This is a genomic window from Bradyrhizobium sp. Unk1 (genome assembly GCF_059512345.1).
Map to the genome: position 1 here is coordinate 56,087 of NZ_JCAMOP010000029.1, position 54,678 is coordinate 110,764.

The following is a 54,678-nucleotide window of genomic DNA, read 5'->3' on the forward strand; positions in this document are numbered from 1 at the left end:
ATGGGGGACCTGACGGAATCCGACCTGGTCGAGCTAGGATTGCCGCTCGGCGACCGCAAGCGGCTTCAGCGCGCGATGTCGGCGCTATTCCACGCCGAGACCGCAGAGAAGCCCGATGCGGCCGCGCGCCCGCAAGCCCGGACGGAAGTCGGTGCCGAACGGCGTCAGCTCACCACCATGTTCTGCGACATGGTGGATTCCACCTCGCTGTCGGTGCAATTCGATCCGGAAGACGTGCGCGACATGATCGCGAGCTTTCGCGAGACCTGCGTCCGGGTGGTGAAACATTACGAGGGGTTTGCCGCGCGCTTCGTCGGCGACGGTATCCTTGTCTATTTCGGCTATCCGACCGCGCATGAGGACGATGCCGAGCGATCGGTGCGCGCCGGGCTCGAGATCGTGCGGGTGCTGTCGACTGCGCGCGCGATCGAGCCGCGCGGTGCGCTGAGCCACGCCCCCGCCGTCCGCATCGGGATCGCAACCGGTCTCGTCGTGGTCGGCGACCTCGTTGGCCAAGGCACCGAGGAGCGCGATTCCGCGGTCGGAGAAACCGTCAATCTCGCCGCACGCCTGCAAGGTCTGGCGCCGCCCAACGGCGTCGTGATCTCGTCCTCGACACAGTCGCTGCTGAAGGGCAAGTTCGACTACCGCAATCTCGGTGTCCATGCGCTGAAAGGCATCTCGGAGAAGACGCAGGCTTGGCACGTGGTGCGCGCCTCGCGGGCGGAGACCCGCTTCGCCGCTGCCATGGGCGGGCGGTTGACGCCGCTCGTCAACCGCGAGGAGGAGATCGCGCTGCTGATGGGGCGCTGGCAGCAGGTCAAGGACGGCGACGGCCAGGTCGTGGTCAAGTTCGGCGAGCCCGGCATCGGCAAGTCGCGCATCATCCAGGAGATATTCGACCGGATCGCGGGCGACCGCCATGGACACGTCTCGTTCCAGTGCTCGCCCTATTACACTTCCACGGCGTTCTATCCGTTCTCCGAGCAGCTCAAATTCTCGCTCGGCCTCGACCGCGAGGATCCGTCCGCGACGTCGCTGGCGGGTCTGGAGACCGCGATCGCCGCCGCCCATGGCGACATCGAGCAGGTCACGCCGCTGTTTGCCGCGCTGCTGTCGATCCCGACCGGAGACCGCTATCCGCCGCTCGACCTGTCGCCGCAGCAGCAGAAGGATGCGACCGTCGCGGCGCTGGTCAATCATTTCCTCGGCCTTGCCCGCGACATGCCGCTGGTGATCGCGCTTGAGGATCTGCACTGGATCGATCCAACCTCCCGCGAGGTGATCGACCTCCTCGTTGACCGCGTGCAAAACCAGCCGGTCCTTGTCATCATCACTGCGCGCTCCGAATTCCAGCCGAGCTGGAGCGCGCATTCGCACATCACCACGCTGGTGCTGAACCGCCTGAGCCGGCAGCTGCGCACGACGCTGGTCGAGCGCGTCGCGGGCCGCGAGCTTCCCAAGGAGGTGGTCGAGGAGATCATCGTCAAGACCGACGGCGTGCCGCTGTTCCTGGAAGAGCTGACCAAGACCGTTCTCGAATCCAACCTCCTGACCGAGCGGCACGGGCGCTACGTGCTGTCGGGCCCATGGCGGCAGCTCGCGATCCCGGCGACCCTCACCGACTCGCTGATGGCGCGGCTGGACCGGATGGGGCCGTTCAAGCGAATCGCGCAGATCGGCGCCACCATCGGTCGCGAGTTCTCCTACGAGACGCTGCACGCGGTCGCCAACACGCCGGCGGAGCAGATCGAGGCCGCGCTCAATCATCTGGAGGAGGCCGGGTTGATCATGCGCCGCGGCCATCCTCCCGGCGCGCTCTACTCCTTCAAGCACGTGATGATCCAGAACGCCGCGCACGACAGCCTGCTGCACAGCGAGCGGCGCAAGCTGCATTCGCGGATCGCGCAGGTGCTCGCCGAAATGTATCCGGAGAAGACCGAGCGCGAGCCGGAGCTGCTCGCCCATCACCTCACCGAATCCGGCCAGAGCGAGGGTGCCGCCAGCTTCTGGCTCAAGGCAGGCAAGCAGGCGGCCAAGAGCGGCGCCAATCTGGAGGCGATCGGGCATTTGCGCCGGGGCTTGAGCGTCGTGCAGGCCAATGCGCGCATGCAGGGCGCCGACGAGATGGAGCTGGAGCTGCGCATCGCGCTCGGCAACGCATTGATTGCCGCCAAGGGCTACGCCGTGCAGGAGGTCGAGGAGAACTACATCCGCGCGCTCGAGCTCGGTCAACAGCTCGACGACGACGAGAAGGCCTTCGCCGCCACGCGTGGGCTCTGGGTCTGCCATTTCATCCGTGCCGATCTCAGCCGCGCGCACGATCTCAGCGTCGAGCTGTTGAAGTTTGCCAAGCGCGAGCGGCTGAACGAGCGCACGCAGCCGGCGCAGCAGACCGGATATCTGATCGAGGCGCACCGCTCGATCGCGATGACGATGCTCTATCGCGGCCGTTTCGCCGCCTCCCAGCATCATCTGCACCGCTGCATCAACCTCTATAGTCCCGATCTGCACTCCGATCTGATGGAACGGCACGGTACCGATCCCGGCGTCGTTTCGCTGTCCTATCTCGGCTATCTCCTCTGGTTCCTCGGCCGGCCCGACGCGGCGCGCCAGCACAGCGAGCAGGCGATCGCGAATGCCGAGAAGATCCGCCATCCCTTCACGCTCGCCTTCGCGCTCGTGTTCGGCGCCTATCTGTGCCAGCATTTGCGCGACGTCGAGGGCACGCGCGACCACGCCAACCGCGCCATGATCATCGCCACCGAGCACAATTTCCTGCACTGGAAGCAGCAGGCGGCGATCCTGCGCGGCTGGGCGCTGGCCCAGCTCGGCGAGGCCGACGAAGGTCTCAGCCAGATGCGCTTCGGCCTCGACGAATACGAGGCGATGGATTCCTGGCTCGCCGGCTGCTGGTTCCGCTGCCTGCTGGCGGAAGCCTATGCCAAGGTCGGGATGCGCGACGCCGCCTTGCGCGCGCTGGACGGCGCGCTCGCGACCGCGAGACGGACCGGCGATCACTCCTATCTCGCCGAGGTCTATCGCCTGCAGGGCGAGATCACGATGTCGGATGGTGATCCGGCATCGGTGCAGGAGGCCGAGGACCTGTTCGCCCTGTCGCTGGAGACTGCGCGCAAGCAGGGCGCGCTGTCATGGGAGCTTCGGACCGCCGTCAGCCTTGCGCGGCTGTCGCACCAAGCCGGCAAGCGGGAGCAGGCAAGCCTCCTGCTTTTGCCGATCCTCGGCAAGTTCAGCGAGGGCTTTTACACCCCGGACCTGAAGCAGGCGATGCAGCTCCTCAACGAGCTCGGCGGAGACGTGCCCGTCCGTGAACGGGCCGATGCGGTGAAATGAGCGATCTTGCCGCCGCGCGTGCGCGCTACGTCGAGTTGATTGCGAAGCGAGAGCGGATCTCCTCACCACGCCTGCTCGACGCGCTCGCCGCCATCCCGCGCGAGGATTTTCTGGCGAAGGGACCCTGGCGCATCAAGAGCGAGGCGGCGCGCAGCTACCGGTTGACGCCGGATGCCGATCCCGTTCGTCTCTACGACAATGTGCTGGTCGCGATCGATGCGCGCCGCAAGCTCGACACCGGGCTGCCGAGCCTGTGGGCGCACTTCATCGATCTGCTCGACGTCGGGGAGAAGGACCGCGTGGTCCAGATCGGCTGCGGTCTCGGCTATTTTTCGGCGGTGTTGTCGAAGATCGTGGGGCCCAAAGGCCGGGTGCATGCAATCGAATGCGACGGGCGGCTTGCGGCGCGTGCCGCGAATTACCTTCGCCCCTATCGCAACGTCGAGGTCGTGCATGGCGATGGATGCGAGGAGGTCGGCGAGCCGGCCGACGTGATCATCGTGCATGCCGGCTTCCCGCACCCGCATCCGCTCTGGCTTCAGTCGCTGCGTCCGCGCGGCCGCCTCCTAGCGCCGCTGACGCAGCGCGACCGCGAGGGCGCCGCCCTCAAGATCACGCGCAAGGGCAGGGGGTTCGAGGCCGAGGCGGTGCAGCAGATCCGGATCTTCCCCGGCCGGGGTCGCGGTGTGACCGCACTCGACGACCGCGTCGCCGACTGGTGGCAGCGCGCCTCCGCGCTGGCGCCGCTGCGTTTTCGCGGTATCGAGCAGGGGCTGCCGTCGGATGGCTAATGCTTCGTTTCGTTTTACCTTGATTCCGTTTGTGAGTTTCCAGCATCTCGCGGTGCGGCTATGAGTGCGGCTTGATGGCCATTTGAGCGCGCTCCATGCATTCCGTTGCCTTGCTGACCGCCAGCTACGCCAAGGATATCGAGCGCTTTTCGTTGCTCAGCGAGAGCATCGACACCTGGCTCTCGGGATACACGCGGCATTATGTTCTCGTTAACGATGAGGACGTGCCGCTGTTCGCGCGGTTCGCCTCCGACAAGCGCGTCATCGTTCCGGCCTCGAATTATCTACCGAAATGGCTCTGGGCGCTGCCGCCGGCGCTTCAGTTCCTCAGCAAGCGCCGGGTCTGGCTGTCGCTGCTGTCATCGCCGGTGCATGGCTGGCACATCCAGCAGATCCTGAAGATCGCCGGCGTCCTCAACGCGCCGGAGCAGCGCGTCTGCATCCTGGATTCGGACAATCTGTTCTTCCGTGAATTCGACGTCGGCCAATATGCCGGCGCCGAGAAGACGCCGCTGTTCGTCACCCCGAAGGACATCGGCGCTGACCACCCGTTGCACGGGCTGTGGCTGCGCACTGTCGATCAGCTTCTCGGTATCAAGGAGCGCTCGTTCCCGGCCGACGACTATGTCGGTAACGCACTTGTCTGGGATAGGGATACCGCGCGCGCGATGACCGATGCCATCAAGTCGGCGACGGGGTTGAACTGGGTTCTGGCACTGTGCCGGAAGAAGAAGTTCTCGGAATATCTGATGTACGGACACTTCGTCGCGAACTCGGCCGCGCATCTGGCGACCCATCGGGTCACCGAAGACAGCATCGCGGTCTCGCATTGGGACGACACGCCGCTCGACCGTCCCGCCATCGAAGCGATGATGCGCGCGGCCTCGCCTGAACAGGTCGCGCTCTGCATCCAGTCCTATTCGTCGACCTCGATCGACGACATCCGCGACGTGTTCCGCCTTAGCTCGCGGGATCGACGCAGCCCGAGCCTGTCTCCTGAAGATATGGGTGATGCGGCCGAATTCGAAGTGCCGGCGAAGACGCGCTAAGGCCGCGTCTCAGGCGCTCGTGAATTTGCTGATGACGTCCATGAACGGCTTCGGCTTGAACTCGCCGTCGAGCGGCAACGGGCGGTTCGGCTGCTTGTCCGCGCGGGCGAAGGTGCCGTTGATCCAGCTATAGCGATCCGAGAGGCCCCAGGTCAGGATCGAGCGGGCCGGGCCGCTGGTCGAGATCGCGGTCAGGAGATCGTCGACGCGCTTGGCGACGATGGCGTCGCGCTCTGCCGGATTGCCCGTCAGCTTCTGGTCGTCGACATCGAGCTCGGTGACGAGCACCTCGAGGCCCCAGGAGCGCAGCTCGGTGACGAATTCGGCGAGCCCATGCGTGTCGATCTCGAGCTCGGCGTGCAGATGCGATTGCAGGCCCACGGCGTGCAGCGGCACGCCCTGGTCGAGCAGGTCCATGATCAGGTTGCGGTACGCCGCGCGCTTGGCGATGAACGAGTCCTTCGCCGACTCGATGTCATATTCGTTGATCGCGAGCTTGACGAAGGGATCGGCCGCGGCCGCGGTGCGGAAGGCCAGCGGAATCCAGCTGTTGCCGAGATGCTGCGTCCAGAACGTATCGCGCCGGTCGGTGACCTTCTTGGGATTATCAGGGATCGGCTCGTTGACGACGTCCCATGACGTCAGCTTGTCCTTGTAATAGGACACGACGGTGCCGATGTGGTCGACGTACGCGCGCTCGACGCCCTTGGTGTCCTTGATCTGCTTGGCCCAGTCCGGAATGTCGTGATACCAGGCGAGCGCGTGGCCGCGCATCGTCAGGTCGTTCTCCCGCGCGAAATCCAGGATGGCGTCCGCGCGCTCGAAATTGAAGGTGTGCGCGTTGGGCCGCAGCATCGGCCATTTCAGCTCGAGCACCGGCACCACCTGGGTGCAATAGGTGCTGATGGCTTCGCCGAGCCTGGGATCGGCTTGCAGGTCCCAGAGCGTCGCCGCAGCGCCAAAGCCCGGACGGCGCTGCGCGAGTTTCGATGCCGGCGCGGCAGAGGCCGTTGCCCCCGCCGCGAGTGCTGCGGCGCCGCCGAGGAGAAATTCGCGTCTGTCGAGCCTGGTCACGGTGGGACGTTCCTTTTGGAACCAACGCGCCATCGTACCAAGCGGCGCCCTGCGACGCCGGAGTTTCCTGTCGTTGGGTTAACCTTTGCGGATGTCCGGTGCGTCGACGCGCGTGGCGCTGCATCGCTGTTCCAGTCTGGACCAGGGTTTCGTGCCGTGATCGCAGGAAGCGCTCCAGGGAAAGGGCAAATTTAACGCTAACGCGCGAAAGCGGCCTCTCAGCCTCATTCGCCGCCCGATCTGCAGACTTATGTGACACTCTTGACAGATGCTGCGGCGCAGTTCGTTCGCCCCGCCAAGGTCATTGATTAACGGCCGTCACCATCGCAACACCGTTGCCGGTCCTGTGCTCGCATGCTGAACCGCCATTTCTCGATTTATCTGGTCGCCTACATCCTGCCCGCAGCGGTAGGTTTCTTCGCGGTCACGGCCTACACACGGCTTCTGACGCCGGCCGAGTATGGCGTCTATGTCGTTGGCATCAGCCTTGCCGGCATATTGGGGGCGATCTTCTTCGCCTGGATCAAGCTGTCGGTGTCCCGCTATCAGGCGATGTCGGCGGAGGTGGATTTTCGCGGCACGGCGTTGGTCGCCTTCGGGCTGACGGCCGCGGTGCTCTGCGCCACCACGCCGCTGGTCTTTCTGTTCCGCAGCGACCTCAGTGTCGAGCTGCTGCTCGCCAGCATGTTCGTCGCGATCATGGCCAATGCCGTCGATGTCGGCCAGGAATTCGAACGCGCCAAATTGCGCCCCTACAGGTTCGCGGCGATCTCGATCGTCCGCAGCGTGTCGAGCGTCGGCTTTGGCCTGCTGGGCATCTGGCTCGGCTGGGGCGGGTTGGGACTGCTTGCCGCGTTCGGCCTGGGCTCGCTCACCGGCATCATTCTCAATCTCGTCGGCGATCGCACCGGGATCGCGCGCTTCGAGCGAAGCCAGTTCATGCAGTTGGCGCGCTACGGCCTGCCGCTGACGCTGGCCGGATTGTCCGTTGCGGTCTATTCGGCCTGCGACCGGCTGATTGTCGCTTATTTGCTCGGCAAGGACGCCGCCGGCATTTTCGGCGTCGCCGCCGATCTGCCGCGCCAGTTCATGGTCATGATCGCCTCCAGCGTCGCCGCCGCGACCGTGCCGCTGGTGTTCCGCTCGTTGTCGGAGAAGAACAACGAGACAACGCGGGAGCGGCTGAGCGAGAGCCTCGAATTGCTGCTCGTCGTCGTCGCACCCGTCGCCGTCTGGCTCGCACTCGCGGCCGACCAGGTCGCGGGCACGCTCGTCGGTGTCGATTTCCGCGCCGGCGTGTCGGCGCTGCTGCCGACGCTGGTGCTCGCGCGCTTCTTCGGCATCGCCAATCAATTCTATGTGCAGATCAGCTTCCAGCTCGCCGAACGGCCGTTCATGCTGGCGGCGCAGTCGTTCCTCACGCTCGTTCTGAGCGTGGCACTGATGTTCGCGCTGGTCGCCGGCTACGGCCTTTACGGCGCGGCGCTCGCCACCCTCGCCACCGAAGCGCTCGGCTTCGTCGTCGCCGTCACCCTGATGCACCGCGCCCATCCCGTGCCGTTCGACGTCAACCGCGTCGCCGGCGTTGCGGCTTCGGCTGCGGCGATGGCGGGCGCTATCCTCATTGCGCGGACGCAAGCCGGCGGTACCGGTATCGTGGCGTTGATGGTCGTCAGCTCCGTGGGCGGGGTTGCTTACGCCGCTGCGGCCTGGCTGCTCAACGTCGCGAATGTGCGGACGTTGTCGCTGCGCTTCCTGCGGACGTTCAACCGCAAGGCGCTGGGCGTGTAGGCCCGCGCGCTACCCCGCCAGAAACCCGCCATCGATGGCAACCACCGTACCGGTCGCGTATTGCGAGGCCGGCATGCAGAGGAAGGCGACCGCGCCGGCAATGTCCTCCGGCTGGCCCCAGCGCTTGAAGGCGGTGCGGTCGGCGATGCGCTGATAATGCGCAAGGTCGCTGCGGCCGGCGGCGTTGATCGTGGTTTCGATGTAGCCGGGCGCGACCGCGTTGATGCGGATGCCTTCTTCGGCCCACTTCAAAGCCAGCGCCTTGGTCAGCATCACGACACCGCCCTTGCTGGCGCAATAGGCGGGAATCCGCGGCAGCGCCAGCATCGCGTTCATCGAAGCGATGTTGACGATCGATCCTGTCTGCTCCGCGAGCAGGGGATGGAAGGCCATGCAGGTCCGGAACGTGCCGGTGAGATTGACGTCGAGCACCTTCATGAAGGTCTCGATCTCGAATTCCTTGTCGCGCGCAAGAATGCCGGCGCAATTGATCAGCGCGTCGACGCGACTGTGTTTCCGGGCGAAGGACGTGACGGCCGCGTCATCGGTGACATCGAGCGTCGCGAGCGTGAGGCCCGCGCGCGGCTTGAGGAGGGTGCGGGCAAGATCGGCCTCGTTCGCACCCGTTGCTGTCACTGTCGCACCCAGATCGCAGAATTGATTGCTGATGGCGGCACCAATGTCGCCGGCGCCGCCGATTACGACGGCATGGAAGCCGGGGGCGAGGGAAAATTTCGAATTCATCGGGAGTGTCTCACTTCAGGGATTTCGGAGGCGCAGCCGTCGACTCGCGGACGACCAGCGAGAAGTCGATCTCGCGATGCATGATGGTTTGCTCGCCGGCGAGGCTGCGCACCAGATATTCTCCGGCGCGCTGCCAGGTTTCTCCGGTCGGTACGTGGATCGTGGTCAGGCTCGGCCGCAAATGCCGGCTCCAGTCGAGGTCGTCGAAGCCGACCACCGACAGGTCGCGCGGCACCGAAAAGCCGCTGCGCTCGGCTTCGAGCAGCACGCCGTAGGCGATCACGTCGTTGCCGCACACGACGGCTGTGGGACGATCCTTGAGCCCCAGGAGATAGCGCGCCGCTTCGCGGGCGTCGTCCAGCGTATAGGGCACCTCGACATGCCATTGCGAAGGCAATTCGAGTCCGTTCTCGGTGAGCGCGCGGCGAAAGCCGGCGACGCGCGCGCTGGCGCGGTCGTTGTTGCGCTGGAGTGCCGACACGATCCCGATGCGGCGGTGGCCGAGCTCGATGACATGCGCGGCAGCGCGATGGGCGGCGGCTTCGTTGTCGGTGCCGACGCAAGGATAGGGCCGGTCGGGCTGGTAGATGCCGACATTGATGAAGGGCACCGCGTTGTCCGCCAGCAGCTTGCGCAATCCGTCGTGATGGCAATCGCCGCGCAGCACGAGGCCGTCGACACCGCGGCTGATCAGATTGCGCGCCTGCTGCAATTCGACGTCGAGATCGTAGCCGCTCGTCGTAAGGAACAGCATGTATCCGACCGACGACAGGTATTGCTGCAGCGAGGCGATGCCGCGTGCGAACATCGTGTTGTCGATCGTCGGCACGATCGCGCCCAGGGTGCGGGAGCGACGCGACGACAGGATGCGTGCCGGCGCATGCGGAATGTAGCCGAGTGCGTCGATGGCCTGCTCGATGCGCGCCCGCAAGGAAGGGCTCACCGCGTCGGGGTTGTTGAGGGCGCGCGAGACCGATGCCGTCGAGACGCCGGCACGGGCCGCCACGGCGCGGATGCCCTGCTTCACAGACTTGGCGTTGGTCAGTCTCATGAATGTAACGTTACATCGGGCGCAGCGAACCGCATGGTAGCGGCAATGTCGCAAATCTGCCGCAGATTGCGCGGCTTGTCCATCGCTTGACACGGCGGATGTGAGGTCTATTTTGTAACCGTTTTCAAGTGCTGCTCAAACGTTTCAAAATGGTCCGCCAGCTTAAGGCGGCCAGCCGGGAGGAGAGTTCGATGAAGGCCAGGATGCTCGCGACCCACGTCGCGTTGCCCGTTCTCGCGATTGCTGCGGCGACTGCGCAGGCGCACGCCGCCGATTTCGACTGGATGAAGTTCAAGGGCAAGACCATCACCTTTCTCGCCAACAACAATCCGGTCTCGCAGGCGCTGCTGACCTACAAGGCCGATTTCGAGAAGCTGACCGGCATGACCCTCAAGGTCGATGGCTATCAGGAGCAGCAGATGCGCCAGCGTCTGGTGACCGTCATGAATGCGAACAGCGACGAGGTGGACGTGTTCATGACGCTGCCCTCGCGCGAGGGCGAGCAGTTCGCCGCCGCCGGCTGGTACGGCGATCTCACCGCGATGGCCAAGAACGAGGTAGCCGGGGAATACGACCCCAACGGATTGAGCCAGGCCCTGCTGAAGGCCGCGACCTTCGGCGGCAAGCTGACCAGCATGCCCATGAACATCGAAGGCCCGATCTTCTATTACCGCACCGACATCTTCAGGAAGTGCGGCCTCGAGGCGCCGAAGACGATCAAGGACGTCGAGGCCGCTGCCGAGAAGATCAAGAGCTGCGACAGCACCGTGACACCGTTCGTCTCGCGCGGCCTCAAGCCCGCGATTGCCTATACCTTCAGCAACATGCTGCACAATGTCGGCGGCAGCTATATCGCAAACGGCAAGTCAAACCTCTGTTCGGCCAAGGGCAAGGAAGCGCTCGACACCTATAGCCGGCTGCTGCGCGATTTCGGACCGCCTGGCGTCGTCAATTACAGCTTCCAGCAGATTTCGGCGCTGTACCGCGGCGGCCGCGCCGCGATGGCGTTTGAGTCGTCGAACGAGTTGCGTACGGTGATGGAAGGCGGCGCGCGCTTGAAAGACACCGGCCTGCTGCCGTTCCCGGCGGGCGATGCCGGCCAGGTGCCGACCACGATTGGCTGGGGCATGGCAGTGTCCTCGCACAGCAAGCAGCCGGATGCGGCCTGGTACTTCGTGCAGTGGGCGACCAGCCCAGAGGTGCAGAAGAAGATGGCGCTTCAGGGCATTGCCCCGCCGCGTCCGTCGGTCGCCAAGGATCCTGAATACCGCAAGTGGATCGACGAGGAGCCGGTCCGCAAGGAATGGCAGGCCGCGCTCGACGTGCTCGCGACGAAGGGCTCCTCCGAGGTCGGCTATCCCATCGTCGCCAATCCGCAATCGCGCGAGTTCATCGGGCAGGCGGTGCAGGATCTGATCCTGAAGCAGAAGACCGTCGATCAGGCTTGCGCGGATGCCGACAAGGCGCTGGATGCGCTGATCGCGCTGAACTAACCGCCTCATGCCGGCAGGCTTGCTGCCTGCCGGCATCTCCTCACGATAAGGAAACGGACTCATGTCGGCTACGGCTGCGACATCGACGCAGGACCGGCAGAAGCTGGAGATGGTGGCCCTCTCGGCGCCGGCCGTGGTCTTCACGGTCGCGATGATCGCGTTTCCGGTCGTCTATACGATCTGGCTCGGCTTCCAGACCTTCTCCTCGACCGGCAAGCAGTCTTTCGCGGGCCTCGCCAATTATTCGAAGCTGATCTCCGATTACGAATTCTGGCACGGGCTGTGGATCACCATTGCGCTATTCGTGCTGTCCTTGGTGCTGCAGCTTGTCTTCGGCGTCTGGCTGGCGCTGGTGCTGTTCCACGCCAAGCGGTTGCCGGGCATCGTGCGCTCGTTGTTCATTTCGCCCTTCATGATGCCGCCGGTGGTGGCGGGCATGATGTGGCTGGTGATCCTCGATCCGTCGCTCGGTGCTGCCAACTATATCCTCCAGTCGTTTGGCCTGCCGCCGTCGGACTGGCTGGCCTCGCCGACCTGGGTCATTCCGACCGTGGCTCTGATCGACAGCTGGCAGTGGACGCCCTATGTCGCCCTGATCGTGCTGGGCGGCCTGCAATCCCTGCCGCCGAGCGTCTACGAGGCGGCGCAGATCGACGGCGCGTCTCCATTCAAGACTTTCCAGCGCATCACGCTGCCGCTGCTGCTGCCGACCATCGTCACCGCGGCGATCCTGCGCAGCGTCGATCTGCTGCGCTTCTTCGACATCATTTACATCACGACCCAGGGCGGCCCGGGCAACGCCTCGAACACGCTCAACATCTACGGCTTCAGGGTCGGCTTCGAATTCTTCAACTTCGGCTACGCCAGCGCCCTGATGCTGACGCTGACGGCGATCGTGTTCGGTGCCGTGCTCGCCTTCAATCGCCTCCGCGGCGCGGTGGCCTGGTGATGTCATGAACGATGCCGCCAACACCGACCGCTGGATCCGCTGGCTCAACACGATGCAGCTCGTGCTCGCCGGCGTGCTCATCATGGCGCCGACGGTCTGGATGGTGCTGTCCTCGTTCAAGCCGTCGTTCGAGGTCACCGCATATCCGCCGACGCTGAGCTTCTCGCCGACGCTGGAAAACTACGTCGAGCTGACCAGGACCACGCCGTTCCTCAGCTACGCGCTCAACAGCCTCATCGTCACCGTCGGCTCGACCACGCTGGGGCTGGTGTTCGGGATTCCTGCTGCGTTCGCCGTGTCCTGGACGCGAATTACGTGGCCGGCGATCCTGACGCTGGCGGCGCGCATGGCGCCGGGCACGCTGTTCCTGCTGCCGTGGTACGTCATGTTCCGGCAAATCGGCATGATCGGCTCCTACACTGCGCTGATCCTCAGCCATGCGGTCATTACGCTGCCGATCGTGATCTGGGTTCTGCTGCCGTCCTTCGACGGCATTCCGCGCAGCGTGTTCGAGGCGGCGCAGGTGGATGGGTGCAGCGTCACGCGCATCCTCTGGCGCATCGCGCTGCCGCTGGTGGCATCAGGCGTCGCCGTTTCGGCGATCCTCGCCTTCGTGTTTTCGTGGAACTACTTCCTGTTTGCGCTGGTGCTCTCCAACGGCGACACCAAGACGCTGATCGCGGCGGCCTTCAACTTCATCGGCGAAGGCTCGACGCAATGGGGTGCCCTCATGGCTGCGGCGACGCTGATCGCGTTGCCGCCGCTGGTGCTGGCGGCCCTGGTTCAGCGCTGGCTGGTGTCCGGACTGACGCTCGGTGCGGTGAAAGGCTAGGTATCGAAATGAACGTGTCGCCCCGTCCGAATTCGATCATGCAGGCCGCGGTCTTCCACGGCAATGACCGCATCACCATCGAGCGCATCGCGATGCCCAATGTCGGCACAGGTGAAGTGCTCGTCCGCGTCTCGCGCACCGCGCTGTGCGGCTCCGACTTCAAGCTCTGGCACAAGGGCGCCGAGTTCACTGCGGGCCACGAGATCTTTGGCGTGGTCGAGCAGCCCGGTCATCGCCTGCACGGTCGCCGCTGCGCCGTCTATATCCCCTTGCACTGCGGCCACTGCGCCGCTTGCAAGCGCGGCGATACCCAGATGTGCCTGGAAGTCTCCAGCCTGATCGGCTGGAACAGGCCGGGCGGTTATGCCGAATATGTGCCGGTGCCGGAAAACTGTTTGCTGCCGGTGCCTGACGATATCGAGGACAGCCTTGCGCCGCTGCTACTCGACACCATCGGCACGTCGGGCCACGCCGTGCGCTTCGTCAGCCGCGTCGTGCCGCCGAATGAGGCCGGGCCGGTCCTCGTGATGGGCGCGGGGCCGGTCGGTCTTGGCGTCGTGCTGGCGCTCCGCGCGCTCGGCTACGACGACATCCACGTTGCCGATCCCAACGCGGCACGGCTGAAGATCGCGCGGTCCTTTGGCGCAAAGGCGCATCCCGTCGGCGACACTTCGAAGCGCTTCGCCCTCATCATGGAATGCTCCGGCGCCCATGCGGCGCGCAACCTCGGCATCGAGCTGGTCCTGCCGCGCGGCGCGCTGGTGCTGGTCGGCGAGAACGCCGCGCCCTGGACCATCGAGGAAGGCAAGGTCTTCCGCCGCAAGGATTTTTACATGATCCGGACCTTCTATTTCCCGGTCTCGGATTTCGAGCCGAATGTCGAGCTGCTGCGCAAATACAAGGACGAGTACCGCGTCCTCGTCGACGGCGAGTTCGGCCTACAGGCTCTGCCCGAAAATTTCGCCCGCTTCGCCAAGGGCGAACTGATCAAGCCCGTGCTGGCGCTGGACTGAGCGATCATGGCCTCGATCTCGATCCGCAACCTCACCAAACGCTACGGCAATTTCACCGTGATCCCCGATCTCAATCTGGAGATCGCGGACCATGAGTTCGTGGTCTTCGTCGGCCCGTCCGGCTGCGGCAAGTCGACCTTGCTGCGGGTCATCGCGGGCCTCGAGCCGATTTCGTCGGGCGATCTCTATATCGGCGACAAGCGCGTCAACGGCGTGCAGGCCGCGCAGCGCGACATCGCCATGGTGTTCCAGGATTACGCGCTCTACCCGCACATGCGAGTCTACGACAACATGTCGTTTGCGCTGGAGCTGCGGGGCACGCCGAAGGCCGAGATCGACGCCCGCGTGAAGCGTGCGGCCGCACTGCTGCACATCGAGCCCTATCTCGATCGCAAGCCGAAGGAGTTGTCCGGCGGCCAGCGCCAGCGCGTCGCCATGGGCCGCGCCATCGTACGCAATCCCAAGGCCTTTTTGTTCGACGAGCCGCTCTCCAATCTCGATGCGAAGCTGCGCGGACAGGTGCGGGCGGAGATCAAGGCGCTGTCGCAGGAGCTGAAGACCACCATGGTCTTCGTGACACATGACCAGATCGAGGCCATGACCATGGCCGACCGGATCGTCGTGCTCCAGAGCGGCACGATCCAGCAATACGATACACCGGAGACGGTTTACGAGCGGCCCGCCAACCAGTTCGTCGCCGGCTTCATCGGCTCGCCCGCGATGAATTTCTTCCCGGTCGAATGGCGTCAGGAGCGCGCGATCCTGTCGCAGGGCGGAACGGTGGTGCCACTGGACGGCGAGACCGCTGGCCGCCTGAGCAAGGCCGGCAACGCCGTGGTGGGCATTCGCCCCGAACACTTTGCCATCGCCACTGATGCTGCCGATGGCATCGCCATCAACGTCAAGCTGGTCGAGCCGCTCGGTTCGGACACGCTGATCCATTTCGATGTCGCCGGCGGCTCCGCCATCGCGCGGGTCGATCCGGCGCTGCGGCCGAAGGTCGGCGATCGCCTAAGCCTGCGTCCGCAGCCGGGCAAAACGCATTTGTTCGCTGCATCCAACGGACAGGTCTTGCGGTGAGTGCGTCGGCAAACATCGACGATCTCTCGGCGCTGGCCGACCTCGCGTCCGGCACGAAGCCCGTGCACGTGATCTGCCTCGGCCTGTCCGCGCTCGACCAGGTCTGGCGCGTCGATCGGCCGTTCGCGGGTGGAAGCGAGAAGATCAAGGCGGTCGAGTACGGCACGCTCGGCGGCGGTATGGCCGCCAATGCGAGCGTGGCCGTGGCAAAGCTCGGCGCATCCATCGCGTTCTGGGGGCGGGCAGGGAATGACGCCGCCGGCCATGAGATGAAATCGGCCTTCACGGCTGAAGGCGTCGATGTCGAGAATTTCCGGCTGTTTCCCGATGGCCGCTCGTCCGTGTCCGGGGTCATCGTCGACAGCTCCGGCGAGCGGCAGATCGTGAATTTCCGTGGCCTTTACCCGGAAACCGCAGACTGGCTTCCGCTCGAAGCCGTCGCGCGCGCCTCCTCCGTGCTGGCCGATCCGCGCTGGGTGGAGGGAGCTGCGACGCTGTTCCGGGAAGCCCGGGCGCGCGGCATTCCGACGGTGCTCGACGGCGACATGGCCGATGCCGAGGTATTCGAACGGCTGCTGCCCTTGACCGACCACGCCATCTTCTCCGAGCCCGCGCTCGCCGCCTTTGCCGGCTCGGCCGAAGATAAATCTCTCACAGCCCTTGCGCGTTTCGGCTGCCGCGTCGTCGCCGTCACGCGCGGCGAGGGTGGCGTGAGCTGGTACGAGAACGGCCAGCTGCACCGGCAGGCGGCCTACGCCGTCGACGTCGTCGACACCACAGGCGCGGGCGACGTCTTCCACGGCGCCTATGCGCTCGCGATCGGCGCCGGCCTCGACGTGCGCGCCGCCATGGCGTTCTCGGCGGCGACGGCCGCCATGAAATGCCGCCACGCCGGCGGTCGTAACGGAATCCCCGATATCAACGAGTGTCTTGTATTCATGAGGACGAAGCCATGAGAACGATTGGAAAGAACCGCGGCCTGGCACGGCTTGCTGACGCGGATGGCCATTTTCGCATGGTCGCGCTGGATCAGCGGCCGCCATTGTTCGATGCCATCGCGAAGGCGAAGGGGATCACGCGGGACCAGGTCGAATATTCCGACGTCACGGCGGCCAAGCGTCTCCTGGTCGAGAACCTCGCGCCGCATTGCAGCTCGATGCTGTTCGACCCGAACTTCGCAGTGCCTGCCGCGATTGATCTGCTGCCGCCGCGCTGCGGCCTGATCATGACGCTGGAAGAGCACCGCGTTGAGGAAACCGCGGGCGGCCGCAAGTCGCGCGCGATCACCAATTGGAGCGTGGAAAAGATCCGCGCGATGGGCGGCGACGCCGTCAAGGTGTTGGCCTGGTACAGGCCGGACGCCGATGCCGCCGTGAACGAGCACCAGAAGCGCTTCGTGCGCGAAATCGGCGAAGACTGCGCCCGTCACGATATCCCGTACGTGCTCGAGTTGCTGGTCTACCCGTTCCTCGGCAGCGCCAATCACACGGCCGATTACGTGGAATCGCCCGGCAAGCTCCCGGGCCTCGTCATCGACAGCGTGCGCGAATTCGCCAAGCCTGAATACGGCGTCGATCTTCTCAAGCTGGAGAGCCCGCTTGCAGCCAACAGCCTGCCGGCGCGTGACGGCGGCGCGGCAGCAAAGGCCGCGCAGAAGGAGTTCGATGCGATCGGTGATATCTGCCGCGAACGCAGCATCCCCTGGGTGTTGCTGTCGGGCGGCGCTGCGCCTGAAAAATTCGAGCGCGTGCTCGACTACTCCTATGCCGCAGGCGCAAGCGGCTTCCTGGCGGGCCGCACCATCTGGCTGGATGCCGTCCTGAAGAACTTTCCGGACCGCGCAGCGGTGTCGGCCAGCCTGCGCAAGGATGGCCTCGGGGTGCTGGAACGGCTCAATCAGCTGACCACGGCCAAGGGCACGGCGTGGAAGGCGCGCTTCCCGGCGTTCGCTGATATCAAGCAGGAAGGTGACTTCGCGCGCGTCTACTGAGATGGTAACGGTCCCGCGTGGTCTCAACTCGGTCGCAGGACCTGCAATATGACGACAGGCAGCTTCACCATCCGCTCGATCGAGGCCTTCTGCTATCGCTATCCCCTGGCGACGCCGGTGGTGACGTCGTTCGGCAAGATGCTCACCCGCCCGGCCATCTTCGTTCGCGCGATGGACGAGGACGGTGTCGAGGGGTGGGGTGAAGCCTGGTCCAACTTTCCTGCACCGGGCGCCGAGCACCGTGCCCGGCTTGTCAATGAAGTGCTTGCGCCCGGCCTCGTCGGGCGCAAGTTCGACGGTCCTGCTCAGGCCTTCGAGGCTCTGACCAAGGGCACCGAGGTGCTCGCGCTTCAATGCGGCGAGCCCGGTCCGTTCGCGCAGGCGATTTCGGGCATCGATCTCGCGCTGTGGGACCTCTCCGCGCGTCGGCAGCGCTTGCCGCTGTGGCGGCTTCTCGGTGCGCAGTCGCGCAGGATCAAGGTCTATGCCAGCGGGATCAATCCGGGCGGCGCCGCGCAGACGGCCGAAGCCGCGCTCGCGCGTGGCCATCGCGCGTTGAAGCTGAAGGTCGGCTTCGGTGCCGAGACCGATCTCGCCAATCTGGCCGCGCTGCGCGCGATCGTCGGTGCGGGCATGCTCGCCGCCGATGCCAATCAGGGCTGGTCGGTCGATCAGGCGCTGGAGATGCTGCCGCGGTTGGCCGCGTTCGATCTGCGCTGGCTGGAGGAGCCCATCCGGGCCGACCGGCGGCGCGAGGAATGGCGCAGGCTGCGGGCGTGCGCGACGATGCCGATTGCCGCCGGCGAGAACATTTCGAGCGTCGAGGGATTCAAGGACGTCCTGGCCGAAGACGTGCTCGGCGTCGTTCAGCCCGACATCGCGAAATGGGGCGGGCTGAGCGCGTGCGCTGGCCTGGCGCGCGACATTCTGAAGGCGGGCAAGACGTTCTGCCCGCATTATCTCGGCGGCGGCATCGGACTGCTCGCCTCGGCGCATCTGCTGGCGGGCATCGGCGGCGACGGCTGGCTCGAGGTCGACGCCAACGACAATCCGCTGCGCGACCGGTTCTGCGGTGCCGTTGCCAATGTCACTGATGGTACGATCGTCCTCGGCGAGGAACCGGGGCTCGGATTCACGCCAGACCTGTCGGGAATCGCGGACTATCGCAGCCTGTAGACGGCTGCGACACCTGCGTCGTCGGGCGCCCCGCGCAGGCGAGTTTCCGCTTGCGTTCTATTCCTCGTCGCGGAAAGCTGCCGGCGAGACGGGCAGCCGCCTTCACATTTCATAACGATGGCCGGAGCCATGTCTCGCCGAGCTTGAAAATCAAAGTTCGTTCTGCTCATTAGGGATCTGCAATTGCGCTGCAACATGCGCAAAAAGCCCATCGACTAAAGTCGATAGCCAGCGAGGAAACGAAAAAATGCGCAAGCTCACTTTGGCCATTGCCGTGATCGCCCCGATGCTCGGTCATGCCGCGTCGGCTGAGGACACTCTCAAGATCGGCTACATCGATCCGCTCTCCGGCGGTGGCGCCAGCGTCGGCGAGGGTGGTCTGAAGACATTCCAGTATCTTGCCGACGAGCTCAACGCCAAGGGCGGCATTCTCGGCCACAAGATCGAGATCGTGCCGCTCGACAACAAGACCAATCCGCAGGAGAGCCTGGTGCAGGCCCAGAAGGCGATCGACGCCGGGGTCCACTACATCACGCAAGGCAACGGCTCATCCGTCGGCGCGGCGCTGTCGGATTTCGTCACCAAGAACAACACGCGCAATCCCGGCAAGGAAGTGCTGTACTTCAACTACGCCGCCGTCGATCCCAGCCTGACCAACGAGAAGTGCAGCTACTGGCATTTCCGCTGGGATGCGAGCTCCGACATCAAGATGGAGGCGCTCACCAACTACATGAAGGACACCGCCTCGATCAAAAAGGTGTACCTGATCAACCAGGACTATTCGTTCGGTCAGTCCGTCCGCTCCGACGCGCGCAAGATGCTCGGTGCCAAGCGGCCCGACATCCAGATCGTCGGCGACGAGCTGCATCCGCTGCTGAAGGTCACCGATTTCTCGCCCTATATCGCCAAGATCAAGGCGTCCGGCGCCGACAGCGTCGTCACCGGCAATTGGGGCCAGGACTTCGCGCTGCTGCTCAAGGCTGCCGCTGACGCCGGCCTGAAGGTCAACTGGTACACCTATTATGCCGGCGGCGCCGGCGGCCCCACTGCCGTCAAGCAGACCGGTCTCGATCATCAGGTCTTCCAGATCACTGAAGGCTTTGCGAATTCCGGCAACAAGGCCGCGATGGATTACGAGAAGGCGTTCCGCGCCAAGGTCAATCTGTCGCTCTGGTACCCGCGTGCGGTCAACGAGATGCGCATGTTCAAGGCGGCGGCCGAGAAGGCCAACTCGATCGATCCTGTGAAGGTGGCGGCGGCGCTCGAGGACCTGAAGTTCGAGGTTCTGGACGGCGGCACCGGCATCATGCGCAAGGACGACCACCAGTTCCTTCAGCCGATCTACATTTCGTCCTTCGGCAAGCTGACCGAGAACGAGCCGTTCGACGAGGAAAGCACCGGTTGGGGCTGGCACCTCGTCTCCAAGGTCGACACGCCGCAGGCCATGGTCTCCACGACCTGCAAGATGGCGCGGCCGTAATCACGACATCCGTCGTTTTCCCGCGGCCGACATCGGTCGCGGGAAGGCGGTGGCCGGACTATTCTTGATTGGGCGATGTTCACCGGGGCCATCAGGCCCCGGTCAGAGACGAGTGCGCTGTGCTTGAACTCATTGTCATTTCGACCCTGAACGGCGTGCTGTTCGGCATGCTGCTCTTCCTGCTGTCGAGCGGGCTGACCGTCATCTTCAGCATGATGGGCGTGCTCAACTTCGCACATGCCAGCTTCTACATGCTCGGCGCCTTCTTCGGCTTCCAGCTCACCAAGTGGATCGGCTTCTGGCCGGCGCTGGTGCTGGCGCCGCTGCTGGTCGGCGCCATCGGCATGGCGGTGGAGCGCTACGGCCTGCGCAACACCCACAAGCACGGCCATGTCGCGGAATTGCTGCTGACCTTCGGTCTGGCTTTTGCGATCGAAGAAATCGTGTCGATGATCTGGGGCAAGAGCCCGGTCGACTATCGCGTCCCGGCGCTGCTCGACTTCCCGGCCTTCACGATCTTCTCGACCAACTATCCCGCCTACAAGCTCTTCATGCTGGCCGTGTCGGTCGTGATCTTCGTGGCGCTGCTGGTCGTGCTCAAGCGCACCCGCGTCGGCCTGATCGTGCAGGCGGCGCTGACGCATCCGCATATGGTCGGGCATCTCGGCCACAATGTCGGGCGCGTGTTCATGGTGGTGTTCGGTGTCGGCAGCGCGCTCGCCGGCATTGCCGGCGTCATTGCCGGTCCGGCCCTGGTGACGCAGTCGGACATGGCCGCGGCACTCGGGCCCATCCTGTTCGTCGTCATCGTGTTCGGTGGCCTCGGCTCCTTGCCGGGCGCTTTCATCGCCTCGCTCGTCATCGGCCTGGTGCAGACTTTTGCGGTGGCGCTGAACGGCTCGCTGGCGAGTGCGTTCGGACCGCTCGATCCGTCGACGGGACCGTCGGTCCTCACCGACATCTGGAACGTCACGATCGCGCAGGTCGCGCCGATCGTTCCCTATATGCTGCTGGTGCTCATTCTGATCGTTCGCCCCATGGGCCTGATGGGGACGCGCGAGTCATGACCGCCAAACCGATTTCGACATCGAAGCCCGCCGGCGACGGCCTGCGCTTCTACGGCGTCTGGCTGATCGGCATCGCCGCGCTGATCGTCCTGCCGCTGATCTTCTCCTCCGGCGGCTCGCTGACGTCCTTCAGCCTGATCGGCATCGCGATCGTCTTCGCGCTCTCCTACAACATCCTGCTCGGCCAGACCGGCCTGCTGTCGTTCGGTCACGCCGTTCACTATGGTCTTGGCGGTTTCGCGGCCTGCCACATGATGAATGCGGTGGTGTCGCACGGCTGGCCGATCCCGCTGCCGTTCATTCCGCTGTTCGGCGGGATCGGCGGTCTCGTCTTCGCGATCATCATCGGCTGGGTCATGACCAAGCGCGCCGGCACCGTGTTCGCGATGATCTCGCTCGGCATCGGCGAATTGGTGGCGTCGTCCTCGCTGATCCTGCGCTCGGTGTTCGGCGGCGAAGCCGGCATCACAACGGATCGCACGGCGTTGCCCAAGATGTTCGGCTGGTCGTTCGGGCCGCAGGTTCAGGTCTATTACGTCATCGCGTTCTGGCTGGTGCTGTCGGCGATTGCGATGTACGCGCTGACGCGGACGCCGCTGGGGCGGATCAGCAATGCCGTCCGCGACAATCCCGAGCGTGTCCAGTTCATCGGCTACGATCCTCACGTCGTGCGCTATCTCGCTTATTGCTTTGCCGGGTTCTTCGCGGGCGTCGCCGGCGGACTGACCGCGATCAATTTCGAGATCGCGAACTCCGCGCTGCTCGGTGCGATCCAGTCCGGTCTGGTGCTGTTCTCCACCTTCATCGGCGGCATCGCCTATTTCTTCGGGCCGATCCTCGGCGCGATCCTGGTAACCTATCTCCAGCTCGGGCTGACAGGCCTCACCAGTGTCTGGCAGCTCTATTTCGGCATCATCTTCATCGGCATCGTGATGTTCGCGCCGGGCGGTATCGCCGGCCTGTTGATGATGCACCGGCCGCTGGTTCGCGCCGGAACGCTGTGGACGGTGATCCCGTCCTATCTCGTCGCTGTTGTGCCGACCGTGGCGCTCGCCTGCGGCGTCATCCTCACCATCGAGACGGTCGCGCGCTATTCCGGCGGCGACCCGATCAACCTGTTTGGCATTCCCTTCAATGCGAAATCCCCGGTGACGTGGGTTGCCGCAGCCGTCCTCGTCGTCGGCGGCGCGTTCGTCGCGCGGCTGACCTGGCGGAGGATCGCGGACGCGTGGGACAGGGCTGCGACGGTCGCCCGTGACCGGGGGTATCTGGCATGAGCGGAGCGGTATCTGGCATGAGCGGAGCGGTGCCCGGAAAAAGCGCAGCCATCGAAGTCCGCGCCGTCGAAAAACGCTTCGGCAATGTCGGCATCATCCGCGACCTCAACCTCAGCGTCGCGAAAGGCGAGCGTCACGCCGTCATCGGCCCGAACGGCGCAGGGAAATCCACGACGTTCAATCTGATCAGCGGCCACATCAAGCCGACCTCGGGCGAGGTGAAGCTGAACGGCGATGTGATCTCCGGCCTGCGGCCGTTCGAGATCAACCGGCGCGGCCTGTCGCGCTCGTTCCAGGTCACCAACGTGTTCGCCCGCATGTCGGTCTGGGAGAACGTCCGCTGTGCCGTGCTGTGGGCGACGGGGCATCGCTACGCCTTCTGGAAGAACGTCGACAGCCTGCCGGAAGTGCGCGAGCGCACGGCCCAGATCCTGGACGACATTCATCTCACCCATCGCCGCGATGTTCCGGCGGGCCTTCTCACCTACGCCGAGCAGCGCGAGCTCGAGATCGGCATCACCATCGCGAGCGGGGCCACGGTCGTCATGCTCGACGAGCCGACCGCCGGCATGAGCCACGCCGAAACCGACCGCGCGGTGTCGCTGATCCGGCGGCTGACCGAGGGCAAGACCCTGGTCATCGTCGAGCACGACATGAGCGTGGTGTTCGGCCTTGCCGATCGCATCTCCGTGCTGGTCTACGGCCACATCATCGCATCGGGCACGCCGGAAGAGATTCGGCGCGACCCGAAGGTCAAGGAAGCCTATCTCGGCGAGGAAGCGCACTGATGCTCGAGGTCAGGGATCTCCACGCCTATTACGGCAAGAGCCACATCCTCCAGGGCGTCGACCTCGATGTCGCCGCAGGTGAGGTCGTGAGCCTGCTCGGCCGCAACGGCGTCGGCCGCTCCACCACGGTCAAGGCGATCATGGGCGAGGTCGCGCCGCAGGGCACGATCCGCTTCAAGGGCAAGGACATCGCCGGCCTTCCGAGCCACAAGATCGCGCGCCTCGGCCTCGGCTATGTCCCTGAGCATCGCGATATCTTCCCGAGCCTGACGGTTCGCCAAAACCTCCTGCTCGGCGTCAAGGACACGCGCCGTCCCGGCAAATGGCGGCTCCAGGACATGCTCGACATGTTCCCCAATCTCGCCGCGCGCGCCGATACGGCCGCGGGCGTGCTTTCGGGCGGCGAGAAGCAGATGCTCACCACCTGCCGGACGCTGATGGGCGATCCGGACCTGATCATGATCGACGAGCCGACCGAAGGTCTCGCCCCGCTGATCGTGCAGCAGGTCGGCGATCTCATCGCCCGCATCGCGCAGGCCGGCGTCGCAATCCTGCTCGTCGAGCAGAAGCTCTCGATCGCGATGCGGATCTCGAAGCGCGTCTACATCATGGGCCACGGCCGCGTCGTGTTCGAGGGGACGCCGGACGAGCTCAAGGCCAATGCCGCCGTGCGCCAGGAATGGCTCGAGGTCTGACGCGTGGCTCGAAGTCTGACGCTCACATTGTCGTGTGACGCGCGCGCAAAATAGAACGGCTGCAAGCTGCGCATACGCATCTGAATTCTTCGCTACATCTCACGCTTCATAATCAAGGTATCGTCGCGCTCGCCGGCATCGCAATCGATACGGCCGATGATAACCAAGAAGAAAGTGGAGGGCGCCGGCGGCAGCCTGTGAGCTCGCGCGTCGATGCGTCTTGCCTGGGAAGGAGATGCCGAGCATGCCGGGAAGACAACTGGTCCGTGGAGTCATTGCTCTGCTTGGGGCGCTGGGCGCAGCTTCGGCCGCGACGGCCGGAAACTACGACACCGGCGCGACCGACACGTCGATCAAGCTCGGGCAGACCATGCCCTACTCGGGACCGGCTTCCGCCTATTCCGCGATTGGCCGCGCCGAGATCGCCTATTTCAAGATGCTCAACGACAAGGGCGGCATCAACGGCCGCAAGGTCGAGCTCCTCAGCATGGACGACGCCTATTCGCCGGCGAAGACGGTGGAGCAGGTGCGGCGCCTCGCCGAGAGTGACGAGGTGCTGGCGATGTTCTCGATGCTCGGCACCGGTCCCAACATCGCCGCGCAGAAATACCTCAACGCCAAGAAGATTCCGCAGCTGTTCCCGTCGAGCGGCGCCAGCCGCTGGAACGATCCGCAGCATTTTCCCTGGACCACCGGTTCGCAGCCGACCTACCGCACGGAAGGCCGCATCTATGCCAAGTGGATTGTTGCGAACAAGCCGAATGCCAAAATCGCCGTCATCACGCCGAACGAAGATCCCGGGCGCGACTATCTCGCCGGCTTCAAGGAAGGGTTAGGGGAGCACGTCAACCAGATCGTGTCGGAGGCCACCTACGAGACATCGGATCCGACGGTGGACTCCCAGATCGTCAAGTTCAAGGCTGCCGGCGCCGATGTTGTCTTCAACGAGTGCACGCCGAAATTCGCAGCGCAGGCGATCAAGAAGATCGCGGAGCTCGGCTGGAAGCCGCAGATCATTCTGCCGGCGGTCTCCAACTCGGTCGGCTCCGTGCTGGTGCCGGCCGGGCTCGATAATGCTGTCGGCATCGTCACCGGCGCCTTCCAGAAGGATCCCGGCGATCCGCGCTGGGCCGATGATCCCGGCATGAAGGCCTGGCGCGACTGGATGAAGACGTACAATTCGGGCGCTGATCCGGCCGACATCTTCAATGTCACCGGCTACACCATGGCGCAGATGATGGAGCTGGTGCTGCAGCGCGCCGGCAACGACCTCACGCGCGCCAATTTGATGAAGCAGACGCAGTCGTTCAGGGATGTCGAATTGCCGATGCTGCTGCCGGGCATCAAGCTCAACACCTCGGCCGAGCAGGTGACGCCTATCCGGCAGTTGCAGATGGCGCGCTTCAACGGCAAGTCCTGGGAGCTGTTCGGCGACGTGATCGGCGAATAGGATCGACGTCAATGTGACGGACGGGCTGGCACCAGCCTTGCCCGCCTGTCCTGCCCGCCTGTCTTGTCCCGCAGTTGCTTCCTCCAACCACAGTGAAACGACGATGACACCGACCGGCCCCCTCAGCGGTATCCGCGTTCTCGATCTGACGAGCGTGCTGTTCGGCCCCTACGCCGCGCAGATGCTCGGCGATTGGGGCGCCGATGTCATCAAGGTCGAGCCGCCCGCGGGCGATACCTGGCGCTACACCGGCGTGTTCCGGAACCGCGGCATGAGCGGCCAGTTCATGGCCGTCAACCGCAACAAGCGCAGCCTTGCGCTCGACCTGAAGCATCCCGACGGCAAGGCGGCGCTGGCGCGACTGATCCCGACGGTCGATGCGCTCGTCACCAATGTGCGACCCGCCGCGATGGCGCGGCTCGGCTTCGGTTATGAAGCCTGCGCAAAACTCAATCCGCGTTTAATTTACGCCGCGGCGACCGGCTTCGGGCAGGACGGGCCGTGGGCAGCGCGCCCTGCATTCGACGAAATCATCCAGGCGGCTTCAGGCCTTGCGTCATCGATCGGATCGGACGAGGAGCCGGAATTTGTTCCGAGCCTGATCGGCGACAAGATCTGTGCAATGGCGATGGTCGGTGCGGTGTCTGCGGCTCTGTTCCGGCGCGAGCGCAGCGGGCAGGGCCAGATGGTCGAGGTGCCGATGCTGGAAACGATCGCGGGCTTCAACAGTATCGAGATGCTGGGCGGGCACGCGTTCGATCCGCCGATCGGCCCGACCGGCTACAAGCGGATGAAGAACCGGCGCCCGGTGCAGACCAAGGACGGCTGGCTGACGATGCTGCCTTACTCCGGAGACAATTGGTGCGCCTTCTTCGAGGCTGTCGGCCGCCCCGAACTGATCGAGGAGCTCGGGGTGCGCGATCCCGTGCTTCGTTCCCAGAACATCGACAAAGTCTACGACCGCATGAGCGAGATCGGGCCGACCCGCACCACCGCGGAGTGGGAGGAGCTATTGCTGCGGCTGGACGTGCCGCACACCGCCTTCGCCCGGCTCACCGAGATCGGCGAGCAGCCGCATCTCGCCGCCGTCGCGCTGTTTGCGGATATCGATCATCCCTCGGAAGGCCGAATCCGGCAGGCGCGGCCCGCGACGAAATTCTCGGAAAGCCCGGCCGGCATCCATCGCATGGCGCCGCGCCTCGGCGAGCACTCGCGTGAGGTGCTGCGCGAGGCCGGCCTGAGCGATGCGGAAATCCAGGCCGCGGTCGACAGCAAGGCGGTCGGGGTCGCGTCTTGAGCCGGCCGGTGTTCAGGAACCGTCGCGCATCTCTGTGATGACGGTCACATCCTGCGGTCTCGGGCGGGCCTAGCGTAGGTCTGTTCATCTTCGCCCCGGATACGGTCATGACCGCCACCGACTTTGCTTTCGTTTTGCGCAAGCTGGGTCTTGCCGCTGCCCTCATCTGCGTCCTCCTGAGCGTTACCGTGTTCGCGGTCCTGCTGATCGTGGAGCACGAACCGGTCGGGCAGGCTGCCGCGCACGCTCTGCCGCTCATGGTGTATGCGCTGTTCGGCCTGTTCGGCGCTGCAATGACACGGCTGATCGGGCGCCGAACCCCCTAGCCGGACATTGTGCCGCAGCGATTCGTGACCAGCCCCGGGCCAGCCCCGGCCCCAGGCCACCTTCCGCCTGCGCGAGCCCTCGTATATGAGAGATTTGCCGCCTGATAGGTCCGAATATTGCCGGATACGGAACGCAAGGTGGCTGGGAATTCTTAATCCAAAGATCGCAATCTGACGTGATCGACGGAAGGCGCGGACTGGTACTGGACCGGGGAATGGCATGAAAGACCTGATGACGACGGCGCAATCCACCACGGCGATGCGGCGTTGGCGGCCCCCCGGACTTGCTGTGCTCGCAACGGCCGTTGCCCTGACGGCGCTGATCGGAAGCGCCGAGGCGGCCAAGCAGGCCCGCCAGCCGGCCGAGGCGGTGGCGCCGCGCGAGGCCGGCGAGCCGATCATGGCGATCGTGTCGATCAAGAGCCAGCAGGTCACTTTCTACGATTCCGACGGCTGGATCCTGCGCGCGCCGGTGTCCACCGGCACCACGGGACGCGAGACGCCGGCCGGCGTCTTCGCCGTCGTCGAGAAGGACAAGGACCACCGCTCGACCATGTATGACGATGCCTGGATGCCCAACATGCAGCGCATCACCTGGAATGGCATCGCGCTGCATGGCGGGCCGCTGCCGGGCTATGCCGCTTCGCACGGCTGCGTGCGGATGCCCTTCGGCTTTGCCGAGGGGCTGTTCGACAAGACCAACATCGGCATGCGCGTGATCATCTCGCCGAACGACGCGGCCCCGATCGATTTCACTCATCCCTCGCTGTTCGTGCCGAAGCGCGAGGCCATCGCGGCCGTGCCGGGCCGGGCCGACAAGCTCTCCGCTGAAGCCGAGGAGGCGGTCCAGGCTGCCGCTGAGGCCAAGAAGGCTGCGGCCGCGGCCGCGAAGGAGGCCGCGTCGCTTCCCGCGTCGCTGCGCAAGCTGGAACAGCAGAAGGCCAAGGCCGATTCCGAGCTCGCCTTCGCCGACAAGAAGATCGCGGCCGCCAAGACCGATCAGGCGCGGGCGCAGGCCGAGGAGCTGAAGCAGAAGGTTGCGACCAAGGCCGCCGACGCTGCGTCGGCGCTCGATGCCGCCAAGGCCGCCGCGCAGCCGAAGCGCGACGCCGTTGCTGTCACCAAGGAGGCCGCAAAGGTCGCGGCAAGCAGGAAGGCCGACGCCGTGACGGCTGCAACCGACGCCAAGCTCGCCCTCGAGCCGGTGTCCGTTTACATCAGCCGCGCGACGCAGAAGCTCTACGTGCGGCGGAACACGCACAAGCCGGCGCCGGATGGCGGCGGCGAAGTGTTCGACACCAGCATCGAGGTGCCCGTCACCATCCGCAATCCCGACCAGCCGCTCGGCACGCACATCTTCACCGCGATGGCGAAGACCGATACCAGCCTGCGCTGGAGCGTGGTCACGATCGAGGACAGCGACAACGCCAAGGACGCGCTCGACCGCATCACCATTCCGCAGGACGTCTGGGATCGCGTCGGGCCGACGGCATTGCCGCGTTCGTCGATCATCATCTCCGACGAGCCGCTGAGCGCCGAGACCAACTACCGCACCGAGTTCGTCGCGGTGCTGAGCAATCATCCGCAGGGTGGCTTCATCACCCGCAAGCCGACCGCGCCGCCCCCGATGGAAATGGCAAGCGACGAGGGCTGGGGCAATGGCGGCAACGGCTTCGGCTTCTTCTTCCAGCAGCCGAACCCGCAGCCCGTGAATCCGCGCCGCCGCGGCCAGTATCAGTATTATCAGCCGGCGCAGCCGATGCAGCGGGGCTTTTGGTAGGACGCCGCACGCGTTGGGCCGCCGTCGTCGCCTGAGCTGAACATAGCTGTCGTCGGCGACCGCAGCGGCGCCGACGACGGGCATTCCGGCTGTCTACTGTGGACCCGTCGACATGCCCTGCAACTGCCGAAGCGGATTGAGCGGGCCAAGCGGGATCAGCTCGAAGCTCATGAGATGAGCCTGGCCCAGGGGCAGCTTTTCGAGCATGTCATGAGCGGCCGCGATATCCGTGACGTTCAGGATGAACGCGACGCCGACACGATTTTGCAGCGAGTACCACTGGTCGATTTTGCCATCGAGATAGAGCTTCACCGTCTCGCGCACTTCCGTCGGCAGGATGGCGCGCGCGGCCGCGGCATCGGCGCCGGGGTTGATCGTGCCGATTGCAAGAATGCGAGTGGTCGGTGTCGGTGGCGTGGGTGACTGCGCGCGTCCGGGGACGGCGTAGGTCAGGCACAGGGCGAATGCCAGGAGACCGGCAGCGAGTGTAAGCTTCATTTGAAATCCTCCATGTCACGAGGTTTACGCTCTTCATTTAGTCATGCTTCGCCGGCAGCGATTTGCCGCACGTTGCATCGCCGCCGTGGAACGGCGGCGATGCGGGCCGGTTCGGAAGGTTGATGGAAGCGTCGCGTGTCGGCCCGACGCGCGGTCACTTGCCCTGGATGAGCATGCCCAGCGGCGCGAGCGGACCCACCTGCATCAGCTCGTAGGTGGCGAAGCCGTCGGTGACGAGCGGCAATGCTTCCACGGTCGCCTTGGCCTGTTCGATGGATTCGACGTTCATCAGGAAGACCACGCCTGGCTTGTCCTGGCGAAACCAGAACTGCTCGATCTTCCCGTCGAGATACAGCTTGAGCGTGGCCGGCACTTCCCTCGGCATGATCTGCTGCCGCTGCTCCGGTGTCGGTGCCTTGCCGATGGTGCCGATGGCGATGACTTTCATGTGGGCTCCTTTGGATTGCTGGTTGTCAGTGGACGGCATCGGATCAAAGGACCTCTCGCAATGTTGGCAGAAACGCCATTTTTAGAGGCGTTTGCGCCATAGCTTCCTAGAGCGCGCATCTGGAATAGCGTTGTTTATTCAGATGATTGCTTCTATCTATCGATCGCTATGAAGGAATTCGTTCCGGTTGCCGTTGCATCGCAAGCTAGGCTTGCTTCCGTTCGAACGGTATTGTCGTAAACGACAACTTTGAGAGCGTTTCCGCCATGCGCATTCAATTGCTCGCCCTGGAGGGATTTTGGGACACCGGGCTGACCGTGACGCTCGATGCGTTCACGATCGCCAACAATTTCGCAGCCGCCCAAACGGGCGGAGCGCCCCATTTCGATGTCTCAATTGTCGGCGTGCGGAAGAAGGTCCGATCCGGGCAGGGCTTTGCGATCCCCGTCAAATCGGTAACGTCCGATCTGAAGCCGGACTGGGTCATCGTGCCGGCGTTGAATACCAGCCGGCCGGAACAGCTGATTCCGGCGCTCGACCGGCGCGATGTCAGAGAGGCAGTGAAACAGCTCCAGTCCTGGTACGCCGAGGGCGCGCGCATCGCCGCGTCCTGCATCGGTACCTTCGTGCTGGCGGAGGCGGCGCTGCTTGATGGACGGGACGCGACCACAACGTGGTGGCTGTCCCCCTTGTTTCGCCAACGCTACCCCAATGTTCGTCTCGATGAGACACGCATGCTGGTGACATCGGACCGCGTCGTCACGGCGGGCGCTGCGATGGGGCATCTCGATCTTGCGCTGTGGTTCATACGCCAGGCGAGCCCCGAGCTCGCGGCCGTCGTGTCGCGTTATCTGCTCGCCGACCTGCGCTCCCTGCAGGCGCCCTTCATCATTCCCAATCACCTCGCGCAGGCCGATCCGCTCATCCAGCGTTTCGAGCGCTGGGCGCGCGAGCATCTCAAGCAAGGGTTTTCGCTGCAGGACGCTGCCAGTGCGCTCGCGACGAGCGCACGCACCTTGCAGCGCCGGTGCGAGTCGGTGCTCGGTAAGTCTCCGCTCTCCTACTTTCAGGATCTGCGAGTCGAGCGCGCGCAGTCGCTGCTGCATGGCAGTGGTCTCGACGTCGATGCGATCGCCGCCGAGGTCGGCTATGAGGACGGCGCGACGCTCCGGACGCTCTTGCGGGAACGGCTTGGACGCGGCGTGCGCGAGCTTCGCGCAAACCTGCGCTGAGGGCCCGCACCTACTACCGCGCCTCGATCACGATCGCCTGAATTTTGCCTTCGACCGCTCCGGACCCATGGCGCGATCGGAGCGCCTCGGCCACGAGGTCGGTTGCTGCCTGAAGCTTGCTGGCATCCCTGGCCTCGATCTCGTTTCGAAGCGGCGTTCCCTGGCAGTATGCGAACGCCACATACTCGGCCGACGGCGCGCGGCTCACCGCAGCAAGCGTTTCGATCGAGATGTGGCGGAAGCCCGCTTGTTCCAGGTCGACTCTGATAATGGCCTTGTCGTGATAGCCATGCGGCGTTCGCACCATGAAACGGGGCGGATCATCGGGAAACAGTTTTCCGAGCGCGGCGGTGGCGTCATCAGCGAACACGTTCTCCTCGATGCGGTCCCAGACGTTGAATACGAACGTGCCTTCCGGCCGCAATACCCGCTTTGCCTCGGCATAGCCTTTGACACGGTCGGGAAAGAACATGACGCCGAACTGGCAGCAGACCGCGTCGAACGCGGCGTCGCCAAAGGGCAGGGCGGTGGCATCCGCCTGACGCCATGTCATGCGCGGGTCCTCACCCTGGCGCTGCGCCGCGATCGCGAGCATCGGCTCGTTGAGATCGGTTGCGACGTAACGGATGCCGGGAGGCCGCGCCGCGGTCACAGCCCGCGTAAGGGCGCCGGTACCTGCCGCGGTTTCCAGTATCGTCGACGGGGAAAGAGCCGCGATACGCTTCGCGATGTCGGCGGCGTAGTGGGCAAAGATCAGCGGGACGAGATACTCGTCGTAGATTTTCGGAATCGAGCCGGCAAAAACCTTGTCAGTGTCGGACATGCTTGCCTCGCTGAAGGTTCGGACACGAGCTTCATGCTACCATGGATGTGGTCTCACTACACCAGCAGCCTCTTCCTGGCGCAAGCCGGCGATCGGAGCTACGATTTCGCTCCGCCGACCTCGCGGATCGCCCGCGTTCCGTCCCAGGTCATGGCTGCCTGCCGGACCTTCTCGAAGAACGGCCCCTTGGTGCCGCTGATGTCGGAGATCTCGATCACCGTGCCCGGGTGGGCCTGCGTGTCGAAATAGGCAAAGCGCCCCCTGTCGCCGCCGATCTGGCCCTCATGGCCGACCTTGTAGCCGAGCCCGATCGCCTTGTCGTAGAGCGCCCGGTAGTCATGGCTCCAGTAGGACATGTGCTGCAGGCCTTCGTGGCCGGCGTCGAGGAACTCCCTGTACAGCGAGGGGGCGTCGTTGCGCTGCTGGATCAGCTCGATCTGAAGATCGCCGGAATTGGCCAGCGCAATGCTCATCTCGACCGCGGAATCCCGGCCGCGATGGCGGAACCAGTCGGTCTTGACGCGGTCCATGTAGTACCAGGGACCGACGCCCATCACCTCGATCCAGTGCTTCATCGCGGCGTGAATATCCCGCACCACATATCCGTTCTGGCGCACCGCGCCGAAGATGCGGCTCATGCCCGCGCTCCTGTTGTCGTGTTGCTCACTTGACTTCGATCCCCGCATCCTTGGCAACCTGCTTCCAGGCCGCGATGTCGCGGGCGTTGATGTCGCGCTGCTCGTCGCCCGGCACGAATTGAGGCGTGATGCCGAGCCCCAGAAGCTTCTCCTTCACCTCGGTATCGCCGAGCGCGTCCTTCAGCGCCACCGACAATTTCTGTGCGATCGGCGACGCGAGACCCGCAGGCGCATACATCGCCCAGGACAGGCTGCGGTCGAACGGTACGCCCTGTTCTTTGTAGCTCGCGATATCGGGCAGGCTTGGCGAGCGCTCGCCACAGGCGGCCAGCGCCTTGATCGAACCGTCCTTCACCAGCGGCGTTGCGGTCGCCACGTCGAGTGTCGCCAGCGAGATGTGGCCGCCGAGCAGGTCGCCGGCGAGCTTTGCGATGCCGTTGAACGGCACGTGCTCCATCTTGATGCCGGTCTGCTGCATCAGGATTTCCGCGCAGAACTGCCCGGTCGACCCGATGCCCCAGCTGCCATACTGGATCGCCTCGCCCTTCTTGGCCAGTGCGATCAGGCCCTTGATGTCATTGGCGGCAAAACCCTTGGTCGCCACCAGAATGATCGAGGAGACGCCGACGCGCCCGATCGTCGTAAAATCCTTGATCGAATCGTAGGGCAGTTTCGGATAGATCGCCGGCGCCAGCACATGCGTGGTCATGCCGCCGACGGTGATGGTGTAGCCGTCATTCGCAGAAGTCGCGACCATTTGCGTGCCGAGCGTGCCGGCAGCGCCGGTGTGGTTCTCGATATAGATGCTCTGTCCGAGCGTCTTGCCCATCTTGTCGGCGAGCAGCCGGCCGACGACGTCGCCGCCGCCGCCGGCCGCGTAGGGCAATAGCATCCTGATCTTGCGTGTCGGGTAGACGGCGGGATCTTCGGCGTGCGATGGCAGCGCCATCGACAGCAATGCGAGAAACGAAAGCGTGACGGTGCGCTGCATCATGATGGCATTCCCCTAATCCTCGAAACGAAATCTGTAGGCATGGCCGTGCCGGATCACGCGCCCGGCGGTCGGCGCTGGAAAATGGCCGGTGAGGAGATAGCTCGGCGTGTCCGCGAGCTCTTCCAGCAGCGCCATCCGCGTCGCGACCGCGGCGGCCGGATCGACGTCGGCGGCGTTCGACAGCCACGGCGCGGCGCACTGGATGGGATGGTGGATGACGTCGCCCGACATCACCGCATGATCGTGGCTGCCATTGAGGTGGATCTGCATGTTGCCGGCGGTGTGGCCGGGTGCTGGGGCGAAGCGCAGGGCGGCGTCGCGATCGTCGAACAGGCGATGGTCGGTCTCGACCAATTCGGCGAGGCCGGCGGCGACCACCGGCAACACGGAATCCTCGAACGAGCCGTGGTTCACGGGGTTCTTCGGCGCGGCATTGTGCGCTGCCTCGAAGTGACGATATTCGGCGCGTGCCATCAGATAGCGCGCCCTGGGGAAGGTCGGTACCCAGCGGCCGTCCACGAGGCGCGTGTTCCAGCCGACGTGGTCGACATGCAGATGCGTGCACATCACGAAGTCGACCTCTTCAGGGGCGACGCCGAGCGCCCGCATGTTTGCGAGGTAAGGCTGGTTGAGGTTGTTCCACACAGGAACGCGCGGCCGGGGCTTGTGATTGCCGCAGCAGGTGTCGACGATGGCGGTCCAGCGCGGCGTGCGGACGAGATAGGAGTGGTGGCTGAGGATGAAGCGGCCGGTCTCCGGCTCGATATAGCGATGATCGAGCCAGCTCCGGTTCTCCGCGATCACGGCGTCGGTGACGTTGGCGAACAGCCAAGTCTTGTCGAAGGCAAGCGAAGGGATCTCGCTGACGAGATCCACCCGCATGCTGCCGATCTTGACCTGCCGCATGCTTTAGTTCTTCAGGAGGTCGCCGAACGGCACCCAGCGCGTGCCGTCGAAGCGGATGAGCTGAAGGCTCGTCATCGGCGTGTAATGCTCGGGCGAATTGTTGACCGCTGTGCCGTTGATCAGCATCGGCAGGCGCACGTTTTTGAGCGTCGTCGCCTGCTTCATCACATTCGCGCGGGTGAGGTCGTTTCCTGAGGCCTTCAGCACTGTCACCAGCGTCTGCGCGATGGTGTAGCCATAGACATTCAGCCAGTCGCTCTTGTTGGCGTCGGGCAGGTACTTGTCCATGAACGCCAGCCATTCCTTATAACCGGCATCGTCCTTCGATGCGGGATCGGTGGCGTCTTTCAGGTACTGGCTGGAGATCACGCCGGTGGAATTGTCCTTGCCGGCCGGCTCCAGCACGCCGCTGATCGAGGCCGAGACGTTGGAGATGATGGTCGTGGGCTTCCAGCCGATCTCGCCGATCTTGCGGATCGCCTGCGCGGCAAATTTCGGCGTCGCCGCCACCAGCACGACCTCCGCGCCGGCAGTCTTCAGTTGCAGGATTTGGGTGTCGACGGTCGGTGCCGAGGTCTCGTAGGCCGCGCGCGCGACAATGGCCTCGCCGCTGCCGAGCCCTTCCTCCAACGCCTTCAGATAATCCTTGCCGAGATCGTCGTTCTGGTAGAGCACGCCGATCTTCGCATTGGCATGGCTCGCCTTGATGTATTTGGCGTAGGCGATCGCCTCGTCGCGATAGGTCGGCTGCCAGCCGACGGTCCACGGAAAGTTCTTGGGATCGTCCCATTTCGCGGCGCCAGAGCCCAGGAAGAGCTGCGGCACCTTGCGGTCGTTGAGATATTTGTGCACGGCGCTGTTGGTCGGCGTGCCAACGCCGCCGAAGATCAGCAGCACCTCCTCGCTCTCGACCAGCCGTCGCGTCTGCTCCACCGTCTTCGGCGGGCTGTAGGCATCATCGGCGATGATCATCTGGATGCGGCGCCCGTTGACGCCGCCGTCGTCGTTCACCTTGCGGAAATAGGCCTCCGCCGATTTCGCGATCTGCGCGAAGGCCGAGACCGGTCCGCTCAGCGGCGCCGTGGTGCCGATCTTGATCGTCTTGTCGTCGGCGCCGGGATCGTACTTGCTTTGGGCAGAGGCGGTGCCGGCTGCGAGCAGCGGCAACAGGATGCAGGCCGCACGAAGGCAAAGGCGGGCAAAGCGCGCCATGAGGTCGTCTCCCCAAAATCGCTCTCCGCCTCTCATTGGAGCGGAGTTGAAACGCGAGAACAGCGCCCGAAGCGGACTTGCGGGCCGCGATCGTTGCCGCCAGACTGGCGAAACGAACGATCGTTCGTACGGTTGACTAGCGAACGATCGTTCGTTAGTCAAGCCATATGGCTGTCCACACCTCCAGCGCGGCGGAAGCGGCTGCGCCCACGACCCGCGAGCGCATCCTCTCCGAAGCGCTCAATCTGTTCGCGCAGAGCGGCTATGGCGGCGCCTCGATGCGCGAGCTTGCACGGCGCGTCGGTATCCGCGAGAGCAGCCTCTACAATCATTTCTCCGGCAAGGCCGCGATCCTCGAAGCGATCGTGGCCGAGCACGGCCCCGCCAGTTCGGCGAGCCGATTGGAAGAGCCGCGCTACAAGCAGCTCGCGCGCCAGCCCGCTGCGTTTTGCCGCCAGTTCGCGCTTGATCTCGTCGAGCAATGGTCCGACCCGCGCGAGCATCAGTTCCAGAAAGTCATCACGGCCGAGCGTAACCGCGTGCCGGGTATCCGCGCCAAATTCGCCGACCATTTCTACGCGCGCGAGCAGAGCATGATGACCGATTACTTCCGCGGCTTTGCGCTTGCGGGCTTGGTCAAGACGCCCGATCCCCGTGAGACCGCGCGGTTGTTCGCGGCCGGCCTGATTTATATCCGCCTCGAGCATTACGTGATGGGCGCGACGCCCTCGCCACGGCCGAATGTGATCGAGGCGATCGACCGCTATCTCGCCTTCTTCCTGTCGCTGATTGCGGCGGGCAACGACGAAGACAACAAGAAACGAAAACCCAAGGGAGAGACGCGTGGCAAGGCTGCCCCTGATTGATCCGGAGACGACGGGCGGCGACATCCGCGCCTCGTTCGACCGCATGCCGGTCAAGCTCAACATCTTTCGCATGATGGCCCATGCCGAGGCCAACATGATCCCGGCGATGCGGCTCGGCAATTCGATCCTGCACAAGCAGAAGCTTTCAGCGGTCAACCGCGAGCTGCTGATCCTCCAGGCGGCGCAGCTCGAAGGCGGCGCCTATGAATGGCGCCAGCACGTGCCGATCGCGCTCGGCGTCGGCTGCACGCAAGGCCAGATCGATGCCGTCGAGCGCAGCGACTACGATGCCGCCGCGCTAAGCGAGGCTGAGCGTGCCTTGCTGAAGTTCGGCCGCGAGGTGGTGGAGAATGTTCGCGTGCCCGAGGCGACCTTCACTGTCGCGCGAAAACATTTCAGCGACCAGGAGATCGTCGAATCCATCGTCGCACTCGGCTTCTACATGATGATGGCGCGCCTCACCGAGGCGACCGAGACCGATCTCGATCCCGCGGCCGGCATGAAGGTCTATGACGGCGGCAGGAAGTAGGGCGGCTGAGATGGCGGAAATCGAGAGCAAGCCGGAACGCTACGTCCGTCCGCCGAGCGCGGAGTCATTGGGCGAGGCGCCGGGCAGGGAGCGCCTGAAAGGGCGCCGCATCCTGATCGTCGGCGGCGGCCAGCGCGTGTTCGATGCGGCCACCGATCCGATCGGCAATGGCCGCGCCATGAGCATCTTGTGCGCACGCGAGGGCGCGAAGGTGGCGGTGGCCGACCTTAACCACACCTCTGCCCGGCAGACCGTCAAGCACATCACCGACGAAGGCGGCGAGGGTTTTGCCATTGCGGCCGACGTGACGTCGGAGGCCGACGTCCAGGGCATGATCGAGGAGGCTCATCGCGCCATGGGCGGCCTCGACGGCATGGTGCTGAACATCGGCACCTTCGGCAAGACTGGGCTCGACGCCGTTAGTCCCGAGGAGTGGAACAGGATCTACGACGTCAACGTCCGCGGTCCCATGCTCTGTTGCCGCGCGGCGATGCCGAAATTCGACAATGGCGGCGCCATCGTCTTCATCTCCTCGATCGCCGCGCTGAAAGCGGGATCGCAGATGGCGGTGTACGACTCTTCAAAAGCCGCGCTCGGCGGCCTGATGCGCAACATCGCCCATCTCGGATCGCGCCGCGGCATCCGCGCCAATCTCGTCTATCCCGGCCTCGTCGATACCCCCAACGGCCGCGAAGCCGGCGCCGGCCGCCCCTCGCGCGGCAAGGGCCACGTCCCCTTCGGCCGCCAGGCGACTGCATGGGAGATCGCCTATGCCGTACTGTTCTTCCTGTCGGATGAAAGCGTCTACGTCACCGCGCAAACGCTCGCGGTCGATAGCGGCCTGAGCGGGATGTGAGACGCCAGCGCAATCCGGCGCCGCGGGATTCGATGCCCCGACGAAGCAGAACTTTTGCTTTATTGCGGTGAGTCCGCATTCGTCGGAGTTTGCGATGCGCTCATCTGCTCGAGTGCTTCCAGGAGGGCCTCGCAGGCCCGCTCGGCCTCGGCGAAGGTACTGAAGGGGGAGCCGCCAAGCTTGATCGCGGACTTGTTTTCTTCGACGGGTCGCCATGAGGCAACCAGGCCCGGCTTTCCATGAAGGCCAGGACCGGTGCGGCTTTCGTTACTGATCACAAACGAAAATCCGCTGCTGCACGCCATCCAGATTTCAAGTGCGTTCACCGGAGTCTCGACGCGAGTAAAATGCAGGGCCATGTCTCTCTCCAGAGTTTGCTCCGCAGAATTGGCCACGGGTGCAAGCCATCAGTGCCTACCTGTGCGAATCCCGGGCAGCCGCAAGATCCGAGTTCTCTGATCCCTCGGCTCGCCATGCCGTCAAATCGCCCGGGAGCAGAATGGGATCGCTCTCAACCCGCTTGTTGCGGCTGACCCCTAAGCCAATGAGTCCGCCCAATACCAACGCGGAGCCTGCAATCATCAACCAGTACGGCAAGTTGAACACGGGCATTGCAATTCTCCCACTCAGAGGAGCGCGTTACGCAATTGCCTGGCCGAAGCGCGAGCCGAATACCTTCAGGTAAGTGTCTGGATTATGCGGCACTCCAAGCTTCGTGCAAGGTACCCAAAAGGGGTAGATTTCTGACCTAAATTGCCGCCGGCGGGGGCAAGGGGAAGCGGCCGCTCAGTTGGCCGACGCCAGCTTCCATAATCCGGGAGCACAACCTCATCGCGCGAGCTGCCCCGAGATCGCGTTGCGCTCCATCCGGGACGAACTCAGGCGCGAGCGCCGCACAATCGCGCGACGGGATGAAACTGCCGGGCAATTTTTGCAGCGTTGTGCGAAGTCCGCGCGCTACGACAAGGAAAGCCGACGGAAATCAACTGCGCTTTCGCTGGCACAAGAATTGCTGAATGCTTCCGCGCAATGATCACAGGAACGAAGCCGTGACCAACGTCAGGTACACCGTCCCGCCGAACTGGACCGCAGGCTCCGACAAGACAGGCGCGAGCAAGAACAAGAATCCGAACGATCCGAACATGCTGACGACGGGCGCCTATGGCAACGCGTTCGAGCTGTTGCTCGACAATCGGACCAACAGCGACGGCACCACCACGGAGACGCTGACCTACAAGAGCTACAGCGGCAAGACCAACGGCAGCTTCTCCGCCACCGCCGAGACGGGGACGGGAGCCGATCTCGGCAGTGCCTACCAGGCGCTGCTCGCCACGCTTCAGGCCAATGGCGAGATGGACGACAAGACCGCCGCGCAGCTCGACGACGCCATGGGCCAGCTCGACACCAAATCCGAGAGCGGCGCCAAGGATGCCGAAGTGTCCGGCGGCGGCCTGCTGGTGCAGTCCGGCGGCCCGGTCTATTTCAACGGCATCTCCGCCTATCAGAACCAGTTCGTGGATTCGCTCGTCAACGAGCTGAGCACCAGGCTGAACCTCGACGCCAAGGCGTGACGGCAATTCATCGCTGGTGAAACCGGTTGGCAAAGCCGGCCCAACCCGCGCATGATGCGCGGGCGATCTCGGCCACATGCCTTCCCGGATAAACTCAAGACATGAAAACCACGCTGCTGAAGTCCGAAGACTACACCCGCTCGCCCTGGAAGAACGGTGGCGGCATCTTCACCGATATCGCGGATGCGCATCGCGCCGACGCGCCGGCGAAGGATTGGGACAGCCTGCTCTGGCGCTTTGCGTCCACGCCGATCGTGGCGCCCGGTCCCTTCTCCTACATGCCCGGCATCGACCGGCTGCAAATGGTCGTCGGCGGGCACGGGCTCGTGCTGAAGTCGCCCAGCCAGGACTTCGACGAGCGCGAACCTTTTACGACGGTGCGCTTCCCGGGCGAGCTCGAGATCGTGACCGCACTCGAGGCGGGTCCCGTCGAGGTCGTCAACCTGATGGCCCGACGCGGCGCGGCGGAGATCGAGCTGCTGGCACTCAGGGAACCCGGCGAGCGGCCTTTGTCCGCCGGCACGCATCTGGTTTACGCGGTTTCCGGCGATTGCAGCATTCGTCTCAATAGCGAAGATATTGTCATCCCCACCGGCTGCACGCTGAAGGTCGAGCTGACCGAGGCGTCCAGGTTGGGACTCGTCTCGGGGCTGGCGGTGCTGGGCTCGATTCAGCTCGTCGGCTAGATCGCAACCGCCGGGCGAATGCGCATAATCCATGCACCTGGCTAGGTTGACGCCGCGGCGCCGGAACACGATATCTGCCCTGATCATGCGGACCGCCGCGCAAGCCACGATATGAACGGGCAGGATATGACCGCGCCAGACCAAAATCGCCCCACCACGCTGTCCGACGGCGTCGTCGACTGGCTGACCAACGGCACGCGCGACGAGCGCTTCATCGACAACATCTTTGCCGAGATGTGCATCCGCCTCCAGCAGGCGGGCATTCCGCTCAAGCGGTCGACGATGCACGTCCGGATCCAGCATCCACAATGGCTCGGCGCCGCCTTCATGTGGTTGGATGGCATGCGCGAGGCGAAGATCTCGCGGGTCGACTTCGACGTGCTCGAGCGATCCGAGTTCATCGGCAGCCCTGTCAGCGAAATGCTGGACGGTGCGAGCGAACTCCGCGAGAACCTCGAAGGCGATCCGTCGCTCGGCCGCAGGCACGCGGTCTATGACGAGATGCGCGCGAAAGGTCTGACCGACTACGTCGCCTGGCCGCTCCATCACACACTCGGCAAGCGCCATCTCGTCACCTTCGCGACCGATCGCCCCGGCGGCTTCGACGACGCGCATCTAGTTGCGCTCAAGAACCTGCTGCCGGTGCTGGCGCTGGTCAGCGAGATCCGCATCAAGAACCGTCTGGCGCGCACGCTGCTGGAGACCTATGTCGGGTCGCATGCCGGCGAGCTGATCCTGGCCGGCGCGACCCGGCGCGGCACCGGCACCACCGTGCGTGCCGCGATCATGATCTGCGACCTCCGCGATTTCACGAAGATCTCCGACAACTGGCCGCGCGATGACGTCATCGATCTGCTCAACGACTATTTCGACGCGATGTCGGAGCCGATCGTGCGGCACGGCGGCGAAATCCTGAAATTCATCGGCGATGGCCTGCTCGCCATTTTCCCGCTCAGCGAGCCCAGCGCCTGCGCAAATCTGCTTCGCGCCGTGACTGAAGCCCGGCAGGCCATGGCTGCGCTGAACGAACGGAACAACGGGACCGGCCGCGCGCCGCTGAATTACGGCATCGGCGTCCACGTCGGCGACGTCATGTACGGCAATATCGGATCGTCCAGCCGGCTCGATTTCACCGTCATCGGTCCCGCCGTCAACATGGCCTCCCGTCTCGAAGCCCTGACCAAGCAGCTGGGACGACCGGTGCTGCTCTCGCGCGCGTTCGCCGAGCTGGTCGAGCGGGAGTTCGAGCTCGAGCATGTCGGCAAATACGAGGTGCGCGGTTTCAGCGATCCGATCGAGCTGTTTGCGTTTCACGGTTGAGGCGGGATGCTCGTCGCCGCCGGATCGTTGAAATCTCGCTGACGCAAGATCGTTGATGACCCGCGCGCCGCCAATTGCGCGGCGTGCGGAGAAATCCCGCCCCTCATTGGCAACGCCGAGCTTGCCATCGTCCCGCACACGCCGGCGGTCCCCGAACGGTCGCCATCGCTGCCCGTCATGGCCTCGATGTGCCGTGATTGACGGTGCATGCGTCCGTCGCTGTGACGTCGATCCTGTTCCGGAATCGGGCGATCGCGCAAAACGCACAATTGCCGGGGTACGTCCGCTGCACGCGACACAAGTCGTGCTTATGGGCAATTCGGACGCGTTGTTGAAAGATATGTTCGCGCAGGACGGCTAGGTTGGCTTCACTGGCGGCGTTGCGATTGGTGCCGCAAGATTTGGTCGAGGACAGTCGATGCGGCTGCCTCGATGCAACAGAAAAGGTGATCGACACATCGGACGCGACCACAAGAGGAGACGCCAATGCCAAACTGTTCCCAAGTTTCTGGAAGTCGAACCGCTCGCTGTGCCGCGTGCGACGGCAAGTTTGGCCTGGTCCGCTACTACTCTTGGCGAAAGCCCCTTTGCTCGAAAAAGTGCGTCGAACGTTTGGCGGCACGCCGGCAGGGTGAGCGCGACTGGTTTGGTCGATTTCCGTCAGTTGTCGACATGTTCTCAGAAAACCGCGCGAGGCGCCTATGACCATGCAGATGTCACAACGAGGAAAGGAATATCTCGAGACGGCGCAGAGCCTGCTGCGCGCGGCCCGGACCATGACGGACATCGCGGTCGCGGCCCGACTCGAGATGCTGGCCAATGACTATCAGCGGCGCGCCGAAAAGGCATCAAGCGTCGATGCGGCGAGGTCATCGGCGCGTTCGGCCGGCACGCGATACGAATCGTACCCGTGATTGCGGGTTGCGCGGCGAGCCGGTCGCCCAACCAGGGCAGGGCCGTCTGGTCAGTTTCCTCTCTTGCCACCCGTGGAGCCGATATGGGCGAAGTTGTTCGACTGGTCACAAGGGCCGAGCGCGAGCGTGCGCGGCTGATCCGCGAAGCACGCGCCATTTATGACGCCGTGTTTCCGCCGGCCGATCCCGACGGCGAGCGGCCCGTCGAGCCGCGGTCGACCACTCGGGCGGCGACGCAGAGCCCGAGCACGTCGAAGGAGCTCTTGTGACATGATCAAGATCATTGCCGTGCTCTGCAGCCTCGCGTCGCCGACGGATTGCCGCGAGCAGATCGTCACGACCTCGGATTTCGCTGACGTGACGATGCAGTCCTGTCTGATGGGAGCGCCACAGCTTGCCGAATGGATGACGCAGCACCCAGCCGAACGTCTTGCGGCGTGGCGCTGCTCGATCGGCAAGCAGGAGGCGCGCAGGGGAGCGTAGGGTGCGAGGAGCCCTGTTGCCAATATAGGAATGTGCGAATACGTTGGTCCCAGGTCCGCCCAAACGTTCCTTCGACTGGCCGCGCGTTCATGCCAAAATTCCTTCGCATCGGAGTCCATCAGTCGAACGTATCGGGATACACGTCGAAGGCGTGGTGTGTCAGGCGCGTCGGCTCGGCGGTTTTCCTGAAGTGGGGCGCCGTGGAGGTCCAAGGCACCGGCGCCGGGCGCAAGGTCTACTGGACGCGCACGCCGCAGGAGAAGACGATTCGGTGCGGCACGGCGCAACGTGCCCAGGATTACGCAAAGGCCGCGATCGGGCGGCGACGTAGCCATCGCTATGAGCCGCTGGCCGGAGTTATCGCGCTCCAGCGCCGATCCGCCGAGCGCGGCACCGATCTCAAGCAGGCGCTCGCCACCATCCTGATCGTGGATATCGTCGGCTCCACCGCAAAGGCCGCGAAGCTCGGCGATGCGCGCTGGACCAAGGTGATGGGCCACTATTACGCAGCCGTCCGCAAGGAGCTGAAGAGCTCGCGCGGAAAGGAAGTCGTGACGACGGGCGACGGCGTGCTGGCGACGTTCAAGGCGCCGGCTGCCGGGATCAGCTGCGCGACCGCGATCCAGAAGGCCGTGCGCACGCTGGGGCTAGAGATCAGGGTCGGCCTGCATGCGGGCGAGTACACGATCAGCGGCGGCGAAATGGTCGGTCTCGCCTTCCATATCGGCACCCGCGTCGCCGCGAAAGCGCGGGCCGGCGAAGTGTTGGTCTCGAGCGCGGTCAAGGATTTGCTGAAGGCACAATCGACGATCAGCTTCAGGGATCACGGCATGCACCAGCTCAAGGGCGTGCCGGAGCGGTGGAGGCTGTATCGGGTAGAGGCTTGAGGCGTCCGGCAAGGGTGGACACCGGTCCGCCGTCGTGCTGCGCCGGCACGGCTTCAATGATGCGGCAGAATTTCGCCGAGGAATTTTTTGGTGCGCTCGTGCTGCGGGGCCTTGAAGAAGATTTCCGGCTCCGCCTCCTCGACGATCCGTCCCTCCGCCATGAAGATCACGCGGTCGGCGACCTGCCGGGCGAAGCCCATTTCATGGGTGACGCAGATCATGGTCATGCCGTCGGTCGCAAGCCCGATCATGGTGTCGAGCACCTCCTTGACCATTTCGGGGTCGAGCGCCGAGGTCGGCTCGTCGAACAGCATCACTTTGGGCTCCATGCACAGCGCCCGGGCGATCGCCGCGCGCTGCTGCTGGCCGCCGGACAATTGCGCCGGGTATTTGTCCGCCTGGTTGAGGATTTTCACACGGTCGAGCAGCCGCCGCGCGGTCTCCTCCGCCGCCGGGCGCGGAATGCCGCGAGAGCGGATCGGCGCCAGCGTGCAGTTCTCCAGCACCGTCATGTGCGGGAACAGGTTGAATTGCTGGAACACCATGCCGACCTCGCGGCGCACCGCATCGACGGCCTTGCCTTGGCTGCCCAGATGGACGCCGTCGACGACGATCTCGCCCTTCTGGTAACTCTCCAGCGCATTGATGCAGCGGATCAGGGTGGATTTGCCTGACCCGGACGGCCCGCACAGCACGATCTTCTCGCTTGCACGGACCGCCAGGTTGATGTCGGTCAGCACCTGGTACGTGCCGTACCATTTGTTGACACCGCGCATCGCGATCATCGTGTCCGCCGTGATTGCGACCGACTTGGCTGCGACCGACATGGCACTCTCCCTTAGCTGACGGTGAAGGGGATTCCGGGAATGCTGTCGGGAAAGGCCGGCAGCGGGTTGTTCATCCACTTCGGATAGATCCTGGCCCATTCACCGCTGGCGATGATATTGTCGATGAAGCCGTTGACGAAGGCGTTGATCTCCTTCTCGCCGAGCCGCGTGCAGGCGCCGTTATAGAGTTTGGTGAATTCGAGCTTGTTCTCGTAAGTGCCGGGTTTGGATTCGTTGAGGCGTGGAACGTAGAAGATGTTGCCGCCCACCGCCTGCACCTGCCCGGACAGCAGCGCCTGCATGGTCGGCGCATCGCCGTCGAAGCGGCGGATGGTGGTGCCGGGCGGCGCTGCCTTGGTCACGTCGGTGTCCTGCACGCTGCCGCGCGCGACGCCGATGACGTATTTGCCCATGTCGGCCGGCGATTTGATCTCCATCTCCTTCGGCGCGATGAAGGTGATGATGTTGGCGCCATAGGGCTTCGAGAACTGCACCGCCTTGGCGCGCTCGGGCAGCATCGCCATGGTCGCAAACAGGATGTCGACGCGTCCCGACGTCAGCGCCGGGATGCGATTGGCGACGGCCAGCGGTGTGAATTCTGTGGCTACGCCGAGCTCTTTTGCGAACAGCTCGGACAGGTCGGCATCGAGGCCCTCCTGCTTGCCCGAGGAATTGACGAACCCCCAGGGCGGATTGTCGCCCTGGATCCCGATCAGCACCTTGCCGCGCGCCTTGATCTCCGAAGGCGTCACCGCGTAGGCGGCGCGCGACAACACGAACGGCGAGGCGATCGCGGCGGCGCCGAGCGCCAGCATGTGGCGGCGATTGAACCGGGTTGTCCTGCTCTTGGTCATCATTCCCTCCTCTGTGTTGAATTCCTCATCGTGCGGCGGTGACGAGCCGCCGCTCCAGCCACGCGCCATAGAGCGAAAGCGGCCAGCACAGCGCGAAATAGAGCGCGCAGACCAGGCCGAGCACGAGCAGCGGCTTGAAGTTCTGGTTGGAGACGATGGTCCCGGCGCGCATCAGCTCGGTGAAGCCGATGATGGCGGCAAGCGAGGTGCCCTTGATCAGCTGCACCAGGAACCCGATCGTCGCGGGCAGCGAGATGCGGATCGCCTGCGGCAGCACGACATCCTTCATCCGGTCGAGATAGCCGAGGCTGAGCGCCTTGGCGGCCTCGACCTGGCCGCGCGGCACCGCTTCGATCGAGCCGCGCCAGATCTCGCCGAGAAAGGCGCCGGCATGCAGGGTGAAGCCGATCGAGACGGAGACCCAGGGATCGAGCTTCAGCCCGGCGAGCGCGAGCCCGTAATAGACGACGAACAGCTGCATCAGCAGCGGCGTGCCCTGGAACAGCGCGATGTAGGCGGCCGCGCCGCGTTCGAGCCAGCGCCGGCCCGACGTACGTGCCAGCGCGACGCCGAGGCCGGCGACCGAGCCGAGCGCGAAGCCGATCGCGGACAGCGCCAGCGTCCATTTCAGGCCGCTGAGCAGGAACAGGAACTGGTTCTTGTCCATGCGCCGTCCTCACTTCACGGGATAGAGCAGGAAGCGCGCGTTGATCCGCGCGAACATCTGCATCAGCATCCACGACATCGCGAGATAGAGCAGCGTGACGACGCCATAGACCTCGAAGCTGCGGAACGTATTTGTCTCGATCGCCTGTCCGACCGAGGTCAGCTCATAGGCCGAGATCGCCGATGCGATGCTCGTCGTCAGCGTCAGCATGATGAACTGGCTGGTCAGCGAGGGGAAAATCGCGCGCAGCGCCGGCTTCAGCACGATCAGGCGAAAGATCAGCGTCCGGCTCAGGCCGAGTGCCAGTCCCGCCTCGACCTGCCCCTTGTTGATCGACTGCACGCCGCCGCGAATGATCTCGATCGCATAGGCGCCGCCGTTGACGCCGAGCGCGATGATCGCGGTCAGCGTCGGATCGAGGCGGATGCCGACCATCGGCAGCGCGAAGAAGACGAAGTAGATCTGGCCGAGGAATGGCGTGTTGCGGATCGCCTCGACGAAGGCGATGACGAGCCAGCGCAGCGGCGCGAGCCGGGAATCGCGCAGCAGCACGCCGCCGATCCCGATGATCAGCGCCAGCACCATGCCCGACAGCGCCAGGCCGAGCGTGCCGGCACAGCCCCAGAGTAGCTCCGGCAGGCCCTCGATCACGGGTCCGAAATCGAACTTGTAGTTCACCTCGCTCCTCCCTCCGGGCCGCCCTCTTGGCGTGGCCGGGCCGCCCTCTTGGCGTGGCTTGGCCCGTTCGCGTCTGTCCGACTAGGTCGTTGCCTGCTCGCCTTGCCCGAGCGCCGCGTAGCGCTCGCGCAGGTCGATGCGCCGTCGCGCAGTCGCGGCCTCTGCGATCGCGAGCGTCACCAGCAGGCTTCGTGCGCCGTCCTCGACCGGTTGCAGCGATGGCGTCACGCCGCGCACCACGTCGCGGAAATGATCGAGCTGCGCGACGTAAGGATCGATCGACGCCGCATGATTGGCCTGCGCCCGGATCGGCCTGTTCCAGTCCTGCGCGCCGCCTTCCTGTGTCCATTGATCGAGACTTGGGAATTCGATCGCGCCGCGGCGGCCCATCAGGCGGTAGCTGCTCTGGCCGCTGAACGGAAACTCCGGCGCCTCGCCGAGACCCTGTTCCATCGTCCATGGCGTCACCGCGCAGTCGCTGAGGAAGAACGTCCCGAGCGCGCCGTTCTCGAACTCGAGCAGTGCGGCGGCGGTGTCCTCGACCGCGAAGCCGCGCTGCCGGTTCGCGGCGATGGCCTCCACGGCGACGATCTCGCCGACCGCAAAGCGCAGGAAGTCGATCTCGTGGATCAGATTGATCAGGATCGGCCCGCCACCGGCTTGCGACCGCCAGGGCGCCGCCTTGAAATAGTCGGCCGGCTTGTGCGTGGCCCAGATCGCCGAGACGCCGACGACATCTCCGATACGGCCCTCGCCAAGCAGCGCCTTGAGCGCCTTCACCTGCCTATGATGGCGACGGTGATGCCCGACCAGCGACCGGATGCCGGCTTTGCGGACCTCCGCGATCAGGCCGGCGGCGGTCTCGAGCGTATCGGTGACCGGCTTTTCGATCAGGATATGGATGCCGGCCCGCGCGCATGCGATGCCGTTCTCGGCGTGGAGCTGATTGGGCGATGCGATGATCACGGCCTCGGGCCGCGCCTCGTCGAGCAGCTTCCGGTAATCCGCGAAGACGCGTGCGCCGGGCTGCTCGGCTGCGACCTGCTCGGCGTTGACATCGGCGATGCCGGCGAGCTCGTAATCGCCGTGCTCGGCCAGCTTGCGCAGATGCTTGCGCCCGATCAATCCCGCGCCGATCACGCCAATCCTGATTTTTGTCATCTCGTGCATTCCGTTGGGTTTAGGCCCAGCCGTGACAGTCGCGGCGTCTGGCGCCGCGAGCGTGGCCTTCGAGCAGGTTCCTGGTTGCATTGAACGCCGTGGCGATCCGCTCTCTTGCGTCGAGCGCCGGCAACGGCATCTCGACGCTGAGAGCGGCATCAGTGGGCAGTGCCTCCAGCAGTGCGCCGAGGGGCAGAGCACCGTCGCCGGGCGGTAGCCGTCCCGCGCGCGCCTCGGCGATGACGGCCGCGTCCGTTGCCGGCGCTTCGGCGGCGGCATCACAGAGTTGCGCGGCGCGAAGCCAATGGTCGGGAAGCGGGATCAGATCGGCGGCGCGGCCGCCGGAGCGCGCCAGGTGCAACGCGTCGACCAGGATGGAGCCGTTGGTCTGCCCTGCGTCGCGGATGACCGCCGCGGCCTGCGCCAAATTGCCGATCGCGCGCCAGCGCATGAATTCGAGGTCGACGCGCAAGCCGAAGGAGCCGGCGAGTTGACAGAGCTCGGCGAAACGCGCGCTGAGCCGGGACCGATCCGGATCGTCGCCCGAAGCGATGATCGCGGTGGCGCCGAGATCGGCGCCGGCTTCGAGACAGGCTGCGAGCGAGGAGATGTCGATGGCGGGCTTGAGCTGGACCAGCTCGATGTCGCTGACCCGCACGCCCTCGCCGTCAAGCACGCGCTTCAGCGCGCGGTGGGCCTCGGTGCCGACCTGCGTCGGATAGGCCGGCCCGTCGATGGTTGCCGGGATGAAGCGTAGCGCGACGGCGGCAAACCCGGCCCGCGCCGCCTCGGCAACCAGCGCCGTGGGCGCAAGCTCCAACGCGGTGAGGTGGGCAAGGCCGAGCGCGGTCATGGCCTGCGTCCCTGCACGGGCATTCCCGGCAGTCGCTGCTGTCGGGAGCTGGCGCGGCGGTCGCCGATCAAGCGCATGTGTCTCCTCCCTCCTAATTAATCCATAGGTTAATTGATAATTATCCAATCGGATAATTGATGTCAAGTGCCCGCGATTGCGCTATGGAGGAAGGGCGAGGCCGCGACAGGCCGCCGCGAAGGACCAAAGGGCCAGATGCCAGGTGTGAAGAAGCAGCCCGTCCGGGCGGCGAAGCCGGTGCCGATCAAGCGGCGTGACCGCGAGCGGACGCGGCAGGAGATCCTCGACATCGCCTTCGAGGAGTTCGCCGAGAACGGCTTGTCCGGCGGCAACACCGACGCCATCGCCGCCCGCGCCAACATCACCAAGCGGCTGATCTTCTACTACTTCAACTCGAAGGAAGAGCTGTTCACCGCGGTGCTGGAGATGGCCTATGCGGAGATGCGCGCCGCCGAGGAGGATCTGCATCTCGAGGCGCTCGAGCCGGAGGCTGCGATCCGCCGGCTTGCCGAGTTCACCTTCGATTTCCACCAGGACCATCCGCAATTCGTCCGCCTCGTCAGCATCGAGAACATCCATCGCGGACGGCACATGGCCATCAGCCGCAGGCTCAAGGAGATGACGCAGCCGAGCATCAGCCAGATTGCCAAGGTGCTGGAGCGCGGCGCGGCCTGCGGTGCGATCCGGCCCGGCATCGATCCGGTCGAGCTGCACATGACGCTGAATGCGCTGAGCTTCTTCGCGGTCGCCAACCGTCACACCTTCGAGGCGCAATTCGCCTTCGACATGTCCTCGCCGAAGGCGAGGGCGCAGCGCCGCGCCGAGATCGCCGATCTGCTGTGGCGTTGTGTGCGGGGGGATTGAACGGCGGGAGCGGGCAGGGCCGCCCGGCGTGCCTTCAAAGCTCCCGTCCAATCAAGCGGTCCGCGGAAAATCGCCCGCCGCCTCGAAACGACATGTGCAGGGCAACGAGGCCCATCAGGAACGGGTACTCCATGCCGCGATCGATCCAGGCCCATTTGGGGTAATGGATCAGGCAGATCATCGCCATCTGCACGGCGACCATCGGCGCGACGAGGCGAGTGAACAGCCCCGCGGCGAGCATGATGGCCCCGATGGTTTCCAGCAGCATCACGAAATAGCCGAACGCCACCGGGGCCGGAAAATGCAATGAATTGGTGATGAAATTGATGGAGCTCGCGAACGGATTGGCCATGGCGCCGTGGGACTCGCCGAGCAGTTTCGGCAAGCCGTGCGTGAACAGGATCAATCCGAAGGCAACGCGCAGAACCGCATAGGAAACGGGATTGGCGATCTCGTAGACATTGCGCAAGCCAGGCAACAGCAGGACGCGGGGCTGCGCCGCGGAGCCCCGCCCGTGATCGCATCGCTCATGGTCATGATCTCCAGACGATGCGGCTTCAGATGATGCCGCCATTGGCGCGCAGGATCTGGCCGTTGATCCAGCCGCCGTCGGGCCCGACCAGGAACGAGATCGCGCGCGCGATGTCGTCGGGTTCGCCGAGACGATGGAGAGGCGTCCGGTCGATGATCGGCGAGATGTTGTGCTGGTTGGCGTTGTGGAACAGCTCGGTGTTGACGGGGCCCGGCGCGATCGCGTTGACGGTGATGCGCCTCGGCCCCAATTCCTTCGACAGGATGTGGGTGATTGCCTCGATGCCGGCCTTGGTCGCGGCGTAAGCTGCATAGGTCGGCTGATAGAGGCCGACCACGCTGGTCGAGAAATTGACGATCCGGCCGCCCTCGCGCAGCCGCTTCGCCGCTTCACGCAGCGCATAGAAGGTGCCGGTGAGGTTGATCGCGATGGTCTGGTCCCATACCTCGTCGGAGGTCTGGGCCAATGGGGCGACCTTCATGATCCCGGCATTGTTGACGAGCACGTCGACGCCGCCGAACGCCGTCTCGGCCGCGTCGAACAGCGCGCGCACGTCAGCCAGCTTGCTGATGTCGGCCTTGACCGCAATCGCCGCCCCGCCGGCGGCCTTGATCTTCGCCACCAGCGCCTCGGCCGGCGCAGCGCCGCTTGCATAGTTGACGACGACAGCGAGGCCGTCCCGCGCCAGCCGCTCGGCGACCGCGGCGCCAATGCCCTTCGAACTGCCGGTGACGATGGCCGTGCGTGGGTGTTGGATGGTCATGGTGGGTCTCCCTGTCTGGTGAGGGAGATAATAGGCGGGCAGTATGGTTGGATAATCTCTCCGGAATTGGCTTCACTGTTCGATTAGGGCGAACAGTGAATGGTGCGGTATCCGCCGCTGTGCGCGTCACGCATCTTGCTGCGCGGCTGCGCTGGCGATCCGTCGCCGTGCCGGCAGGAAAAGCCCCGCAATCGCGCCGGCCAGCGACAGCGTTGCGGCGAGGCTCATCGCGGCGGCAAATCCGCGCTCGAAATGCGCGGCCGAATCGACTCCGCCGTTGGCCGAGAAGCTCGCCACCAGTGCAGCGATGCCGAACATGCCGCCGAGGAAGCGGCCCATGTTGAAGATGCCGGACACTTTGCCCATTTCTGCCACCGCGACCGAGCTCAGGACGGCGTTCTGCGCCGCCGGCATCGCCATCGAGACGCCGACGCCGGCCAGCACTAGCGGAGCGACGAGAGCGGAGTAGGCAACCGCGGGGCCCACGATCGCCGCGATCCAGCCAAGACCGATCGCCTGCATCAGCAATCCCGTCACCACCAGCGGCCGCTCGCCGAACCTGTTGACGACCGCGCCGGCGATCGGGGCGGTGACGAACAGCGTCGCGGTCCAGGGCAGCAGGCGAAGTCCGGCGCCGAAGGCGTCGAAGCCCAGCGCGGTCTGCAGGAACTGCGGCAGCAGGAACAAGACGCCATACATCGCGGCGTAGAACAGGACGCTGGCGGACATGCCGGAGGCAAGCGCCCGCGATGCGAACAGCCGCATCGGCACCATCGGCGCGGCCGCGCGCAATTCCCAGAGCACGAAGCCGGCGGTGAACACCAGGCCTGACATCAGCGTGCCCATGACTTCGGCGCTCGCCCACCCCACGGCGTTGCCGCGCAACAGGCTCCAGACCAGCGCGAGCGCCGCGAGGGCGACGAGCGACAGTCCGGGGATGTCCAATGCGGCAGCCGGTCGGAAGCTTTCGCGCAAGCGTGCCAGCACGAGGGCGATCGCGATCAGGCCGATCGGCAGGTTGATCCAGAACACCCAGCGCCAGCCGAAATGTTCGGTGATGAAGCCGCCGATGGCGGGGCCGATGATCAGCGCGCAGCCGGTGATACTGGCGAAAATGCCGAGCGCGCGGGCGCGCTCCTCGCGACCGAACGTGCCGCTCAGGATCGCCATCGCCAGCGGCATCACCAGCGCGGCGCCGGCGCCCTGCAGCGCGCGGGCGGCGATCAGCGCGGTGGCGTTGCCGGCGAGCGCACAGGCCGCCGATGCAACGACGAACAGGGCGATCCCGGCCGCGAACATGCGGCGGCGACCGAAGCGGTCGCCGAGCGCGGCGCCGGTCAGGAGCAGCACGGCAAAGGTCAGGTTGAAGGCGTTGACGGTCCATTGCAGCGTCTCGACCGGGCTGCCGAATTCGGCGCGGATGGTCGCGAATGCCGTCGTAATGATCATGGCGTCCAGCGCCATCATGAAGGATGCCAGCGCCGTGACGCCAAGCACCCAGTTCTTCTCGGCGCGATTGGTCGGGGTCTGCATCGCCCTCTCTCCGTGTGTTGCGCCACCCTGTCGCGGCGCGTTCTGCCGGCTAGACGAGGCCGGAGGGGCAAAGGATGCGCCCCGAAATATTTTTTTCCGGGCCGCATCCTTCGCCGGCCGCCAAACGTCCTTGGGGATGACGCGGCCATTGACGCGAGCTTGATCCGGAAAAGCGGGGCACCGGTTGTCTGGGAAAGCCATGCGGGAGGTCGCGACATGAGCAGGGAGCGCGCGATGAAAAGGACGTTGATCAGGTACAAGGCCAAGCCGGAGCTGGCCGACAGGAACGCCGAGCTGGTTTCGGCCGTATTTGCCGAATTGAAGGCGGCCGGGCCGGACGGCGTGCGCTATCTGACGCTGCGGCTGGAGGACGACACCTTCATCCATCTGGTCGAGGCCGCGGCCGAGGACGGCTCGAGCCCGATCCCGAAACTGAGGGCGTTTCAGGCGTTCCAGGACGGCATCCGCGACCGCTGCGCCGAGCCGCCGCTGGTTCGTGATGTGAGGATCGTCGGCAACTACCGTATGCTGGACGAGTCCTGACCAGGCGAGTCGGAGGAACAATGGCGCCAGAGCCACTGGCCACCATCGATATCGAGGCGCTGCTGGCGCGGATGCGGCCGAAGCTGCATCGCTACTGCGCGCGCATGGTCGGCTCGGTCATCGACGGTGAGGACGTGCTGCAGGATGCGCTGATCAAGGCGATGGGAGCGCTGCAATCGGTCACGCCCGCCGTCAATACGGAGGGCTGGCTGTTCCGCATCGCGCACAACACCGCGCTGGATTTCCTGCGCCGCCGCAACCGGCAGGAGGCGCTGCATTCGGCTGAGGAGGTGGAGATGATTGCCGACCAGCTCGATGACGTGGAAAGCCGCCAGATCGCTGCGACCAGCCTGCGCACCTTCATGCGGCTGCCGGTGGCGCAGCGGTCCAGCGTAATCCTGATGGACGTGCTCGGCTGCTCGCTTGCCGAGGTCTGCGACATCATGGATTTCAGCCTGCCGGCGGTGAAGGCCGCGCTGCATCGTGGGCGCACGCAGCTGCGTGAGTTCGCCGGGGAGCCGGACGACGCGCCGCAGCCGGGCCTGTCGGAGGCCGACCGCACGCGGCTCAACGCCTATGTCGGCCGTTTCAATGCCCGCGACTTCGACGCGATCCGCGCCATGATCGCCGATGACGTCAGGCTCGAGCTCGTCAACCGCACCAGGCTGAATGGCAAGGCCGAGGTGTCGCGCTATTTCGGCAATTATTCGAAGATCAGCGACTGGCACCTGGTGACGGGGCAGGTCGACGGACGTCCCGCGATCCTGGTGTTCGATCCGAACGAGCCGAGTGGGCGGCCGAAATATTTCATGCTGTTGAACTGGTCCGCCGACAAGCTCGCCACCATCAGGGATTTTCGTCACGCAGCCTACGTTATCGATGATGCGGAGTGCGTGGTGGATGGAGGTTGAGTGTACGTGGCCGGCAGCGTGGTCTGCGCTTCAGTTTCAATGACCGCTGAGCGGGAAGGGGGCATCGACCTGCCCAGTGGCCTCGCCGCTTGTTGGTGAGGCTAGCCGGTGCTATTGGTCTCCACCACCTCTTCGCTTCCATTCAGTCCGGGCGGAACATCTATGGCGCGCGTTGCTCGAGTGGATTTGCCCCAACATTCGGTGCTCGAGCCGCTCTACGCCAATGCGGGCTTCGCTGACGCATTCGCGATCGATCTGCCGAGCCATGCGACGGGCGATGCCGAGCGCCTCGCCACCCATATGCTGATGGGTCAGCCGCGGTGGGTTGGCTGGCTAGTGGCTCTAAGGGACACTTTGGTTGCGGGGTTTGGTCTCAAGACATCGTCTGAGTTGCGCGATGACGTTGCGACCGACAGGATCGATTTCTTTCGGGTCTACGATCGGCGTCGTCATGAGATTATTCTTGGTGAGGACGATCGCCATCTCGACTTCCGTTTGTCCGTTCTGGTTGAAGAGTCCGCTTTGTGCCGCCGACTGGTCGCCACAACGGTCGTGACCTTCAATCATTTGGGAGGGCGGGCCTATATCGCGGGAATCGCGCCATTCCATCGCCTGATCGTAAAGTCGTCCTTGCGTCGAGCCGAGCGATCGGGCTGGCCGCCTGAGCTGTAAGATCGCGCGCCGGCCGGCTGGACCAAATTCGGTACGTGCTGGGTCGGCGACAAGCCCGCCACCATCAGGGATTTTCGTCACGCACCCTGCGTTATCGATGGTGCGGAGTGCGTGGTGGAGCGGAGCACGGGCGTGCCGCCCCTGTGGCACATAACAGCGATTTAATCTCTCCGCCTGCGAAGCATTCGAGATCTGAAGCGTTAGCTCACGAGAGTTCTCGCATCCAGCGAGCGCTACACAGGAGTTCCCCATGCATCGTCATCTTGCCATCGCCGTCCTTGCGGCCGTTTCCGCCCTGACCGTCGCGGCATCCTCTACCGCCGCGTCCGCAACCGAGGTGCAAGACAATTATTGCCTGCAGGGCCGCCAATCGGGCTACCCCGGCAATTGCG

General features: G+C 64.8%; 58 protein-coding genes (2 of these 58 only partly in view). 38 read left to right on the top strand and 20 right to left on the bottom strand.

Features of this window, described 5'->3' with window-relative positions; all coding sequences use genetic code 11:
- The 3 genes from AC5ZFO_RS31465 to AC5ZFO_RS31475 form a co-directional block, all read left to right on the top strand.
- Window positions 1-3,354 carry the 3' portion of an ATP-binding protein gene (locus AC5ZFO_RS31465; protein WP_282524534.1) on the top strand. The gene continues 117 nt to the left of window position 1, outside the view, so 3,354 of the gene's 3,471 nt are visible here — the last part of the coding sequence; its start codon lies off the left edge, out of view; it ends in the stop codon at window positions 3,352-3,354.
- Window positions 3,351-4,145 carry a protein-L-isoaspartate O-methyltransferase family protein gene (locus AC5ZFO_RS31470; RefSeq protein WP_282524533.1) on the top strand — a complete coding sequence of 265 codons (795 nt, stop codon included), beginning with the start codon at window positions 3,351-3,353 and terminating at the stop codon, window positions 4,143-4,145. The genes AC5ZFO_RS31465 and AC5ZFO_RS31470 overlap by 4 nt, the downstream gene beginning before the upstream one ends.
- 95 nt (window positions 4,146-4,240) lie before the next feature.
- Window positions 4,241-5,194 (top strand): DUF6492 family protein, encoded by a 954-nt coding sequence (locus AC5ZFO_RS31475; RefSeq protein ID WP_282524532.1) that lies wholly within the window; start codon window positions 4,241-4,243, stop codon window positions 5,192-5,194.
- Between the two features lie 9 nt (window positions 5,195-5,203).
- Here the strand turns inward: AC5ZFO_RS31475 and AC5ZFO_RS31480 are convergent, their stop codons facing one another.
- On the bottom strand, window positions 5,204-6,268 hold the full coding sequence (locus AC5ZFO_RS31480) for an endo-1,4-beta-xylanase (protein WP_282524531.1): 1,065 nt from the start codon (window positions 6,266-6,268) through the stop codon (window positions 5,204-5,206).
- A gap of 354 nt (window positions 6,269-6,622) precedes the next feature.
- Between AC5ZFO_RS31480 and AC5ZFO_RS31485 the strand changes: the two genes are divergently transcribed.
- Window positions 6,623-8,059: a lipopolysaccharide biosynthesis protein gene (locus tag AC5ZFO_RS31485; RefSeq protein ID WP_282524530.1), complete on the top strand. Its 1,437-nt coding sequence runs from the start codon at window positions 6,623-6,625 to the stop codon at window positions 8,057-8,059.
- Window positions 8,060-8,068: 9 nt separating this feature from the next.
- Here AC5ZFO_RS31485 and AC5ZFO_RS31490 read toward each other — a convergent pair whose 3' ends face one another.
- Complete coding sequence (locus tag AC5ZFO_RS31490; protein ID WP_282524529.1) at window positions 8,069-8,803, bottom strand: SDR family NAD(P)-dependent oxidoreductase; 735 nt, start codon at window positions 8,801-8,803, stop codon at window positions 8,069-8,071.
- Window positions 8,804-8,813: 10 nt separating this feature from the next.
- On the bottom strand, window positions 8,814-9,854 hold the full coding sequence (locus AC5ZFO_RS31495) for a LacI family DNA-binding transcriptional regulator (RefSeq protein WP_282524528.1): 1,041 nt from the start codon (window positions 9,852-9,854) through the stop codon (window positions 8,814-8,816).
- A gap of 191 nt (window positions 9,855-10,045) precedes the next feature.
- Between AC5ZFO_RS31495 and AC5ZFO_RS31500 the strand changes: the two genes are divergently transcribed.
- The 17 genes from AC5ZFO_RS31500 (at window position 10,046) to AC5ZFO_RS31580 (ending at window position 28,547) form a co-directional block, all read left to right on the top strand.
- Window positions 10,046-11,347 (top strand): ABC transporter substrate-binding protein, encoded by a 1,302-nt coding sequence (locus AC5ZFO_RS31500; protein ID WP_282524527.1) that lies wholly within the window; start codon window positions 10,046-10,048, stop codon window positions 11,345-11,347.
- A gap of 61 nt (window positions 11,348-11,408) precedes the next feature.
- Entirely contained in the window at window positions 11,409-12,296 is an 888-nt protein-coding gene (locus AC5ZFO_RS31505; RefSeq protein WP_282524526.1) for a carbohydrate ABC transporter permease, read from the top strand.
- Between the two features lie 4 nt (window positions 12,297-12,300).
- The gene (locus tag AC5ZFO_RS31510; RefSeq protein WP_282524525.1) at window positions 12,301-13,128 is read left to right on the top strand and encodes a carbohydrate ABC transporter permease; all 828 of its coding nucleotides are present in this window, start codon (window positions 12,301-12,303) and stop codon (window positions 13,126-13,128) included.
- 8 nt (window positions 13,129-13,136) lie between these two features.
- Window positions 13,137-14,141, top strand: coding sequence for a zinc-dependent alcohol dehydrogenase family protein (locus AC5ZFO_RS31515; RefSeq protein WP_282524524.1), 1,005 nt, complete (start codon window positions 13,137-13,139; stop codon window positions 14,139-14,141).
- Between the two features lie 6 nt (window positions 14,142-14,147).
- Entirely contained in the window at window positions 14,148-15,221 is a 1,074-nt protein-coding gene (locus AC5ZFO_RS31520) for an ABC transporter ATP-binding protein (protein WP_282524523.1), read from the top strand.
- Window positions 15,218-16,177 (top strand): sugar kinase, encoded by a 960-nt coding sequence (locus AC5ZFO_RS31525; protein WP_282524522.1) that lies wholly within the window; start codon window positions 15,218-15,220, stop codon window positions 16,175-16,177. The genes AC5ZFO_RS31520 and AC5ZFO_RS31525 overlap by 4 nt, the downstream gene beginning before the upstream one ends.
- Entirely contained in the window at window positions 16,174-17,211 is a 1,038-nt protein-coding gene (locus AC5ZFO_RS31530) for a tagatose 1,6-diphosphate aldolase (RefSeq protein ID WP_282524521.1), read from the top strand. The genes AC5ZFO_RS31525 and AC5ZFO_RS31530 overlap by 4 nt, the downstream gene beginning before the upstream one ends.
- A 48-nt stretch (window positions 17,212-17,259) precedes the next feature.
- The gene (locus AC5ZFO_RS31535) at window positions 17,260-18,387 is read left to right on the top strand and encodes a mandelate racemase/muconate lactonizing enzyme family protein (protein WP_282524520.1); all 1,128 of its coding nucleotides are present in this window, start codon (window positions 17,260-17,262) and stop codon (window positions 18,385-18,387) included.
- A 247-nt stretch (window positions 18,388-18,634) separates the two neighbouring features.
- The gene (locus tag AC5ZFO_RS31540) at window positions 18,635-19,867 is read left to right on the top strand and encodes a branched-chain amino acid ABC transporter substrate-binding protein (protein ID WP_282524519.1); all 1,233 of its coding nucleotides are present in this window, start codon (window positions 18,635-18,637) and stop codon (window positions 19,865-19,867) included.
- A gap of 119 nt (window positions 19,868-19,986) precedes the next feature.
- Window positions 19,987-20,934: a branched-chain amino acid ABC transporter permease gene (locus AC5ZFO_RS31545; RefSeq protein WP_166349822.1), complete on the top strand. Its 948-nt coding sequence runs from the start codon at window positions 19,987-19,989 to the stop codon at window positions 20,932-20,934.
- The gene (locus tag AC5ZFO_RS31550) at window positions 20,931-22,211 is read left to right on the top strand and encodes a branched-chain amino acid ABC transporter permease (RefSeq protein WP_282524517.1); all 1,281 of its coding nucleotides are present in this window, start codon (window positions 20,931-20,933) and stop codon (window positions 22,209-22,211) included. The genes AC5ZFO_RS31545 and AC5ZFO_RS31550 overlap by 4 nt, the downstream gene beginning before the upstream one ends.
- Window positions 22,212-22,228: 17 nt before the next feature.
- Window positions 22,229-22,999 carry an ABC transporter ATP-binding protein gene (locus AC5ZFO_RS31555; RefSeq protein WP_063985356.1) on the top strand — a complete coding sequence of 257 codons (771 nt, stop codon included), beginning with the start codon at window positions 22,229-22,231 and terminating at the stop codon, window positions 22,997-22,999.
- On the top strand, window positions 22,999-23,694 hold the full coding sequence (locus AC5ZFO_RS31560; RefSeq protein WP_282524516.1) for an ABC transporter ATP-binding protein: 696 nt from the start codon (window positions 22,999-23,001) through the stop codon (window positions 23,692-23,694). The genes AC5ZFO_RS31555 and AC5ZFO_RS31560 overlap by 1 nt, the downstream gene beginning before the upstream one ends.
- A 235-nt stretch (window positions 23,695-23,929) precedes the next feature.
- A complete protein-coding gene (locus AC5ZFO_RS31565) occupies window positions 23,930-25,144 on the top strand; it encodes an ABC transporter substrate-binding protein (protein WP_404979863.1) in 1,215 nt (404 codons plus the stop codon).
- Window positions 25,145-25,247: 103 nt separating this feature from the next.
- The gene (locus AC5ZFO_RS31570) at window positions 25,248-26,441 is read left to right on the top strand and encodes a CaiB/BaiF CoA transferase family protein (protein ID WP_028158959.1); all 1,194 of its coding nucleotides are present in this window, start codon (window positions 25,248-25,250) and stop codon (window positions 26,439-26,441) included.
- 107 nt (window positions 26,442-26,548) lie between these two features.
- Window positions 26,549-26,767 carry a hypothetical protein gene (locus AC5ZFO_RS31575; protein WP_282524514.1) on the top strand — a complete coding sequence of 73 codons (219 nt, stop codon included), beginning with the start codon at window positions 26,549-26,551 and terminating at the stop codon, window positions 26,765-26,767.
- Window positions 26,768-26,987: 220 nt separating this feature from the next.
- A complete protein-coding gene (locus AC5ZFO_RS31580) occupies window positions 26,988-28,547 on the top strand; it encodes a L,D-transpeptidase (protein ID WP_282524513.1) in 1,560 nt (519 codons plus the stop codon).
- Window positions 28,548-28,640: 93 nt separating this feature from the next.
- Here AC5ZFO_RS31580 and AC5ZFO_RS31585 read toward each other — a convergent pair whose 3' ends face one another.
- Together AC5ZFO_RS31585 and AC5ZFO_RS31590 are read right to left on the bottom strand one after the other, a co-directional pair.
- Window positions 28,641-29,045 (bottom strand): hypothetical protein, encoded by a 405-nt coding sequence (locus AC5ZFO_RS31585; RefSeq protein WP_282524512.1) that lies wholly within the window; start codon window positions 29,043-29,045, stop codon window positions 28,641-28,643.
- 154 nt (window positions 29,046-29,199) lie between these two features.
- Complete coding sequence (locus tag AC5ZFO_RS31590; RefSeq protein ID WP_282524511.1) at window positions 29,200-29,493, bottom strand: hypothetical protein; 294 nt, start codon at window positions 29,491-29,493, stop codon at window positions 29,200-29,202.
- Window positions 29,494-29,759: 266 nt separating this feature from the next.
- On the opposite strand from AC5ZFO_RS31590, the gene AC5ZFO_RS31595 reads away from it, so the two are divergent.
- Window positions 29,760-30,725 carry a GlxA family transcriptional regulator gene (locus AC5ZFO_RS31595; RefSeq protein ID WP_282524510.1) on the top strand — a complete coding sequence of 322 codons (966 nt, stop codon included), beginning with the start codon at window positions 29,760-29,762 and terminating at the stop codon, window positions 30,723-30,725.
- 13 nt (window positions 30,726-30,738) lie between these two features.
- On the opposite strand, the gene AC5ZFO_RS31600 is transcribed toward AC5ZFO_RS31595, so the two are convergent.
- The 5 genes from AC5ZFO_RS31600 to AC5ZFO_RS31620 form a co-directional block, all read right to left on the bottom strand.
- Complete coding sequence (locus AC5ZFO_RS31600; RefSeq protein ID WP_282524509.1) at window positions 30,739-31,548, bottom strand: class I SAM-dependent methyltransferase; 810 nt, start codon at window positions 31,546-31,548, stop codon at window positions 30,739-30,741.
- Between the two features lie 98 nt (window positions 31,549-31,646).
- Window positions 31,647-32,186, bottom strand: a complete 540-nt coding sequence (locus AC5ZFO_RS31605; RefSeq protein WP_282524508.1) for a VOC family protein — start codon at window positions 32,184-32,186, stop codon at window positions 31,647-31,649.
- A gap of 25 nt (window positions 32,187-32,211) precedes the next feature.
- Entirely contained in the window at window positions 32,212-33,180 is a 969-nt protein-coding gene (locus AC5ZFO_RS31610) for a Bug family tripartite tricarboxylate transporter substrate binding protein (protein ID WP_282524507.1), read from the bottom strand.
- 12 nt (window positions 33,181-33,192) lie between these two features.
- Window positions 33,193-34,086 (bottom strand): MBL fold metallo-hydrolase, encoded by an 894-nt coding sequence (locus AC5ZFO_RS31615; protein WP_282524506.1) that lies wholly within the window; start codon window positions 34,084-34,086, stop codon window positions 33,193-33,195.
- A 3-nt stretch (window positions 34,087-34,089) separates the two neighbouring features.
- Complete coding sequence (locus AC5ZFO_RS31620) at window positions 34,090-35,298, bottom strand: ABC transporter substrate-binding protein (protein ID WP_282524505.1); 1,209 nt, start codon at window positions 35,296-35,298, stop codon at window positions 34,090-34,092.
- 167 nt (window positions 35,299-35,465) lie between these two features.
- Here AC5ZFO_RS31620 and AC5ZFO_RS31625 point away from each other — a divergent pair, with 167 nt between their 5' ends.
- From AC5ZFO_RS31625 to AC5ZFO_RS31635, 3 genes are read left to right on the top strand one after another with little or no spacing between them, the layout of a single operon-like run.
- On the top strand, window positions 35,466-36,164 hold the full coding sequence (locus tag AC5ZFO_RS31625; RefSeq protein ID WP_282524504.1) for a TetR/AcrR family transcriptional regulator: 699 nt from the start codon (window positions 35,466-35,468) through the stop codon (window positions 36,162-36,164).
- Window positions 36,142-36,693 carry a carboxymuconolactone decarboxylase family protein gene (locus AC5ZFO_RS31630; RefSeq protein WP_282524503.1) on the top strand — a complete coding sequence of 184 codons (552 nt, stop codon included), beginning with the start codon at window positions 36,142-36,144 and terminating at the stop codon, window positions 36,691-36,693. Before AC5ZFO_RS31625 ends, AC5ZFO_RS31630 begins: the two co-directional genes overlap by 23 nt.
- Window positions 36,674-37,549 (top strand): SDR family NAD(P)-dependent oxidoreductase, encoded by an 876-nt coding sequence (locus AC5ZFO_RS31635; protein WP_404979862.1) that lies wholly within the window; start codon window positions 36,674-36,676, stop codon window positions 37,547-37,549. Before AC5ZFO_RS31630 ends, AC5ZFO_RS31635 begins: the two co-directional genes overlap by 20 nt.
- 59 nt (window positions 37,550-37,608) lie before the next feature.
- Here AC5ZFO_RS31635 and AC5ZFO_RS31640 read toward each other — a convergent pair whose 3' ends face one another.
- On the bottom strand, window positions 37,609-37,908 hold the full coding sequence (locus AC5ZFO_RS31640) for a hypothetical protein (protein ID WP_282524501.1): 300 nt from the start codon (window positions 37,906-37,908) through the stop codon (window positions 37,609-37,611).
- 431 nt (window positions 37,909-38,339) lie between these two features.
- Between AC5ZFO_RS31640 and AC5ZFO_RS31645 the strand changes: the two genes are divergently transcribed.
- The 8 genes from AC5ZFO_RS31645 to AC5ZFO_RS31680 all read left to right on the top strand — a co-directional run bounded on the left by AC5ZFO_RS31645 (window position 38,340) and on the right by AC5ZFO_RS31680 (window position 43,410).
- Complete coding sequence (locus AC5ZFO_RS31645; protein ID WP_282524500.1) at window positions 38,340-38,582, top strand: hypothetical protein; 243 nt, start codon at window positions 38,340-38,342, stop codon at window positions 38,580-38,582.
- Between the two features lie 16 nt (window positions 38,583-38,598).
- Entirely contained in the window at window positions 38,599-39,120 is a 522-nt protein-coding gene (locus AC5ZFO_RS31650) for a hypothetical protein (protein ID WP_282524499.1), read from the top strand.
- A 101-nt stretch (window positions 39,121-39,221) separates the two neighbouring features.
- Window positions 39,222-39,806 (top strand): HutD/Ves family protein, encoded by a 585-nt coding sequence (locus tag AC5ZFO_RS31655; protein ID WP_282524498.1) that lies wholly within the window; start codon window positions 39,222-39,224, stop codon window positions 39,804-39,806.
- 126 nt (window positions 39,807-39,932) lie between these two features.
- Entirely contained in the window at window positions 39,933-41,126 is a 1,194-nt protein-coding gene (locus AC5ZFO_RS31660; RefSeq protein WP_282524497.1) for an adenylate/guanylate cyclase domain-containing protein, read from the top strand.
- 701 nt (window positions 41,127-41,827) lie between these two features.
- Window positions 41,828-42,040: a hypothetical protein gene (locus AC5ZFO_RS31665; protein WP_282524496.1), complete on the top strand. Its 213-nt coding sequence runs from the start codon at window positions 41,828-41,830 to the stop codon at window positions 42,038-42,040.
- Window positions 42,041-42,123: 83 nt separating this feature from the next.
- Complete coding sequence (locus AC5ZFO_RS31670) at window positions 42,124-42,309, top strand: hypothetical protein (protein WP_282524495.1); 186 nt, start codon at window positions 42,124-42,126, stop codon at window positions 42,307-42,309.
- Between the two features lies 1 nt (window position 42,310).
- Complete coding sequence (locus AC5ZFO_RS31675; RefSeq protein WP_282524494.1) at window positions 42,311-42,523, top strand: hypothetical protein; 213 nt, start codon at window positions 42,311-42,313, stop codon at window positions 42,521-42,523.
- 89 nt (window positions 42,524-42,612) lie between these two features.
- The gene (locus AC5ZFO_RS31680; protein ID WP_282524493.1) at window positions 42,613-43,410 is read left to right on the top strand and encodes an adenylate/guanylate cyclase domain-containing protein; all 798 of its coding nucleotides are present in this window, start codon (window positions 42,613-42,615) and stop codon (window positions 43,408-43,410) included.
- A gap of 53 nt (window positions 43,411-43,463) precedes the next feature.
- On the opposite strand, the gene AC5ZFO_RS31685 is transcribed toward AC5ZFO_RS31680, so the two are convergent.
- From AC5ZFO_RS31685 to AC5ZFO_RS31710, 6 genes are all read right to left on the bottom strand, one after another.
- Window positions 43,464-44,237: an amino acid ABC transporter ATP-binding protein gene (locus AC5ZFO_RS31685; RefSeq protein ID WP_282524492.1), complete on the bottom strand. Its 774-nt coding sequence runs from the start codon at window positions 44,235-44,237 to the stop codon at window positions 43,464-43,466.
- An 11-nt stretch (window positions 44,238-44,248) separates the two neighbouring features.
- A complete protein-coding gene (locus tag AC5ZFO_RS31690) occupies window positions 44,249-45,091 on the bottom strand; it encodes a transporter substrate-binding domain-containing protein (protein ID WP_282524491.1) in 843 nt (280 codons plus the stop codon).
- Between the two features lie 25 nt (window positions 45,092-45,116).
- Window positions 45,117-45,758, bottom strand: coding sequence for an amino acid ABC transporter permease (locus tag AC5ZFO_RS31695; protein ID WP_282524490.1), 642 nt, complete (start codon window positions 45,756-45,758; stop codon window positions 45,117-45,119).
- A gap of 9 nt (window positions 45,759-45,767) precedes the next feature.
- Entirely contained in the window at window positions 45,768-46,436 is a 669-nt protein-coding gene (locus AC5ZFO_RS31700) for an amino acid ABC transporter permease (RefSeq protein WP_166082181.1), read from the bottom strand.
- 81 nt (window positions 46,437-46,517) lie between these two features.
- On the bottom strand, window positions 46,518-47,597 hold the full coding sequence (locus tag AC5ZFO_RS31705) for a Gfo/Idh/MocA family protein (protein WP_282524489.1): 1,080 nt from the start codon (window positions 47,595-47,597) through the stop codon (window positions 46,518-46,520).
- A gap of 19 nt (window positions 47,598-47,616) precedes the next feature.
- Window positions 47,617-48,450 carry a sugar phosphate isomerase/epimerase family protein gene (locus AC5ZFO_RS31710; RefSeq protein ID WP_282524488.1) on the bottom strand — a complete coding sequence of 278 codons (834 nt, stop codon included), beginning with the start codon at window positions 48,448-48,450 and terminating at the stop codon, window positions 47,617-47,619.
- Window positions 48,451-48,663: 213 nt separating this feature from the next.
- On the opposite strand from AC5ZFO_RS31710, the gene AC5ZFO_RS31715 reads away from it, so the two are divergent.
- The gene (locus AC5ZFO_RS31715) at window positions 48,664-49,332 is read left to right on the top strand and encodes a TetR/AcrR family transcriptional regulator (protein WP_282524487.1); all 669 of its coding nucleotides are present in this window, start codon (window positions 48,664-48,666) and stop codon (window positions 49,330-49,332) included.
- 34 nt (window positions 49,333-49,366) lie between these two features.
- Here AC5ZFO_RS31715 and AC5ZFO_RS31720 read toward each other — a convergent pair whose 3' ends face one another.
- The 3 genes from AC5ZFO_RS31720 to AC5ZFO_RS31730 all read right to left on the bottom strand — a co-directional run bounded on the left by AC5ZFO_RS31720 (window position 49,367) and on the right by AC5ZFO_RS31730 (window position 52,160).
- A complete protein-coding gene (locus tag AC5ZFO_RS31720; RefSeq protein WP_282524486.1) occupies window positions 49,367-49,810 on the bottom strand; it encodes a DoxX family protein in 444 nt (147 codons plus the stop codon).
- 79 nt (window positions 49,811-49,889) lie between these two features.
- On the bottom strand, window positions 49,890-50,627 hold the full coding sequence (locus AC5ZFO_RS31725; protein ID WP_282524485.1) for an SDR family oxidoreductase: 738 nt from the start codon (window positions 50,625-50,627) through the stop codon (window positions 49,890-49,892).
- A gap of 126 nt (window positions 50,628-50,753) precedes the next feature.
- A complete protein-coding gene (locus AC5ZFO_RS31730; protein WP_496122982.1) occupies window positions 50,754-52,160 on the bottom strand; it encodes a DHA2 family efflux MFS transporter permease subunit in 1,407 nt (468 codons plus the stop codon).
- Window positions 52,161-52,394: 234 nt separating this feature from the next.
- Here AC5ZFO_RS31730 and AC5ZFO_RS31735 point away from each other — a divergent pair, with 234 nt between their 5' ends.
- The 4 genes from AC5ZFO_RS31735 to AC5ZFO_RS31750 all read left to right on the top strand — a co-directional run.
- On the top strand, window positions 52,395-52,703 hold the full coding sequence (locus tag AC5ZFO_RS31735) for a hypothetical protein (protein ID WP_063986663.1): 309 nt from the start codon (window positions 52,395-52,397) through the stop codon (window positions 52,701-52,703).
- A gap of 20 nt (window positions 52,704-52,723) precedes the next feature.
- Complete coding sequence (locus AC5ZFO_RS31740; protein WP_282524483.1) at window positions 52,724-53,614, top strand: sigma-70 family RNA polymerase sigma factor; 891 nt, start codon at window positions 52,724-52,726, stop codon at window positions 53,612-53,614.
- Window positions 53,615-53,776: 162 nt separating this feature from the next.
- Entirely contained in the window at window positions 53,777-54,286 is a 510-nt protein-coding gene (locus AC5ZFO_RS31745) for a DUF2867 domain-containing protein (RefSeq protein ID WP_282524482.1), read from the top strand.
- Window positions 54,287-54,536: 250 nt separating this feature from the next.
- Window positions 54,537-54,678, top strand: partial view of a DUF3551 domain-containing protein gene (locus AC5ZFO_RS31750; protein ID WP_282524481.1) — the 5' portion only. The gene runs 125 nt beyond the window's last position; the window shows 142 of its 267 coding nt (coding positions 1-142); it begins with the start codon at window positions 54,537-54,539; its stop codon lies beyond the right edge, outside the window.

Bases quoted from the DNA above. Each gene is read 5' to 3' on its own strand.
- AC5ZFO_RS31470 (WP_282524533.1), top strand. From the start codon at position 3,351: ATGAGCGATCTTGCCGCCGCGCGTGCGCGCTACGTCGAGTTGATTGCG.
- AC5ZFO_RS31475 (WP_282524532.1), top strand. From the start codon at position 4,241: ATGCATTCCGTTGCCTTGCTGACCGCCAGCTACGCCAAGGATATCGAG.
- AC5ZFO_RS31485 (WP_282524530.1), top strand. From the start codon at position 6,623: ATGCTGAACCGCCATTTCTCGATTTATCTGGTCGCCTACATCCTGCCC.
- AC5ZFO_RS31490 (WP_282524529.1), bottom strand. From the start codon at position 8,803: ATGAATTCGAAATTTTCCCTCGCCCCCGGCTTCCATGCCGTCGTAATC.
- AC5ZFO_RS31495 (WP_282524528.1), bottom strand. From the start codon at position 9,854: ATGAGACTGACCAACGCCAAGTCTGTGAAGCAGGGCATCCGCGCCGTG.
- AC5ZFO_RS31500 (WP_282524527.1), top strand. From the start codon at position 10,046: ATGAAGGCCAGGATGCTCGCGACCCACGTCGCGTTGCCCGTTCTCGCG.
- AC5ZFO_RS31505 (WP_282524526.1), top strand. From the start codon at position 11,409: ATGTCGGCTACGGCTGCGACATCGACGCAGGACCGGCAGAAGCTGGAG.
- AC5ZFO_RS31510 (WP_282524525.1), top strand. From the start codon at position 12,301: ATGAACGATGCCGCCAACACCGACCGCTGGATCCGCTGGCTCAACACG.
- AC5ZFO_RS31515 (WP_282524524.1), top strand. From the start codon at position 13,137: ATGAACGTGTCGCCCCGTCCGAATTCGATCATGCAGGCCGCGGTCTTC.
- AC5ZFO_RS31520 (WP_282524523.1), top strand. From the start codon at position 14,148: ATGGCCTCGATCTCGATCCGCAACCTCACCAAACGCTACGGCAATTTC.
- AC5ZFO_RS31530 (WP_282524521.1), top strand. From the start codon at position 16,174: ATGAGAACGATTGGAAAGAACCGCGGCCTGGCACGGCTTGCTGACGCG.
- AC5ZFO_RS31535 (WP_282524520.1), top strand. From the start codon at position 17,260: ATGACGACAGGCAGCTTCACCATCCGCTCGATCGAGGCCTTCTGCTAT.
- AC5ZFO_RS31540 (WP_282524519.1), top strand. From the start codon at position 18,635: ATGCGCAAGCTCACTTTGGCCATTGCCGTGATCGCCCCGATGCTCGGT.
- AC5ZFO_RS31550 (WP_282524517.1), top strand. From the start codon at position 20,931: ATGACCGCCAAACCGATTTCGACATCGAAGCCCGCCGGCGACGGCCTG.
- AC5ZFO_RS31555 (WP_063985356.1), top strand. From the start codon at position 22,229: ATGAGCGGAGCGGTGCCCGGAAAAAGCGCAGCCATCGAAGTCCGCGCC.
- AC5ZFO_RS31560 (WP_282524516.1), top strand. From the start codon at position 22,999: ATGCTCGAGGTCAGGGATCTCCACGCCTATTACGGCAAGAGCCACATC.
- AC5ZFO_RS31565 (WP_404979863.1), top strand. From the start codon at position 23,930: ATGCCGAGCATGCCGGGAAGACAACTGGTCCGTGGAGTCATTGCTCTG.
- AC5ZFO_RS31570 (WP_028158959.1), top strand. From the start codon at position 25,248: ATGACACCGACCGGCCCCCTCAGCGGTATCCGCGTTCTCGATCTGACG.
- AC5ZFO_RS31575 (WP_282524514.1), top strand. From the start codon at position 26,549: ATGACCGCCACCGACTTTGCTTTCGTTTTGCGCAAGCTGGGTCTTGCC.
- AC5ZFO_RS31580 (WP_282524513.1), top strand. From the start codon at position 26,988: ATGAAAGACCTGATGACGACGGCGCAATCCACCACGGCGATGCGGCGT.
- AC5ZFO_RS31585 (WP_282524512.1), bottom strand. From the start codon at position 29,045: ATGAAGCTTACACTCGCTGCCGGTCTCCTGGCATTCGCCCTGTGCCTG.
- AC5ZFO_RS31590 (WP_282524511.1), bottom strand. From the start codon at position 29,493: ATGAAAGTCATCGCCATCGGCACCATCGGCAAGGCACCGACACCGGAG.
- AC5ZFO_RS31595 (WP_282524510.1), top strand. From the start codon at position 29,760: ATGCGCATTCAATTGCTCGCCCTGGAGGGATTTTGGGACACCGGGCTG.
- AC5ZFO_RS31600 (WP_282524509.1), bottom strand. From the start codon at position 31,548: ATGTCCGACACTGACAAGGTTTTTGCCGGCTCGATTCCGAAAATCTAC.
- AC5ZFO_RS31605 (WP_282524508.1), bottom strand. From the start codon at position 32,186: ATGAGCCGCATCTTCGGCGCGGTGCGCCAGAACGGATATGTGGTGCGG.
- AC5ZFO_RS31610 (WP_282524507.1), bottom strand. From the start codon at position 33,180: ATGATGCAGCGCACCGTCACGCTTTCGTTTCTCGCATTGCTGTCGATG.
- AC5ZFO_RS31615 (WP_282524506.1), bottom strand. From the start codon at position 34,086: ATGCGGCAGGTCAAGATCGGCAGCATGCGGGTGGATCTCGTCAGCGAG.
- AC5ZFO_RS31620 (WP_282524505.1), bottom strand. From the start codon at position 35,298: ATGGCGCGCTTTGCCCGCCTTTGCCTTCGTGCGGCCTGCATCCTGTTG.
- AC5ZFO_RS31625 (WP_282524504.1), top strand. From the start codon at position 35,466: ATGGCTGTCCACACCTCCAGCGCGGCGGAAGCGGCTGCGCCCACGACC.
- AC5ZFO_RS31635 (WP_404979862.1), top strand. From the start codon at position 36,674: ATGACGGCGGCAGGAAGTAGGGCGGCTGAGATGGCGGAAATCGAGAGC.
- AC5ZFO_RS31640 (WP_282524501.1), bottom strand. From the start codon at position 37,908: ATGGCCCTGCATTTTACTCGCGTCGAGACTCCGGTGAACGCACTTGAA.
- AC5ZFO_RS31655 (WP_282524498.1), top strand. From the start codon at position 39,222: ATGAAAACCACGCTGCTGAAGTCCGAAGACTACACCCGCTCGCCCTGG.
- AC5ZFO_RS31660 (WP_282524497.1), top strand. From the start codon at position 39,933: ATGACCGCGCCAGACCAAAATCGCCCCACCACGCTGTCCGACGGCGTC.
- AC5ZFO_RS31665 (WP_282524496.1), top strand. From the start codon at position 41,828: ATGACCATGCAGATGTCACAACGAGGAAAGGAATATCTCGAGACGGCG.
- AC5ZFO_RS31670 (WP_282524495.1), top strand. From the start codon at position 42,124: ATGGGCGAAGTTGTTCGACTGGTCACAAGGGCCGAGCGCGAGCGTGCG.
- AC5ZFO_RS31675 (WP_282524494.1), top strand. From the start codon at position 42,311: ATGATCAAGATCATTGCCGTGCTCTGCAGCCTCGCGTCGCCGACGGAT.
- AC5ZFO_RS31680 (WP_282524493.1), top strand. From the start codon at position 42,613: ATGCCAAAATTCCTTCGCATCGGAGTCCATCAGTCGAACGTATCGGGA.
- AC5ZFO_RS31685 (WP_282524492.1), bottom strand. From the start codon at position 44,237: ATGTCGGTCGCAGCCAAGTCGGTCGCAATCACGGCGGACACGATGATC.
- AC5ZFO_RS31690 (WP_282524491.1), bottom strand. From the start codon at position 45,091: ATGACCAAGAGCAGGACAACCCGGTTCAATCGCCGCCACATGCTGGCG.
- AC5ZFO_RS31695 (WP_282524490.1), bottom strand. From the start codon at position 45,758: ATGGACAAGAACCAGTTCCTGTTCCTGCTCAGCGGCCTGAAATGGACG.
- AC5ZFO_RS31705 (WP_282524489.1), bottom strand. From the start codon at position 47,597: ATGACAAAAATCAGGATTGGCGTGATCGGCGCGGGATTGATCGGGCGC.
- AC5ZFO_RS31710 (WP_282524488.1), bottom strand. From the start codon at position 48,450: ATGACCGCGCTCGGCCTTGCCCACCTCACCGCGTTGGAGCTTGCGCCC.
- AC5ZFO_RS31715 (WP_282524487.1), top strand. From the start codon at position 48,664: ATGCCAGGTGTGAAGAAGCAGCCCGTCCGGGCGGCGAAGCCGGTGCCG.
- AC5ZFO_RS31725 (WP_282524485.1), bottom strand. From the start codon at position 50,627: ATGACCATCCAACACCCACGCACGGCCATCGTCACCGGCAGTTCGAAG.
- AC5ZFO_RS31730 (WP_496122982.1), bottom strand. From the start codon at position 52,160: ATGCAGACCCCGACCAATCGCGCCGAGAAGAACTGGGTGCTTGGCGTC.
- AC5ZFO_RS31735 (WP_063986663.1), top strand. From the start codon at position 52,395: ATGAAAAGGACGTTGATCAGGTACAAGGCCAAGCCGGAGCTGGCCGAC.
- AC5ZFO_RS31740 (WP_282524483.1), top strand. From the start codon at position 52,724: ATGGCGCCAGAGCCACTGGCCACCATCGATATCGAGGCGCTGCTGGCG.
- AC5ZFO_RS31745 (WP_282524482.1), top strand. From the start codon at position 53,777: ATGGCGCGCGTTGCTCGAGTGGATTTGCCCCAACATTCGGTGCTCGAG.